This is a genomic window from Mesorhizobium sp. WSM4844, assembly GCF_055811775.1.
Window position 1 is genome coordinate 1 of sequence record NZ_JBVVQB010000041.1, and the last position, 54,002, is coordinate 54,002.

Here is a 54,002-nt window from a genome sequence, read left to right on the forward strand (position 1 = left end):
CGAGCATGCCGCCGTAACCGCATCCTCGGGATCGCGCTCGGCGCTATCCAAGGCGCGTTGGAGATCGCGCTGGACCGCGCAGAATGTTATCCAGAGATTCTCTTTCCAATCGTCAGCTGCGGAACGGCTTAGAGGCATCTCTATAGGATATCTTCGCGCGCCCACGCTCACCATACGCCGGATAATTGCAGCGAACGCGTGCACGAAGCTTGCCGGTATCTTCATACCTGATGGCGCCGTTCGCGTCTGTTTCGACTAAGCCAATAGCGACGTCGAAGTCATAGTCCCCATCTCGCGAGACGCTGTTGTTCAGGATGCTGAGCTGGACCGAGGTGGCATCTGGAAAATTGGCAGTGTAAAGATCAGCTGCTCCGCCGTCATCAAGGGCGTAGCCACCAACACGCCGGCAAAGAATGCAATGGCGCGCATTTCCTCCTCCTGGGGAGGCGAGACCATTGCCTCTCGCGTCGACATTCGATTCACTGTTCCAGGCAGTGGGCCGAGGCACTCAGATGCGTTTTGCGTTGCATGTCTTCTTCCTTTCATTATCTTGAGTCAGGACCATCAATGGCAAATCCTCCGCGCCGACCGACAAATCCAATGGCTGCCGCCGAAGCCGCCTTCAAGCCTGCCAAGAAGCCGATCGCACCGATTCGCGAAACCGCAGCTGCTCCAAATGTCAGAGAGCTTGTTTCAATCAGGATTGACCGAGCTGTCCTGGATTATTTCCAGGGCGACGGACCGGGCTGGCAGGACCGTATTAACGACGATTTGCGGGCCATGGTCGAGAAGCGGATCGTCGCCGAGGACGACCGTCCGGACGACATCACCTGAGCATCGCAGAGCCGCCGGGCGGAGCTGGCGGCGGCCCACGAAAGGCGCTCTGCCCGAAGCAAAATGAGCACCGGGCGATATCCCCGGCATTTAGGACGGGATCAGTGAAACGCCGGTGGTTGCCACTATGGCGACTGCTCAGCGGCTTATTCTTTCCGGAGAGCCCTCTCTGGGAATTTGAGCTTCCACGTCTCGATCAGAAACAGGCTTACGGCGCTAGCGCTGTGGATCGCAAGCCGTGCGATCCTCGCGTCGACCCGCTTAAACCCGCGTTCGCGACCATGTGCGTCGCCGCCGTGGGTTCGCAGCGCACCGATCGACTGCACCGCGGTTATCAGACCAGACAGCGTATTGCGCACATCCTCGGCGATTGCATCAGGTAACCCTTCTTTGGTCGGTGATAGTCCCAGCGGTTCCCGCACGGCGCGATAGAGGCCAGAGATATCTTGCTTCGCCGGCAGATCAAGATTGCTCTCAATCAGTATCGATCGACACACGCTCTCGACGACCGAGCATGCCGCCGTAACCGCATCCTCGGGATCGCGCTCGGCGCTATCCAAGGCGCGTTGGAGATCGCGCTGGACCGTATCGAGGTCGAGGGCCTGAATAGCCGCTGAGAAAGCGCTCACGATTGGGGCATGTCGCCCCAAATTGACGAGACGTACGTGCATGCCATCACGTTCAAGCCGCAGATCGTCGAAGGCAAGCCGCGCATTGAGATAGTCCATTGCTTCGGCATGCCGGTCGTCGTGACCAACATAATCTCGAGGATCGACTCCCTTGATTAAGAGCTTCTCGTATATGTCATCAGCATCGGGAAACATGCCAGCCGACATCAGTGCGCGGACGGTCTCCGAAACGCGCGACGTGCCTTCGAGCTCGTAGTGCAGCCCATAGTTCTTGAGGAGAGCCTTCAGCTTCCAGCCTTGGCGGTATACGCCAACGGAGTTTTGTGCGCCGGCTGCACCGGCACTGATTACTTGTGCAAGCGCCTCAATTGACTGATCGGAAAGCGTGATTCGCATGGACTACTACTACATGGCCGACATTGCCATGCTACGATCGAAAGCCGTCCGTCTGCTAGCAGCCGCAAGGCCGTCCTCGGAAAGGCGCCCCATTCCGCCAGCAGAGGCCAACATTCCCTTCATCCAAGAGCGGATGTTGGAGCATCCATCTTCCTGGCTCGTCGATCGGCCGCGAAATAGCGGCACCAGCCGCACCAGCCTACCCAGACGTGACCGGCCACGAGGTGGTCGCCGGCGCCTTGACGAAGATTGCAAATAGTTCGCGCTGAGAGGATATGCGCATCTTGGCATAGATATTCTTGCGGTGGATGCGGACCGTCCCGGCTGAGATGCCCAGCAGGTTGGCGATCGACTCGGAGGAGTGACCTTCAAGAACGAGGCCGACGACCTGCAGTTCTCGTGGGGTCAGCGGCGGCATGCCGCGTGCCTCCAATGCATCCTGCACGGTGCGCCGCATCACTGCCTTGTCGTCTTCGACCGGCGTCGCGGTCTTGAGCCTTTCGTCGGTGCGCCAGTGCATCTCAACGATGCGCCGGACCAAGGGCTCGACGATACGCAGCGTGCGCAGGTCGTGCGCGGTGAAATTCTGGCGGCTGGGCGCGCGCATCAGCGACGTCGCTACGATCCACCCGTCCTTGCCGGGGGAGAAAAAGGCGATCTCGTCGACCGGCCCGGTCTGCACATAATAGGACTTGTAGTATTCGCTCTTGTAGAACTGGTCGGGCGCAAGGTCGGACAGCCGGTAAACTCCCGACCGCGTGCCGTTCGCCGTCGCCTTATAGAACGGATCGAGTAGGTAAGGCCCGATCTCGTATTCCCGAACGTGGATGTCGAACTGCTTCGGGGCGAAGGTGTGGTGCACGCACAGCGGCTTGCCCGGGCCGCTATAGGCGAAACTCACCGTGTAGTCGAATGGTGCGAGACGATGGATGGTTTTGGCGAATGCGTCGGGGAACTGGTGCGATCCCACCTGCGCGAGAAGTTCGCCAAGGGCGTCAAACCATTCGGGATGCGACAGCAGGCGCCTGCCTGACGCTGCTGCAGAGGCTTCGTCCCTCACCGTCGCTCCTATCCCCAAATGCATATGCGTTTTGGATTACACTGTAAGGGAAATATCCCATGATCGGCATGCTCTTATAGGCTTTGTCTAGTTTGTGGAATATGCCTTCTTCGTACCAAGAGCTACGCAGGCAGGCGTCGATAGCATATACTGACACCCTGAGGCCTTGTGGACCTGAGGCCTCGCGGACAAGTCGGGCGATTCCGCGCGCAGTGGTGGAGGACTTGAATGGCGGATCGCCGCCAACACGCCATAGATCTCACGGGCGGCCCGGGCACGGCCCGATCCCCCGGCGGACCAGCATTCAAGCCCAGCCAAGTTGGACAGCACCGCAACGACAATTAACCAAAGGGGAATCTCGATGTTTGGAGACAGTTCACGCCTACGCATGCTGATAACGGCACCGGCGCTCGCGGCATTCGCGACGCTCGGCATTGCCGGACAGGCCGGTGCCTGGACGCTGGAGGAAGCGGCGGCGCCGTACAAGGGAACCACGATCCGCACTATTGGCGAGGCGCTGCCGCCGCTCGAGGCGATGAAGAAGCTGGCGCCCGAGTTCGAGAAGCGCACCGGCATCACGGTCGAGATCGAGATGTATGAGGCGTCCGAGACCGCCAGCAAGGTGATGCTCGACCTCAACTCAAAGCGCGGCCGCTACGACTTCATCCTCCAGCAGCACCGCAATGTCGGCAAGTTTGTCACCAACGGCCATGTCGAGCCGATCGAGCAGTTTATGACCTCGGCGACGCTGCGCGACCCCGAGTTCAAGCCGGAGGAACAGCTGTACCAGGGTCTCTGGAAGGAAATCTCTTGGTACGGGGGCAAGGCCTATGGCTTCCCGTTCACCGCGCTCACAATGTACGCTTGGTATCGGTCCGATCTCCTGACCGACGCCAAGGAGATGGACGGCTTTAAGGCCAAGTACGGCTACGACCTCGGCCCGGCGCAGGACTGGAAGCAGTATCGCGACATCGCCGAATGGTTCAACCGCCCTGACCAAGGTCTCTACGGCACCGCACTGCAGGGCAAGCGCCACGAAGCGCTGTGGTACGAGTGGCTGAACTTCCTCTACTCCTTCGGCGGCGACATGCTGGAGGTGAAGTCGGGCTCCGAATGCGGCCCGGTCATCGTCAACAGCCCCCAGGCCATTGCCGCGACCGAATACTACAAGAGCCTGATGGCCTTCTCGCCACCGGACACGCTCAACTACTTCTGGGACGACGTCATGGCGTTGATGCAGCAGGGCAAGGTCGCCGAGCTCATCATGTGGAACGACGCGACCTACGCCGTCGCCGTCGATGAGAATGTGTCGACGGTCGTCGGCAAGATGGGTTTCGACATCGTGCCGCAGGGTGAAGGCGGCAAGGTCGCTCAGGTGGAGGGCTGGTCATACCTCATTCCAACGGCGTCCAAGAACAAGGAGGCCGCATACCTCTTCATCCAGTGGATGCTGGAGTACGAACAACAGCTCAACCAGCATCTGAATGGCGGCGCTTCCGCAAGGCCAGATGTTTATGCATCCGCCGAGGTTCAGAAGCTGCCGTATGCCAAGGCATCGATGGCGTCCAATGAGGTGGCCAAGCCGAAGCCTACGATCCCGCAGGCGAGCGAGATGACCGACATCCTAGTGCGCGAATTGTCCTCCTATCTCGCCGGCGAGAAGGAAGCAAAGGCGGCGCTCGATGAGTCGGCCAAGGAGATCTCGGCGCTGCTCGGGGCCTGCGCACCGATGAAATATCCGGTGCAGTGAGGGCTGCTATCCTAATCCCGTGGGGACAACCCCCGGGAGAACGCCGGGCATATCATGACCAAAGGCACTCGACCTTCGCGCGGACAGTTCCTGCTCGACCGCGGCGCATCTATGCCCCTGATCCTGCCGGCGGCGCTGCTCGTCCTCGTCTTCCTCGTGGGGCCTTTTTATTACATGGTCTACACGGCGATGACCGACTTGAGTTTCGCCAATCCGGACCAGAAGGGCGTATTCATCGGCTTCGACAATTTTCGCAGGCTGGTGCGTGAGGATGCAATCTTCTGGGGCTCCTTCTGGCGTACTATCCGCTTCGTCCTGGTCGCGGTGTCGATCGAGTTCCTGCTCGGCTTCGCGCTGGCATGGCTGATCTGGCGCTACATCGAGCGGCAGCGCCTGCTGACGACGCTGCTGCTGGTGCCGATGATGCTAGCTCCTGTCGCTGTCGGGCTGATCTGGCGCCTGCTGCTGCAGGGCGACTTCGGCATGGCGACGCACTATCTGCGGGCCGTTGGCCTGCTGTCGCAATCCAGCGCCGTCTTCTCGTCGCCCAGCCTCGTCATGCCCACCATCATCGCCATCGACGTCTGGCAGTGGACGCCTTTCGTGACGCTGATCATCCTGGCCGGGCTGATGAGCTTGCCCCGCTCGCCCTTCGAGGCAGCGACAATGGACGGTGCCGGGCCGTGGCGGCAGTTCACCGACATCCTGTTGCCGCTGATGCGCCCGATCATCGCGCTGGTGCTCCTGCTGCGCGGCATCGACGCCTTCAAAGAGTTCGACAAGGTCTTCATCATGACCGGCGGCGGCCCCGGTACCGTCTCGGAACTGCTCTCGATCTACGCCTACCGCGTCAACTTCAAGACCTGGAATCTCGGCTACGGCGCCGCGGTCTCGTTCATGGTCTACCTCGTCGTGCTGATCATGTGCTCGGTCTTTTACAAGGCCGTGTACTGGAAGTCGGCGGAACAAGGGGCTAGGCCATGAGCAAATCCTGGAAGATCCTCGCGATCGGAATCCTCGCCTGCGTCCTGGTGCTTGCGCTCACGCCGTACGTCTGGATCTTGCTGACGTCCTTCAAGGGCCGCCTCGATATCCTCTCGACGCAGCCGACCTGGTTCTTCATGCCGACCTTCGCCAATTATCCGGCGGTTTTCATCGATAAGGAATATCTCCCCCTCGTCTTCAATTCGCTGGTCATCTCGCTGGGATCGACTGCGCTGTCGATCCTGATCGGCGCGCCTGCCGCCTATGTGTTCGCGCGCACGGATTTCGCCGGCAAGGAAGACCTGTTTTTCTTCTTCCTGACGACGCGCATGGCGCCGCCGATCGCGATCGCGGTGCCGCTCTTCCTGTTCTTCACGACAATCGGCCTGACCGACACGATCTACGCCGTGGTGATTGCCCATACGAGCTTCAATCTGTCGCTGGTCGTCTGGATGATGCGCGGCTTCTTCGCCGAGATACCGAAGGAGATCGACGAGGCGGCGATGATGGACGGGCGCTCGAAGCTCGGATCATTCGTGCGCGTCATCGTGCCGCTGGCCGCGCCCGGACTCGCGGCAACGGCGGTGCTCTGCTTCATCATGTCGTGGAACGAATTCCTCTACGCCTTCATCCTCGTGGCGTTCGAGGGGCGGCCGCTGACGGTCGGCATTCCCGGCCTGATCACGCCACACGGCACCCTGTGGGGGCAGGTCGCCGCGGTGGCAGTGGTCGCCACCCTGCCGATCATCGTCTTCACTTTTCTCGTCCAGAAGCACCTCGTGCGCGGCCTGACCTTCGGCGCGGTGAAGGGCTAAGGACCAGCGGAGCATCCAATGGCGGTCTCGTTCAAGGAAGTGACGAAGCGGTTTGCGGACGGCACCGTCGCGCTCGATCGGCTCGATCTCGACTTCGATCTCGGCGAATTCATCGTGCTGCTTGGGCCCTCGGGCTCTGGCAAGACAACTGCGTGCCGCCTGCTCGCCGGGCTGGAGCAGCCGTCGAGCGGCCGCATCGAGATCGCAGGTAGGGACGTGACCAACGTGCCGCCGCGCTTCCGCGGCATCGGCATGGTGTTCCAGAACTACGCACTCTACAGCCACAAGACCGTCTTCGAGAACATCGCCTATCCCCTGCGCATCCGCAAAGTGGCCGCCGCGGAAATCGAGCGTTCGGTGAAGGACATGGCCGAGCTTCTGCGCATCGCCCACTATCTGCAGCGCAAGCCGGCGCAGCTCTCCGGCGGCCAGGCGCAACGTGTCGCCGTAGCGCGCGCGCTGGTCTGGCAACCGGCGATCTGCCTCATGGACGAACCGCTTTCCAACTTGGACGCGCTGCTGCGCCTGCATATGCGCACCGAGCTCAACCGCCTGCATCGCAAGCTCGACAAAACCTTCGTCTTCGTCACGCACGACCAGGAGGAGGCGATGACACTGGCGACGCGCATCGCCGTGCTGAAGGAGGGCCGGCTAGTGCAGTTCGACGAGCCGAAGACGATCTACCGCCGGCCCGCCAACCGCTTCGTCGCCGAGTTCATGGGCCGCCCGGCGATGAACACGATCGACGGAGTGGTCAAAGGCGGCATATTCAAGGCTGGCGCGGTGGCTTGCTCGGTCGATCGCCCCGACGGGCCGGTCACGCTCGGCATCCGGCCGGAGCAGATCGAATTCATGGCGTCGAATGCACCGGCAGCTATGACGCTCACCGTGGACGTGAAAGAAGCGATCGAACCCGACACGCTGCTGATCTTCCAAAACGCGGGCGGGCAGGCAATCACGCTGCGGACGCAGACGAATTGCGATGCGATCGAGCCGGGACAGCCGGTGAGCGTCTCCTTCCCGAAGCAGGCGCTGCACTATTTCGACGCTGCCACGGGAAAGAGGGTCGAGTGACCGCCGCCAGCTTTGTCCCGCTCATCCTGGCAGCGATCGTCTGGCTCGGCTTCTGGCGCGTCAACCGCATGAAGCGCTGGTTCACGATCGGCGAGGTGATCTTTTGGGACGTGATCGTGCTAATCCTCATCCAGCTTGTGTGGCTGCGATGGTTCTGAGCGCTCGACATATGGGAGGGACGCAATGACTTCGCCCCCGCGCTGGCGCCGCTTCGACGAATGGGACACGCGGCCGCTGCGGCACGACCGCTTTGCCGCGGAGGATCCGGAAGCGGGCTTTGCCACCTTTCACAGCCCGTGGGACCCCGCGCCGTCAGCGCGAGTCGAGAACGGACGCGTGGTCGAGATCGACGGTAAGCCGGAAGCCGACTTCGACATCCTCGATTCCTTCATCGCCGCACATCATCTCGATCTCGACGTGATCGACGAGGCGATGGCGATGGATTCGGGCGAAGTCGCCCGCATGCTGGTCGACATCAACATGCCGCGCGAAAGGCTCGAGCGGCTGGCTCGCGGCATGACGCCGGCGAAGCTGGCTTCCGTCGTGTCGCACTTATCGTCACTGGAGATCACCTTCGCCTATTCCAAAATGCGGCAGCGCCGCACGCCGGGAAACCAGGCGCACGTCACCAACGCTAAGGATGATCCTCTGCAGCTTGCAGCAGACGCCGCCGTTGCCGTGGCGCTCGGCTTCGACGAGATCGAGACGACGATGCGCGTTGCGTCGAACTCCTGGGCCAACGCCGTCGCCTGCGCCGTCGGCGCGTCGGTTGGGCGTGGCGGCGTGCTGTTCCAGTGCTCGATCGAGGAAGCGGAAGAGCTGCGCATCGGCATGGCTGGCTTCACTTCCTATGCCGAGACGGTATCGGTTTATGGCACGGAAGCTGCGTTCGTCGATGGCGACGACACACCCTGGTCCAAGGCTTTCCTCACCGCCGCCTACGCCTCGCGCGGCATCAAGGCACGCTGCACGTCTGGCGCATCCTCCGAGCTGCTGATGGGTTTTCACGAACATCAGTCCGTTCTCTACCTGGAAGCCCGTTGCCTCTGCCTGCAGCGCGCCATGGGCGTACAGGGAACGCAGAACGGCGGCATCGACGGCGCGCCGTTGACCGTCTCGATGGCCGGGGGCATGCGCGAGCTCATGGCCGAAAACCTCATCGCCGTCTGGCTCGGCCTTGAATGCGCCTCCGGCAACGACACCCGCGTCAGCGAGTCCGAGATCCGGGTTGGCGCCAAGATCACGCCCTTCCTCATGGCCGGCTCCGACCTGTTGTGTTCCGGCATGGGATCGATCCGCAAATACGACAATTCGTTCAACCCATCCCTGTTCAACGGCGAGGACGTCGAGGACTTCCTCGCTCTGCAGCGTGACCTCGAGGCGGATGGCGGGCTGACGCCCATAGAGGAGAGCAATATCCGTGAGCTCCGCATGCAAGCGATCAAGGCGCTGGCCGCCGTCTTCCAGGAGCTTGGCCTCGCCGAAGTGCCGGAAGCCTGGATGCTCTCCGTCGCCGCCGCCTCGGGCTCGCTCGATACCGAAACCTTCTCGACAGGCGAGGTCACGCGCATCAGCGAAGCCATTCGCGATCGCGGACTAACGGCGGTGGATGTGGTGCGGGCGCTGCACAAACGGGGCTTCGGGCGCGAGGCCGAGAACCTATTGCTGATGCTTCGCCAGCGCATCTCCGGCGACTATCTGCAGACGTCGGCCATCCTGCGCGACGGCAAGGTCATCAGCGCGCTCAACGATCCCAACGACTACCGGGGGCCGGGCAGCGGATATCGGATGTCCGAAGCTAGATGGGAAGCGGTCCGAGGCGTGCGCGATGTTCAGACACGCGAGAAGGTGCTGGAGAGCGAGCGTCGCGTCGACCCGACCTCGGAGCCATGGCTGATTCCAGGCGGCGAGGCCGGCAAAGGCACGGATCCGCGCGAGGTGGTGATTGGCCTCAGCCCCGCATTCGGCAACGAGCTCACGCAAACGACAGCCGGCCACGACTTGATCGACGTGGTGCTGGCCCTGACCGATGGTGTGAGCGAGGGCGGCGGCGTGCCGCGCCTCGTCCGCATCCGACATACCGCCGACACGTCCTTCCTCGGCCTCACCGCGGCGCGCCTCTCCGGCTCGGGTTATGCCATCGGCATCCAGGCCAAGGGCACCGCAGTCATCCACCGCGCCGACCGGCTGCCGCACATGAACATCGAACTGTTCTCGAATGCACCGATCACGACGCTCGACCACTACCGCGCAATGGGCCGCAACGCCGCGCTCCACGCGCTGGGGCTCGCTCCGGAACCCGTCATCGTGCCGACCGAAGGTCAGGCCCTTGGCGCCCGCTACCATGTGCGCGTCGCCATGCTCTACGCGATAGAGACCGGGCTGGTAGTGCCGGATGCCCCGCCGCTAGATGTCGCGTTTGCAATCGGACAAGGAGGGCTTCGTCCGTGACATCCCCTCTCGACCTCTATCCCATCTCCGAGAACGCGCCCGATCAGGCGGTGTCGGCGTCGGGCATGCCGCTTGCCGATTTGACGCTCGACGCAGTGATTTCGGAACGGATCGGTGCCGAAGACATCCGGATTTCGGCCGACGTGCTCAGACTTCAGGCATCTATCGCCCGCGATGCGGGCCGCGACCGGCTTGCGCTCAATCTCGAACGCGCCGCCGACCTCGTCTCCGTCCCGCAAGACCTCATTCTGGACACCTATGAAATGTTGCGGCCGGGCCGAATTCCCGAAGCCCATCTGCTCAAAGAGCGCGCCGAGCTGCTGCGTCGCGAATACGGCGCGCACACCATCGCGGCGCTGATCGACGAAGCGGTCGCCGTTTACGAGCGCCGCAATCTGTTTCGCCGCCGGTACTAGGGGAAAATCGAATGATACTTCAGGGGCGGATCGCCATCGTCACCGGTGCCGGCTCCGGCATCGGTCAGGCCGGATCGGAAGCCATGGCGCGCGAGGGCGCGACGGTCATCGTCACTGACCGCGATCTCGATGCCGCGCGTGGCACGGTCGACTCCATCGCCGCCGCCGGCGGGCGCGGCGAGGCCATCCGAGTCGACGTCACCGACGATTTAGCCGTCGTCAGCGTCATCCAGGACGTGGCCGATCGACATGGGCGCATCGACATCTTGCACAATCATGCCGGTGTGCAGGTCGCGGGCAGCGTCGAGGAGATCGACGGCGCCGGTTTCGATCACTCTTGGGCGGTTAACGTGCATGCCCAGTTCGTCGCCTGCCAAGCAGTCCTACCGGTCATGAAGAGACAGCGCGGCGGCGTCATCCTCAATACGTCGTCGAACTCCGGCGTCTTCCTCGACAGAGCGATGACCGCCTACATCACCAGCAAGGCCGCATCGATCACCATGACCCGCCAGATCGCACTGGATGTCGCGCGTTATGGCATCCGCATCAATTCGCTCTGCCCCGGCTGGGTCGATACGCCGTTCAACGATCCCTACACGGACCAACTCGGCGGCCGCAAAGCGCTGGAGCACGCGATCGCCAACATCGTCCCGATGGGCCGCTTCGCAACGACCGACGAGATCGCCGAGGTCATTCTGTTCATGGTGTCCGATAAGTCGTCCTACATGACCGGCCATGCACTGGTCGCTGACGGAGGCGAGTCTCTCGCGGGTGGGACGAACTCGGGCCAATCTATCACCCGTTGAGCCTATGCAGCGGGCCTGGCGCGATCGCGGGACGGTTTCGGTCAAGCCGGCAAGGATCGCAGTCCGGTCGGAGGGCTCGTCTCAGGCACCGGCGCCGGGGCAAGCTGCCTGGCCACGTCGATGAGCGGCAGCCTGATGATCGCGCGATGTCGCCCCGTGGTGGCGGGCGATGGCGCGGGCAATCGACAGGCCGAGCCCGACGCCGCCGGTCTCCCGGTTGCGTGACTGCTCCAGGCGGAAGAAGGGCGCGAACACCTGTTCCATGTCGGCTTTGCGGAATGCCGGGACCGCCGTCCTCGATCACAATGTCCAGGCTGTCGGTGCGCTTGACCAGGCTCACCTTGGCCTGCTCGCCATAGCGGACGGCATTTTCGACGAGGTTGCGGATCGCCCGGCGCAGCGAGTCCGGCCGGCAGCGATACAGCATCTTGGGCCCGTCGCTGACGGTGACGTTTTGACCCAGCTCCTCGAGGTCGTCGCAGAGGCTGCCGACCAGCGCCGAAAGATCGACAGTTCGCGTCTCCTCCACCGCGGCGTCCTCGCGCGCGAAGGCGAGCGCTGCTTCCGTCATCGTCTGGATTTCCTCGATGGTCTTCAGCATCTTCTCCTGGAGATCGTGATCCTGGACGAACTCGGCGCGCAGCCGGAGCGAGGTCAGCGGCGTGCGCAGGTCGTGGCTGATCGCCGCCAGCATGCGCGTGCGGTCCTCGACGAAGCGCTGCAGGCGCTCCTGCATGCGGTTGAACGGGCGTGCCTGTCGCTTTGGGGTCATCGTCCTATTCTCAAGACCACTCTTCGCCCATCGGAAAGGATTCCCGTTCCTGTGCCAGTTGGAGGTTGTCTGCTGGTCAGCGAGAACAGGAATCGGGTTGAGAGTCGTCCGCAAACCATCGTTCCTTCTCCACGCGAAAAGGTAAGGTTGATGGTAGTTGTCCCTCGGCATTCGACCCCGGTATTGGTCTGCCCGCGAATAGTTCCGCGCCGTGTGATGCTGTTGACGGCAGCCGTCCCGGAAAAGGAGAGCGTCCCATCAATAGTCTGACCGGAGACTGGTGCCGTGATGATGAGCGGGTTTTGCGCCTGCGCGTAGCCGACACCCCAGGCTATCAACATTGTCGCTAAGATTCGCCGGAAAGTACGGTGCATTTGGACGGTTCCTGTTGAGACCGCTGCAGTGCAGACTGCGAGACGGTCATGCTCGGCCTTTCCTGCCAGTCGGTCGTGTCCCACCGCGTGGTGTAGGTCGGCGGTAGCGAAGCCGCTCGCGAGCGCGCGCCCTCAACAGCGCTGTAGCGAGCGAGCGGCGTAGCGGCGGTCATCGATCTTCTTCGGTAGGGTTGGGTTGCTGACACAACCTGATTTGAAGGAACCACCGATGACCAACGACATGATGAACCTGCGCACGCTCGTAGAGAAGACCCCGACGCCGATATCCTGCGCGAGATGATCGGCTTTGCCGCTGAGCGGCTGATGGAGATGGAGCGGCCCTGCTTATGACTTGATCCTGCTACCACATATCCGTGCCCCTTTAATGTTCAGAGGCCACTGGCGGAAAGCTCTTGACCTTCCCAGCGACCGGAAGTCCTTATCCTGTGGTTTTGGGGCGATGGGGAAGGCGATGTCGCGTCTAGCAGCCGCGTCAGCCCGGAAAATGTTTATCCATCCCGGATATCGGGCATCATACGACCAACAACAATGTCGAAGCGAAGGGCGGTGGCGGACTGATGGTCGTAATCGATGTGCAACCCTGAAGCCCGCTCCGCAAGGCGAAACGTAGATGGATGACTTTGCCGTTTACGGCGGCCTGTTTCTTGTCGCCTTCGCCGCGGCGACCATCTCCCGGCGCAGTCGGAGGCCGCCCTTGCAGGGCTCCTCGCCATGAATTCCTTTTCGCCGGCACCGATCGACCCAATGCGGACGTTCGCTCTCCGAGAACGAATTCACGCCCATGACCCTAGGCAGACGCCTTACCGCCGGCCGGCCAACGTCCGCTCTGGACGCGGAAGCTGACGTCGCGTTGCTCCCGCCCGAGACATAAGGCGGGAGACCGCAATTTGTTGCATCAAGCCGGCAGCGGCTCGTGGAAACGGCACCAGCCATTTGGGCTGATTGCACCGGCAACGATCTCGCACCCGTTTGGCTCTCGGAAGTGAGTACACCCACCGCAGCGTCGGCCACGATTTGGGGTGTCCTGGTACAGCGCCAGCGCCTTGGTTGTCTTTCCGGCTGCCATCGGTCCAGTCATACAGGCTGAAAGGCCGCCGGCGCTGGCAATCGCCGCACCGGTCACAGAGACTTTCAGGAAATTGCGGCGAGACAGCGCTCGGCTTGAAGCTGCCGATCCGTGGTTCACATCATCATCTTTACTCATGGTCTTTCTCCAAGAGCAGCCCTCGTCGCAGTTGGCTCAGGTGCTCTTGAGCGTGCCGTTCATCCCTTCCGGATAGAAGCCGCCCTTGCTCACTCCGTCCTTGTCGCTGAGATAGACGATCCGGAGCACCTCCTGTGGCGTTCTGGTGAAGGCGATCGCATCGGGCGTCGAAGGAACGATGTTGGCTTTTCCATCCACCTGGATCCCTTGATCCTTATCGTCAGATCCGTCGATTTTGTCTCGGGCATCGCAGACGGCGTTGGCGGCCTTCCAGGCTTCCTCTCCCTTCCGGTATAGCGTAGATCGCGCCATGCCCATGTGGTAGGCCTCGACCGCCAGGATGCCTGCGGCGGCGGCGAGGAAGTCTTTGTTTTTCAGAACCGTCGCCGCACCGGCATAGGCGGTGACGCCGACATCCTCGAACAACATCCCGCCGAGAACGAAGTTCGTTTCGTTGCCGAAGGGGTCGAAGTCTGACCCGAGGCCCGCCGCTTCCGCGACGGCCTTGAAACCGGCATCGAAATCGATCGCCGGCCGGTCAACAGCGTCCGTTCCAAGCGTCTTGCGGTAGAAGCGGACGTGCGCGAGTTCATTTTCGGCGACTTCCTGCATGAATTCGCCGATGGCCGGCGTCTCGAAGGAGACTTGCTTGCCGCCAACGACGTCGCCGGGTTTCGAACCAACATCGGCTGCGTCGATGCCCATTCCGGTGGTGCCGCGGAGGTAGTATTCAGCCTCCATATATTCGAGGTTGAGCGCAAAGCGGAAAATATCCTCGTCCGATATGTCCTGTGCCAATACCGGAGAAGACCGTGCGATTCCGCCGAGTGCCGCTCCGGCACCGAGTACGACAAGTCCCTGAAGCGACTGACGCCGGGATAGGTGAAGTGCGCCCTGCATGGCGGTCTCCTATGTTTGTTGATTCAACGCCGCTGTCAGCACCGCGGCGCCGAGTGCATTTGCCTGATGATTAGATGGTCCGGGCCGCCAAAATATTCCCGCGTCCCGCTACAAGAGCTCTAGGAAACGAGCCGGCGTAATCTCGGCGTGAACGGCGTCTACGTGCGCTCAGTCGCCGTGTTCAACGGATGAGTATCCTTTCGAACCAGGCGGATTGCGAGCCGGTCAAAGACTGATTGCGCGAGGCGGTCACAACGGGCGCCAGCGAAGAGAAACGTATCCGTGAACACGGTGGCGAGCTTGTCCCGCAGCGCCTCGCGGAGCAGCCGGCGTGCGCGATAAAGACGGGTGCTCACCGTCTGAGGTCGCAATGCCAAGAGAAAAGCCGTTTCCTCAATGCTCATTTCCTCGACGTCTCGCATGACAAAGACGATGCGAAAGGGCTCTGGCAAGCCACCGACGGCCCGCTCCAGGAGGTTGCGGATTTCAGCGAGAGCGGCCGCCTCTTCGGGATCAGGCTTGTGGGCGCTGAACGGAGCGACCATCCCCTCGATGGCTTTCACGTCGACGGTGGGCCGCCTTTTCCGGCGGCGTCCCAGCGCCTCGTTCAGCGCGATCCGGGTGAGCCAGGTCGACAGCTGCGCCTCCGCGCGGAATTCGGCCAGATGGGTGAAGGCGTGGATATAGGTCTCCTGAAGTACGTCCTCGGCCTCGGTGTCGTCGTTCAGGACAGCGCGGGCGACCCGGTGAAGCCGCTGATTGTGACGCTTGATGATTAACCAGAATGCGGCGGGGTCACGCTGTCGCGCGTGTTCAACCAGCCCCGCGTCGTCAAGGTCCTCGATCCTCACTGCCTCGGTGGATCCGGTCGGCTTCATCATAGGCGCTCCAGATGCATCAGCCTGCCGCGATGCGGGCGGGGTGGCTCCGCGCGGCGTGGCCTGAGGAAGTTCACCTCAAATTGCTCTTCGGAAACAGCACGCGATCGGGTTTTGCATTCATTCGCGCCAGCATTTCCTTGATCAAGCGTGTTTTGGTGCGCCCCGCTTCCTTCGGCGGCACGAGGTAACGCACGATGGCCTCGAGCCAGGTGTTTTCACTGACGCGAAAATGAACCACGGGATGCTCCTTCACTTCGAGTTCGTCCACCGGCGTTTGCGACAGGATGTGCTTATAGACCTTCACCTTCTGGCTCATGATGTCGCCGACCTGCTCGTCGACGACCTCTCTCATGGTTTTCGCTACGAATTCCAGATCGCTTTCATAAGCGAGCTGGAACTTGATTTCGTTCCAGACATAGGGAAACAGCGGCCAGGAATAGTTGAAGACCGGCGTGTCAAACACGGTGGAGTTCGGAAACTTGATGACGCGTCCGCTCGGATGATCGGTCCAAAGATGTTCGCCGCCGAATTCCCATAATGTCGTGTCGAGATAGCTGACATCAATGACATCGCCATGGGCATCGCCGATGCGAATGCGGTCGCCAACGCGATAAGGCGCCCTGGCCAAAATATAAATCCACGCGATGAAACTGGAGATCGGCATTTGCAGCGCAAAGCCGAGAATCAGTGAAATCAGGCCGAGTGAAACAACCGCAGTGTACCAGTTCACAAATAAGACTGAAATGGCCACGAAGACGATGGCGACGACGACGACTAATCGAAAAATACGTTGCAAGTTGAAGCGCGAAACACGATTGGGAATTCGGCCAATGAGAAAGACTTCGATAACATTCGCAACGGTCAGCATAACGAAAATGAGAAGGCCGCCCCTGACGTAGTTCAGCACGCGAACGCGCAAAGGCGCGTCAAGCCATTCTAAGCGCCAATTGATCAGGACTTGGATGCCAAAAAGCAGCAAGGCAGCGGCAGCGAAACCAACCGTCCACCAGACGTCTTCCTTGCGTAGGCTGAAGCGGAATTTTTCCTCGGGCTTTTTCGCCTTCTGTTCCATAGTTTTTGGGTCAGCAGTCTGTTGCGCGGCCCGTTCGAGTCGGGAAAGGTTCTCCTGTTTCTTGGCGCGCGGTTCCATGGTTTCACCTCCCGATGTGGCCATCAACACCCAGCCAGTGCCTTCTCGTTCCTCGACGGCGGCATTCCGGCAAACGACCCAACGTCAGTCGCTGACTGGCTCCCTGCTGGTCCCCGACAGCTGGCCTTCATTCCGGCGGGCCCGTCTTTGGTGAAATAGGGCGGCAAGCACGTCGCCACCATATTCGGCAAGTGCCTTATAGCCCCATCCGAAATTAAGTTGAGTTTGGTATCAGCAGCTCCCCGATAGCTCACCGGTAGAAATCTCGACTGTTCATCAAGCGGCCGTTGGTTCGAATCCAACTCAGCCTTCATCGGCCGGCGCGTTTCTTGCGTGAGGCGGACTTCGCTCCTGCGGCGGGATCATGCCGGCGGATAGCCACCAATCCATTGGATTGCACGTATTGACTCGAGCCCATCACAACGACTGAGCGAAAGGCGGGATTCGGGATCGAGCTGAGCGTCGACGAACGGCTGAGATTAGGCGCGTTGCTGCCATTCGCAACGCCGAGAATGAAGGTCTCGAAAGGGTCAGAACCGGCCGTTAAATTGACGAACGTCCAACGGCGGAAGTCGACCCCTTGGCGGAAGTTAGTACCAGCCTCCTAGGCGCCAAAATAACGCGGCAACGGAACCCACGACGTTGGACGTTAGATGGGGTTGGTCAATCGACCTTGTTCACTCGCCCATCGTCTTTAGAGCCCGGGCGTGATTTTATTCAAAGCGCATGTCGATCCGCCGGGGGCTGGTTCGTCGACTTATTAGCGAGACTGTTCAGCGGCCACCACGTCCGCGGCTCGCCTCAGGAGGAGTTCTCAAATGCGCTTCATGTCGTTCGTCACTTCCGCCCACGCCGGACCGCCAACGGCGGAACTCATCGAGGCGATGAACAAGCTCGCCGACCGAGAAATCAAGGCCGGCCGCATGGTCGACATGGGCGGGCTCACGCCGGTCGCGATGGGCGCACAAGTGCGCATCGCCGATGGGAAGCTCAGCGTCATCGACGGTCCGTTCGTCGAGGCGAAGGAGGTCATCGGCGGCTACGCGATCATGGAGTTCCGGAACAAGGAAGAGGCCGTGGCGTCGGCGGTCGAGTTTATGCAGCTCCACAAGGATTTCATGCCGGATTGGGAGGGCACGTGCGAGGTCCGCGCTTTTGCCGGCCCTTGAGGCGAGGTTCCTGCAGACGGCGTCGGCGGCCATGACGGTCGCCGACGCCCATCGCACGATCCTCGCCGTGTGGCGGATCGAGCAGCCCCGGCTGATCACCAGTCTGGCGAGGATGCTGCGCGATGTGCCGTTGGCCGAGGATTTGACGCAGGAAGCCCTGTTGGCCGCCCTTGAGCGGTGGCCGGCCACAGGCGTTCCGGAAAAACCCGGCGCCTGGCTGATGGCGACCGCCAAGCGCCGGGCCCTGGATCATCTGCGCCGCAGCCGGATGCTCGAGCGCAAGCACGACATTATCGCCTGGGACATGGAGGAGGAGCAGCAGGCCATGCCCGACCTCGACTCGGCCCTGGACGACGACATAGGCGATGAGCTGCTTCGGCTCATCTTCACCGCCTGCCACCCGCGTCTGTCGCGCGAGGCCCGCGCGGCGCTGGCACTGCGGATGATCTGCGGCCTGACAACCGAGGAGATCGCCAGGGCCTTCCTGTTGCCGGAGGCGACGATCGCCCAGCGCATCGTGCGCGCGAAGCGGACTCTTTCGGAATCGGGGCTGGCCTACGAGACCCCAAGCGGCGAGGAGCTCTCAAAGCGGCTCTCCTCGGTGCTGGAGGTCGTCTACCTCGTCTTCAACGAAGGCTACACCGCGGCGAGCGGCGAGGACTGGCTGCGCCCCCAACTCTGCAATGAAGCGCTTCGCATGGGCCGCGTGCTCACCTCCATCGTGCCGCACGAGCCCGAAGCCCATGGACTGCTCGCTCTGATGGAGCTGAACGCCTCGCGCACGGCGGCGCGTACTGACGCCGAGGGCGAGCCAATCCTCATGCTGGACCAGAACCGCGCACTCTGGGACCAGCTCCAGATCCGGCGCGGGATGCAGGCGCTCGGGCGAGCGCGCGAATTAGGCGGAGCGGGCGGCATTTACGCCCTACAGGCAGCGATTATCGCCTGCCACGCCCAGGCGGGGACGGCAAGTGATACCGACTGGTCGCGCATCGCCGGACTTTATGCGGAGCTGGTGGCTGTCGTGCGCTCGCCAATCATCGACCTCAACCGCGCGGTTGCCGTCGGCATGGCTGAGGGCCCAGAAGTGGCGCTGGCGATCGTGGACCGCCTTTCGCGCGAGCCGGCGCTCAAAGGCTATCACCTGCTGCCGAGCGTTCGCGGCGACCTGCTCCGCAAACTCGGCCGCTACGAGGAGGCGCGCGCCGCGTTCGAAGCAGCCGCGGCGCTGGCGGGCAACAGGCGGGAACATGACCTGCTGAGACGGCGCGCCGCCGAGGCGGCCGACGCAGCGATGTCATCATAATCCCTGATCAGACAAGGACATGGTCGACCCGGATCGACCGCTTCCGGGGCTTTCGTCATTTCCCTGTGTAAGGTATGACGTGGATATCGCTGAACGTCCGCTGTCTCACCCGACCCCCTTCCAAGGTGGTTCCGTGAAACGGCAGCTCAGGGTCAGAACTTCCGGTTCAGTCTGTGCGGCGGAAAGACAGAGAAGGTCGAACCTTGCCGATCAGGCATCGGCGAAACGCTACCGTGAATCTGTGTCCCGACAATGGACAGGGGCCCAGTTGCACCGTCGCCATCGAGGGCGTAACCACCAACACGCCGGAACATAGTGCAATGGCGCGCATTTCCTGCTCCCGGGGAGGCGAGACCATTGCCTCTCGCGTCGACATTCGATTCACTGTCCAGGCAGTGGGCCGAGGCATTCAGCTGCGTTTTGCGTTGCATGTCTCCTTCCTTTCGTCATATCGAGTCAGGACCATCAATGGCAAATCCTCCGCGCCGACCGACAAATCCACTGGCTGCTGCCGAAGCCGCCTTCAAGCCTGCCAAGAAGCCGATCGCACCGATTCGCGAAACCGCAGCTGCTCCAAATGCCAGAGAGCTTGTTTCAATCAGGATTGATCGAGCTGTCCTGGATTATTTCCAGGGCGACGGACCGGGCTGGCAGGACCGTATTAACGACACTTTGCGGGCCATGGTCGAGAAGCGGACCGCCGCCGAAGACGACCGTCCGGACGACATCACCTGAGCATCGCAGAGCCGCCGGCGGAGCTGGCGGCGAGCCAAATTGAATATGTTCTGCACGTCGGTTTGACAGGTTTGCTGGCCATGCCTCAGAGACAATCTCGAAAGCTCGCGATGATTGCTGGGTAACCACTGGCGGCGCCACGATCTTGCCGCCCATAAGCACACCGGAGGTGGCGTACACAGAGTTTCGATCTCGTAGACCTTATCAAGCGGACCCGGATTCCGTTCGTCTGGTGCCGTAGACTGCTGCGGCAGGAGGCAGGTGTAAGCACCCAGTTCGAAATCGCGCTGAGTCGCCGCGCCTATTGCCCGCCCCGTTCGATCCGGCTTGCGCTAAGCCTGAAATCAATCTTGATTTTTGCTGCACGCAACGCAGCGACCAGGTCGTCACTCATAAAAATGTCGTTGAATACCGTCTGCTCGCTCCAAAGGTCGGCGCCTTCCAGCGCGGCAGGCGACAGAGCAAGGCCATCGTCCTTGACCAATGATTCGACACGCCAGATTTGCCTTTGTATCGCCTTGTCGTAATAAAGCTTTCGGATCGCTTCGCTGTTGGATTGCTCTGGTAGGAAGCTGTCCTTAGGCCCGCCAAAATTGAGCAGGAAGAACTCCCCGTTTACCGGCGTTTCCAGATCGGCCTTGTAGACCGGCAGGGGCACGAGTCCGCCGGCGCCGAGATTGAAGCGCGACAGCACCTCCGCCAGCTTGCCTTTGACGGCCATGAACGGCCCGGCATAGAACAGGTCACCGACCCTCTTGAAGCGCGTTTCCTCCCACACTGCGACCGCTTCGGTCATCTCGGTTCGCTCCAGGGGGACGCCTTGTCTGTGACGACGCAGCGCGGCAAGCACTCTCTCACTAGCAACAGGGATTTCGAAGCGCGCGGGCTCCCAGTCCTGGTCATAGAACTTTGCGCGCAGACCCTGCTTGTTGCCGATCCGCGAGTCGCTCCTGACGCGACTGATCCAGACGCTGCCGCTCATGCCGCTTCCCCTCCCAAGCCGTTGTTTTGGTCCGCCGACGGCATCCGCTGGGGTTCGCCGGCGGCCAACCCGCCGTGGATAGGCGAGCGCATAATTCGCGGCGAGCCCGATCTGGTCAAGGGACAGCGGCGAATGAGCGGCATGGATCACTGCGGCCGTGTCGCCATTGGCAACATGTCGGCGACGTCATGGACGAGGCGTTCCCGCAAACACCGGCTGGCCGCCCCGAGGACGTCCGGCTCGCGCACCGGGCCGTGATCATGGCGCGCCGTTTAATTAGTCACAATGTTAGGAAAATGTGAGCGCCTGGCGCGACCGCGGGACGGTTTCGGTCAAGCCGGCAAGGATCGCAGTCCGGTCGGAGGGCTGGTCTCAGGCACCGGCGCCGGGGCAAGCTGCTTGGCCATGTCGATGAGCGGCAGCCTGATGATCGCGCGAAGGCCGTTGCTCCGGTTTTCCAGCACGATGTCGCCGCCGTGGTGGCGGGCGATGGCGCGGGCAATTGACAGGCCGAGCCCGACGCCGCCGGTCTCCCGGTTGCGCGACTGCTCCAGGCGGAAGAACGGCGCGAACACCTGTTCCATGTCGGCTTGCGGAATGCCCGGCCCGGCGTCCTCGACTACGATGTCCAGGCTGTCGGTGCGCCTGACCAGGCTCACCTTGGCCTGCTCGCCATAGCGGACGGCATTTTCGACGAGGTTGCGGATCGCCCGGCGCAGCGAGTCCGGCCGGCAGCGATACAGCATCTTGGGCCCGTCGCTGACGGTGACGTTTTGACCCAGCTCCTCGAGGTCGTCGCAGAGGCTGCCGACCAGCGCCGAAAGATCGACAGTTCGCGTCTCCTCCACCGCGGCGTCCTCGCGCGCGAAGGCGAGCGCTGCTTCCGTCATCGTCTGGATTTCCTCGATGGTCTTCAGCATCTTCTCCTGGAGATCGTGATCCTGGACGAACTCGGCGCGCAGCCGGAGCGAGGTCAGCGGCGTGCGCAGGTCGTGGCTGATCGCCGCCAGCATGCGTGTGCGGTCCTCGACGAAGCGCTGCAGGCGCTCCTGCATGCGGTTGAACGCCTCGGCGGTCTGGCGGATGTCGTCCGGCCCTGATTCCGGCAGCCGCGGCACGGCCTCGCCGCGGCCGAACAGTTCCGCGGCATTGGCGAGCCGTCGCAGCGGACGCGCGATTGCCTGCGCCCCGAAAATCGCTATGGCGGACAGGATGAGTGCGGTGAGCGCCAGCGATATCGCCGATTGCGCGGTCCAGAAGGCGCTCGGCATCACCTTGGCGTAGGCGGCATTCAGCCAGGTGCTGTCGTCAAGGCGGACGGAAAGCCCCATGCCGTTTGGGGCGCCGTCCAGATAAAGAAACTTGGCAGGTCGCGTGAACGGGCTGCCACTGCCGGACAGGTCCAGCATGCGCGGCGGCACCGAAGGATCGGCGGCAGCGACCGCGTTCGAGGCCTGCCCGTTCATGTAGGCTGCATATTTGGCGGCAATGCCGGGCAGCGGCTTGGCGAGTTGCGTCAGCGCCTCCTGTTGCCAGACGAGGGGATTGCTCGGCCCGTCGTGCGAGGTCCAGAAGCGCGTATAGGCGGTGCCGCTGACGTTGAGGATGTCGGGTCGAAGCGAGGGCGGCGTCGTGTCCAGCAAAATGGCAAGCGACGACGTGCGGCTGACGAACTCGCCCTTGGCCGCCGCGTGCAGGGCTTGCCCGCGCTCGTCCCACGAGATCAGGAAGGTGATCGCCTGCGACAGGGCGAGCGCAAGCAGCACCAGCATGAGGAAGCGGGCCGCCAGGCTGCGTCTCCATAACAGCATCATGCCTGGGCCACCTCGGCGGTGAAGCAGTAGCCGCCGCCCCAGTGCGTCTTGATCAGCATCGGATTCTTCGGGTCCGCCTCGATCTTCTTGCGCAGCCGGCTCACCTGGTTGTCGACGGCCCGGTCGAAACCGTCGGCCGAGCGCCCGACGGTGAGGTCGAGCAACTGATCCCGGCTGAGCACGATTCCGACATGCTCGATAAAAGCGGTGAGAAGGCGGAATTCGGCCGTGCTGAGCGCGACCGCCACGCCGTCGAGCCCGACCAGCTCGCGGCGGCCGACATTCAGGGTCCAGCGGTCGAAGCGCAGCGCGTTTGACTTGAGCCGGCCGCGCTGCGGCGGCAGGCTGTGGACGCGCCTGAGCACAGCCTTGATCCGCGCCAGCAATTCCCGCGGATTGAACGGCTTGGTCAGGTAGTCGTCGGCCCCGATCTCGAGGCCGACGATCCGGTCGACCTCCTCGGCCATGGCGGTAAGAAAGATGATCGGAACGTCGACCGTTCCGCGCACGTGCCGGCAGGCGGCAATGCCGTCCTCGCCAGGCATCATGACGTCGAGGACGATAAGATCGGGCAGGCTGCGGTCGAGCAGCCGCTTGAGCGCGGCCGTGCTGTCGGCGACGCTGACGCGATAACCCTGCTGCGTGAGGTATTTCCCCACGAGATCGCGGATGTCCCTGTGGTCGTCGACGACCGCGATGTGCTGCGCCACTTCCATGCAATGCTCCAAGGTCGCCGCTGAATAGTCGGTCAGTATCGACGATATCTAGTTTGCGTCTACACGGATGATCACCTTCCGCGCCATGGCGGCAATCTCGCCCGACATCAACAAAGCGTGAGAAGTGTAACGAAATGTATCAGAGCACTGCGCCCGCGACAACTTGCGATGAACTGCCGGTGTTCGGGACAAGGTTCTGCGACAGCTCCCGCCTAACTTGGCCCCGTCGCTAGCCGGGACGTCCGGTCTTTGTCGCCAGGGGCGGCATCCAGACTCGATCCTCGCCAGCCTTTGATCGAAAGGATTGCACAATGGCCAGATTGATCATCAACGGCACGCCACGTGACATCGAGGTCGATCCGGACACGCCGCTGCTGTGGGTGATCCGCGAGCAGATCGGGCTTACCGGAACGAAGTACGGTTGCGGCGTTGCCGCCTGCGGCGCCTGCACCATCCATATAGACGGCGTCGCCACGCGCTCCTGCGCGCTTCCGGTGAGCGCGGTCGAGCCCGACCAGCAAATCACCACCATCGAGGGGCTTTCGCCGGACAGCTCGCATCCGGTCCAGCAGGCCTGGCTGGCGCTCGACGTGCCGCAATGCGGCTACTGCCAGGCCGGCATGATCATGGCTGCGGCGGGTCTGCTCATGCAGAACCCGAACCCCGCGGACGAGGACATCAACGCCGAGATCACCAACATCTGCCGATGCGGCACCTACAACCGGGTGCGCGCCGCGATCAAGCTGGCCGCCAAGGCCGGCGAAGCCACGCAACGCGGTTGAGGAGAGCAGTCATGAACGCCACAATTTCCCTCTCCCGCCGCAGCTTCATCATCGGCGTGGCCGCCACAGCCGGCGGCTTGTCCCTCGGATTCAACGTGCCGTTCATCAAGCCGGCACTGGCCGATGGCAGCGAGGCGGCGCCGGAGATCAATGCCTGGGTGGTGATCAGGCCCGACGATACGGTGGTCATCCGCATCGCCCGCTCCGAGATGGGGCAGGGGACACTGACCGGCCTGGCGCAACTCGTCGCCGAGGAGCTGAACTGCGACTGGTCCAAGGTCACGACGGAATACCCGTCGCCGGCCCAGAACCTGGCGCGCGACCGCGTGTGGCGCAATTTCTCGACCGGCGGCAGCCGCGGCATCCGCGAGTCGCACGAGTATGTGCGCATTGGCGGCGCCGTTGCGCGCGAGATGCTGATCGCCGCCGCGGCCGCCGAATGGGGCGTCCCGGCCAGCGAATGCACCGCAAGGATGGGCATGGTCACGCATGCAGCGTCGGATCGCGCCACCTTTTATGGACAGCTGGCTGCCGCCGCCGCGCGAATGACGCCGCCCGCCAATGTCACGCTCAAGGACCCGAAGGATTGGACCATAGCCGGCAAGCCGCTGCCGCGGCTCGACACGGCCGACAAGCTTAACGGCAGCCAGGTCTACGGCGCCGATCTCAGGCTGCCGAACATGCTCAACGCGGCGATCCGGGCCTGCCCGTATTTCGGCGGCAAGGTGGAGAGTTTCGACGCGGCGGCGGTGGCACGCATGCCGGGCGTGCGCACTGTCGTTCAGGTCGACGAGACCGCCGTTGCGGTTGTCGCCGACACATGGTGGCGGGCGAAGACCGCTCTCGATGCCTTGCCGATCGTCTGGGACGAAGGCCCCAACAGGCAGGTCACCAGCGCCTCGATCGCGGCGATGCTCGAAGAGGGGCTCGGTGCAAATGACGCCTTCGTCGGCGCCAGGCAAGGTGACGCCGGTGCTGCCCTGTCCGCCGCCGGTCGGACGGTCACGGCGACCTATGCCTTCCCCTATCAGAACCACGCGACCATGGAGCCGATGAACGCGACGGCGCTCTACACGCCGGAGCGCTGCGAGGTATGGGTGCCGACCCAGAATGGCGAGGCCAGCCTTGCTGCAGCGGCCGAGGCCGCAGGCCTGCCGGTGCAGCAATGCGAGGTGCACAAGATCCATCTCGGCGGCGGCTTCGGCCGGCGCGGCAACTTCCAGGACTATGTGCGCCAGGCGGTCAGCATTGCCAGGCAGGTGCCGGGAACACCGGTAAAGCTCATGTGGTCGCGCGAAGAGGATATGCTGCACGGCGCCTATCACCCGACCACCCGATGCCGGCTGACGGGCGCGCTCGACGCCGACGGCAACCTGACCGCTCTGCACATGCGCATATCCGGCCAGTCGATCCTTGCCGCAGTGCGGCCGCAGGGCATGCAGAACGGCATGGACCCGGTGGTCTTCCAGGGCCTCGTCCTCGCCGGCACGGAAGGCACGCTGGGCTATACGGTGGACAATCTGCTTGTCGACCATGCCATGCGCAACCCGCCGATCCCGCCGGGCTTCTGGCGCGGCGTCAACCTCAACCAGAACGCGCTCTACATCGAGTGTTTCATGGACGAACTCGCCCATGCGGCCGGCGTCTCCCCGCTCGCCTTCCGCCGCAAGCTGATGGCCAAACATCCGAAACATCTCGCCGTGCTGGAGGCGGTTGCCGAACGGATCGGCTGGGACACCCCGGCCGCGGCCGGCGTTCACCGCGGCCTGGCGCAGATCATGGGTTTTGGCAGTTATGTGGCGGCGGCAGCGGAGGTTTCGGTCACCGATGGACAGCTCAGGATCCATCGCATCGTGGCGGCCACCGATCCGGGTCATGTCGTCAACCCGGCACAGGTGGAGCGGCAGGTCGAGGGTTCCTTCGTCTATGGCCTTTCCGCCTGCATCTACGGCGAATGCACCGTCAATGGCGGGCGCATGGAGCAGGAAAACTTCGACAGCTACGAGGTTCTGCGCATGGCCGAGATGCCTGCGGTGGAGACGATCATCCTGCCGTCCGGCGGCTTCTGGGGCGGCGTCGGCGAGCCGACCATCGCAGTCGCCGCGCCGGCCGTCCTCAATGCGATCTTCGCCGCCACCGGAAAACGCATCCGCACGCTGCCGCTGAAGAACCATGACCTCGCCTGATATGAGGCGCGCGAAGGACAGGCGCGGCGGACGATCGCTCGCGCCTGTCCTGCTTGCGGCGTTGGTAGCCAGCGCGCCGGCATGGGCCGACGAGGCGTCAGGCGCCGCGGCATGCACCGGCTGTCACGGGCCGGCGGCGCTCGGCTCAGCCATCCCTTCGCTCGACGGCCATGCAGCAGATGAGATCGTCACTCAGATGCACGCCTTCCGTTCCGGTGAGCGCAAGGCGACGGTCATGGACCGCATCGCCAGGGGATTTACCGAAGAGGAGACGCGCGCCATCGCCGAATGGCTCGCCAAGCCGGAGGCCGCACGCCATGCCCAGCCGTAGAGCCCTGATCGGCGGCGTGGCGGCTAGCGTCGCCGCGGCCGTCCTTGCCGCGCCGCAGCTGCGCGCACAGACGCAGCGCGGCGTGATCGTCGTCGGCGGCGGCTTTGCCGGAGCAAGCTGCGCCCGCGCGCTGAAACGGCTGGATCGCGATCTTGCCGTGACGCTGATCGAGCCAGAGGCCGCCTATCTGGCCTGCCCGTTCAGCAATGCCGTGATTGCCGGGCTGCGCGGCATCGAGGCGCAGACTTTCAGCTATGACCAGTTCGGCGACATCGCGCTGATCCGCAAGCGGGCTGTCGCCGTCGATGCCGAGCGCCGGCGCGTTCGGCTGGAGGATGGCACCGACATCGGCTACACCAGGCTGGTTCTGGCGCCCGGCGTCGAAATGCGCTTCGGCGCCTTGCCGGGCTACGACGAGGCGGCGGCGGCGATCATGCCGCATGCCTGGAAGGCGGGCGCGCAGACGCTCCTGCTACGCGACCAGCTCGCGGCGATGCCGGACGGTGGAATAGTCGTCCTCGCCGCGCCAGCCAATCCGTTTCGCTGCCCGCCCGGTCCCTACGAGCGGGCAAGCCTGATCGCGCATTATCTCAAGACCAGCAAGCCCAGATCCAAGCTGATCATCCTCGACGCCAAGGACGCCTTTTCGAAGCAGCGGCTGTTCGAAGCGGCCTGGCAAGAGCTCTATCCCGGCTTGATCGAATGGGTGCCGCTGTCGTCGGGCGGCAAGGTGACGGAAGTCGACCCGGCGACAAGGACGCTGGTGACCGAGTTCGGCAATCACAAGGCCGATGTCGCCAATTTGATCCCGCCGCAGCGTGCGGGCGCGATTGCGCAGTCGGCCGGCGTTGCCGACCAGACGGGCTGGTGCCCGATCGACCCGGTCACCTTCGAGTCCCGCCTGCAGCCGGCGATCCACGTCATCGGCGACGCGGCGATCGGCGGGGCGATGCCGAAATCCGCCTTCAGCGCCAACGCCCAGGCAAAAGCTTGCGCCGCGGCGGTCGCCGCCCTGGTCAGGGAGCGGCCGCCGGCGCAGCCGAAACTCATCAACACCTGCTACAGCCTGGTCGCGCCCGGTTATGGGATTTCGATCGCCGGCGTCTACCAGCCGCGTGACGGGCTGCTTGCCGAGGTGGAGGGGGCGGGCGGCACCAGTCCGCTCGAAGCGCCGCTTTCCGTCCGTGAACAGGAAGCGGCCTATGCGCAGGACTGGTTCCGGACGATCACCAGTGAAGTGTTCGGACGATGAGGCCGGCTTTTCTGGCTCTTATGGGATTGCAGCTTGCGGCCTCGCCCGCAGCCGGCGAGGACACGGGGTCTTATGTCGTGACCGGCGATGCGATCATGCAACCTCTGGTTGACCGCAAGGGTGATCCGACGCGCGGCGCCGCGCTGATCGCGGACCGGCAGCGCAGCCTCTGCACGCTCTGCCACAGCGGGCCGTTTCCCGACGCGCATCTGCACGGCACGCTGGCGCCCGACCTGACCGGCATCGGGGCAAGACTTTTGGAAGGCCAGATCCGGCTGCGCGTGGTCGACATGAAGCGGCTCGTGCCGAACACGATCATGCCTTCCTACTATCGGGCCGCGGATGAGCACGGCCGGCGTGTCGCCACCGCCTGGCGCAGCAAGCCGATCCTGGGCGGCGCCGATATTGAGGATATCGTCGCTTATCTCACGACGCTGAAGGGGTGATCATGCACGAAGACCCGCTTCGAGTTTACGCAGGCCCGGGAGTTTACGCAGGCATGGTCGGACGGCGGCAGTTTCTTCGGGCCGGCATGACTGGCCTGCTGGCGATCAGCCTGCCGCGCTGGGCCGTTGCCCGCCCGAGCCTCGAGGAAGCGATCCGGACCTTCACCGGGGGAGCCAACGTTCTCGACGGCCGCGTCCGGCTCGACCTGCCGCCCCTGGTCGAGAACGGCAACGCGGTCGGGATCACAGTTGTCGCCGAGAGCCCGATGACCGAAGACGACCATGTCCTGCGCATCGCGGTCTTCAACGAGAAAAACCCGGAGGCGAATGTCGCGGTTTTCCACCTCGGGCCGCGCTCCGGCCACGCCATGGTGTCGACGCGGATCCGGCTCGCGACCTCGCAGGTCGTTGTCGCCGTCGCCGAGATGAGCGACGGCAGCTTCTGGTCGAGCCGGGCGAGCGCCATCGTCACGCTGGCCGCCTGTATCGAGGACCTTTCATAATGGCGCGCGCGCTCGTCAATGTGCCGAAAGTGGCCAGGCAGGGCGAAGTCGTCGATATCAAGGCGATGATCGCCCATCCGATGGAAACCGGCTATCGTAGCGGCCCGAACGGCTCCAACATCCCGCGCGACATCATCCGCCGTTTCACCTGCACCTACAACGGCGAGGAGGTGTTTTCGGCCGATCTCTTTCCAGCGGTGTCGGCCAATCCGTTCATTGCCTTCACGCTGGTTGCGACGACGAGCGGCACGATCGACTTCACCTGGAGCGACGATGCCGGGAAGACCCAAACGGCGTCGGCGACGATCACGGTGAACTGATGCATGCGCTCTGGCGGCTTGCAGCCGTCGCTGTCGCCGCTATTTGCGGCATTGTCTCTGCCGCCGGCATCGAAGTCGGCGAGAAGCGCTCCGGCTTCGACTTCATGACGCCGCAGACGCAGGCGCTGCAGGCCGACGACATGAGCAATCCCGGCATGCTGTGGGTGCTGCAGGGCGAGCAGCTCTGGCAACAGGCGCAGGGCAGGGCGGATGTCGCCTGCTCCGGCTGCCATGACGATGCGCGTCAGACGATGCGCGGTGTTGCCGCGCGCTACCCGGCCTTTGATGCGGCGACGGGCCGGCCGATCGACCTTGCCGGACGTATCAACTCCTGCCGAGCGCAGCGGCAGCAGGCGGCCGAGCCGCTGGCGCCGGAGTCCGACGCCTTGCTCGCCCTGACGGCCTATGTGACGCATCAGTCGCGCGGCATGCCAATCACGCCGGCGACCGACGCCCGGCTCGCGCCGTTTCGCGACAACGGCCGGCGTCTGTTCCAGAGCCGCATCGGACAGCTCGAGCTCTCCTGTGCCTCCTGCCACGACGACAATTGGGGCAAACGGCTCGGCGGCAGCGTCATCCCGCAGGCGCATCCGACCGGCTATCCGCTCTACCGACTGGAGTGGCAGACGGTCGGTTCGCTGCAGCGGCGCCTGCGCAACTGCATGATCGGGGTCAGAGCCGAGCCCTTCGCATTCGGCGCACCCGAACTCGTCGACCTGGAGCTCCATCTGACGGAGCGGGCCCGCGGCCTTCTGGTCGAGACGCCGGCCGTGCGGCCGTGATGCCAGACAGCGAATGGTTGTTCACCTGCCGCCGACGGACAGTTGATTGCAATGCGGCGCTCGGCCCGTAGCCTGAGCCGCGCACTCCCACGCTCTTGCATTCTGTGCTTGTGTGTCTTCGATCGATCTGCGCCTAGTTCAGGTCTTCTTCCAATTTTGCAGAAGCGGCCCTTTGCTCCCATAGACGGGATCCTTGCGTGGACGACCTACCTTCCGGATCGTGGCCAGCGCGCCATCATGGTCCTGGGCAGTCGTGCATTCGTCATAGGTCCCAAATGGAGGGTAGGCGCCGACAACCAGAAAATCGTCGGACGCCGAAAGGCATTGGTGCCCGGTGCCGGCCGGAAGAACCGCGACGTCGCCGGCCTTCAGTGACAGGGTTCGTCCCTTGTTGCCTCCAAACCGGACTTTGGCCGTACCGGCCGCAACCCCGAGCACCTCATGTATTCGCGAATGGTAGTGAACGTAGTCGTAGATGGCATTCCGCCAGCCATCCCCCCATCCATTGGCCTCAAAAAGCTCCTCCAAGACGGCTGCGGGATCAAATTCCTCGGGCAGCCTCACTGCGCTGCGATAGACAACAAGCGGCCAAAACGGATGATTGGGAACCAGGCCATCATCCTTGAACCAAAACTCATTCGCTTTTCGCCGCCTAACGAGATCGGTTACTCCTTGCTTGCCCGGTCTTGCGACACCGGTAACCTGCTCGACAGCTTTCTTGGTACTCTGCAGAATGCTCATGATGTAGCCTGCATTGCTGGTTGTCGGAAGACGAGCCTTCATGCCGATTCAACCGGCTGCATGCCGGTCGGTTCCGCTACCTTTTGGCCCACGGCAATCCAGCCGGATTTGTTCGATGACCGCAGGAGATAGTCGGCATGAGTAACGTGGTAACGCTGCATGGTGACAAGCGCTGGAAAGCGGTTCTTGTCTACGGCCACCAGAACGGCCCGATTACGATCGAACATTATCTTGAAGAGATTTCCGAGCTTCATAACATCATTGAACACGGCCCGGACTGGAACACCCTGATTGCGTGCACGGTGACAATCAACCGTCCCGACGGTGGTGAGGAGCAGAACAGCGAGGAAAAGGAGGCACGCCGTGAACATCGGTGAGGTCCGCGGGAAACTATATTGAGTGCTGCCCACGCAAGCAGCACTCAAGCATCTGAAATCCGGTATCGATTCCTACGGATGTACCCGTCAGACTCGAGGCCCCGAGCACGTGCACAATGTGCTTGCAATCCCTGGCGAGGGCAGGGCCAGCAATCGAGCGTTCTCGCCTCATGATGAAACCCAAGGCCTTATCGGCTCTCTGTGGCGGTCATTTTTCGGTGCTGATTCATGACAAACCATTCATGACAAACCATTCATGGGCAATCTCATGAGCTTCGATGACCTCGACCTGAATTTGCTGCGCGTGTTCGACGTAATGATGCGCGAAAGAAGTGTCACGCGTACGGCATGCGAATTGGGAAGAACGCAATCTGCGATCAGCCACTCCTTGTCCAGGCTGCGGCACCTTTTCGGCGATAAGCTGTTCACGCGCGATGGAGGCGTTATGAGGCCGACCCCGCGCGCGGTTGAGCTTCTGCCAGACATTTCGGCCGGATTGGCAACGATTCGAGCCTCGATTGATCGCCATCAAACTTTCGATCCCGCAACCACTCGGCGGAACTTTCGTGTCGGACTCACCGACTACCATGCGATGATAATCATACCACGTCTTCTGCGGGAGTTTTCCAGGCAGGCGCCCGGTGCCACGTTGAATATTATTCCAGCGAACGGGCTCGATATCCCGTCCTCGGTTCATCTTCGACAGATCGACTGTGCATTGACTGGAGCAGTGATCAAGGATGACCCAAGCCTTTTGAAGATCGAACTGGGCCAGGATCGTCTCTTCTGCGCAGTTTGGAGCGGCAGCCAAATCGCAAGTTCGGCGATGTCATTGGAGACATACCTGTCAGCGTCTCACTTGCAGGTTTCCGCCGATGGTGTTTCCAGCGGACTTGCGGATGCCGCGCTCAAGGAGCTTGGTTTGCGGCGGAACGTGGTCGCGACGATATCGAATTATCTGGCACTTCCGTGGGTCTTGCGAGGCACCGAACTTGTTGCTCATTGTGGTGACGGAATCCTCCAAATCCTTGATAAAGCGAGTGAAGTGACTCTCCTTTCGCCGCCCCTGCCGATCCCAAATGTGAGCGCGTGGTTGCTCCTTCATCCGCAGATGGCCACGGACCCAGGGACGATCTGGCTCAAAGAAGTTCTCTCAAACATCTATTCTGAGTCACAGATTAAAAAGAGAGAAATTTTTTCTGAGAGAGAACAGAAGAAATAAACAGGAGACACACGGCTGAAACCATTACGAGTGCAGCCACTGTATGAGCAGACCTCATAGTCATCATGACGAGAATGAATTTGACCAATAATGAGGCCTGCGCAACCTTGGTGCTCCACAAAAAATAAGGGGAACCAAGATGCAAGCAATTCTCAAGGGTCTGGTCGGAGCAGCGGTAGGGCTCGTTGTATCCAACGCGTCCGCCGCGACGATCGAAAATGTTAGGAAGAACGGAGTTCTGACCTGCGGAACCAACTCAGCGACCGCCGGATTTAGCCTTCCAGACAATGAGGGCAAATGGACCGGGTTCGTGGTCGACTATTGTCGCGCTGTTGCAGCAGCGGTTCTGGGCGATGCGCAGAAGGTAAGGTTCATTCCGCTTACGCCGAAGGACCGCTTCACCGCGCTTCAGTCGGGCGAGATCGATATACTCGCACATAACGCAACCTGGACATCATCCCGCGACACGTCTCTCGGAATACTTTTTGCGGGCACTTATTTCTACGATGGCCAGGGTTTTATGGTCCGCAAAGCGGAGAACATCGGTTCGGCCAAGGATCTGGATGGCGCATCCATCTGCGTCACCCAGGGCACGACGACAGAATTGAACCTCGCCGATTACTTCCGGTCGCATTCGATGACATTCTCGACCGTCGGGTTTGCCGATGAAGAAGCCGTCGTAAAGGCCTACGACGAAGGCCGCTGCGACGTCCTCTCCGCCGACACCTCCACCTTGAATGCGTCGCGCCAGCGCATGGCGAAGGCCGACGACAGCGTCGTGCTTCCTGAACTCATCTCCAAGGAGCCGCTTGGGCCAGCCGTGCGGCAGGGCGATGATCATTGGCTCAACGTCGCCAAATGGACGCTCCTTGTCATGGTTGCTGCCGAGGAACTGGGTGTAACCTCGCAGAATGTCGATGAAATGAAGTCGTCGGACAACCCGAACATTCGCCGGCTGCTCGGAGCGGAGGGCAGCCTCGGAAAGGATCTCGGGCTTGGCGATAGCTGGTCCGTGGACGTTATCAAGCAGGTCGGCAACTATGGCGAAGTGTTCGATCGCAATATCGGCAAGGCCTCGCCGCTCAAGATGGAGCGCGGCCTGAACGCTCTTTGGAGTGAGGGCGGTCTCCAGTACGCCCCGCCGATCCGCTAGGCTGGGTTGGTCCACAAGACGCCAGCGATTGCGCCGGCGTCTTAGTCCACATCAACACAGGAACAGGGTCATGTCCGACGTGCTGCTCGCCGCGCCCTCGCGCAGGAGCCTGTCCCTGCACGACGCCAAGGTCCGCGGCATCGTCTATCAGCTTTTGCTGGCGGCCAGCCTGCTGGCTTTGGCCGTGGGCATTGCCGTTCAGACTGCGTCGAACATGAGGGCACGCGGGATTCCGCTGTCCTTCGGCTTCTGGAACGAGACCGCCGGCTTCGACATCAATCAGACGCTGATCCCCTACGACACGCTCTCCACCTACGGCCATGCGTTCTGGGTGGGTGTGGTCAACACCCTCTATGTGAGCCTGCTTGGGATCGTCCTGGCCACAGTTTTGGGCTTTGTCGTCGGCATTGCCCGCCTGTCGCCGAACTGGATCGTTTCAAAAGTCGCGGCCTCCTATGTAGAGATCATACGCAACATCCCGTTATTGCTGCAGCTTTTGTTCTGGTACAATGCAGTCCTGAAAGCGCTGCCTGCGCCGAGGGCGTCGATCGAACTCCCCGGCGGCATCTATCTGAACAATCGCGGTCTCATCATTCCGGAAATCCAGCTCCACGCAGGAGCAGGTACCGTGGGACTTGCATTCCTGGCGGCCAGCTTCTTCTGCGTCGCTTTTTGGTCCTACGCCAGACGCGCACAGAACCGCACCGGAAAGCAGCTGCCCGTGCTTTGGGTCAGCCTCGCTGCCTTGATCGGACTGCCTCTGATCGTCTTCCTCCTGGTCGGTTCGCCGGTGTCGTTCGTGACGCCAGAGTTGAAAGGGTTCAATTACCGGGGTGGACACCAGCTTTATCCGGAGTTCGCGGCGCTTCTGATCGGTCTGTCCGTCTACACCGCTTCCTTTATCGCGGAAATTGTCCGCAGCGGGATCCAGGCTGTGCCGAAAGGCCAGACCGAAGCCGCTCATGCGCTCGGGCTTGCGCCGGGCAAAACGCTTCGCCTGGTCATCGTTCCGCAGGCACTGCGCATCATCATACCGCCCCTGACCAGCCAGTACCTGAATCTCACGAAGAATTCCTCACTCGCCGTGTTTATCGGCTACCCCGACCTCGTCCAGATTTTCGCGGGAACGGTGCTCAACCAGACCGGCGCCGCCGTCCAGGTGATGGCGATCACGCTGTCGGTCTATCTCGCGATCTCCCTCGTCATGTCGATGGCCATGAACGCTTTCAATCAACGTTTCGCGATCGTCGAGAGGTGATGCATGAGCGGCCAGTCCCTGCATCCGCCCCTCGTTGGCGCTCCGCTTCTGCCCCCTATGGCGCCGCCTTCTGGAATCCGGCCGAGCCCGGCAACCTGGATCAGAAAGAACCTGTTCTCGACGCCGTTCTCCGGCGTGCTCACGATCTGCTTCACAGTTCTCGCCGCATGGCTTTTGCATCAATTCATGAGTTTTGCAGTCTTGGACGCAGTCTGGGCAGGCGGACAGCAAGAATGCCGCGCCAACCCTGACGGCGCGTGTTGGCCGTTCATCGTCGAGAAATTCGACTATCTCCGTTACGGGGCATATCCGGTTTCCGAGCGCTGGCGGGTGGACCTGACGCTGGCAATCGGCGCCGTGCTGATCGCCTGGCTGCTGTGGAAAGGGGCGCCGCGGCGCAATGTGGCGGCGTTGCTGTTCTTTGTTGCCTACCCGGTCGTCGCCTTCGCGTTGTTGCGCGGTGTCGCGTCGCTCGATCTGCCGGTCATCGATACCGTCTTGTGGGGAGGTCTGCTTATAACGCTGCTCATGTCGATCGTGGGCATCGTCTTCTCGCTGCCGCTCGGTGTGCTTCTCGCGCTTGGCCGACGATCGGAGCTTCCCTTCGTCAGGGCAGTGTGTGTGATCTTCATCGAGGTCGTCAGGGGCGTGCCGTTCATCACGGTGCTGTTCATGGCGAATTTCATGATGCCGCTCTTCGTGCCCGACTACCTGACGCCCGATCGGCTGCTACGTCCGCTGATTGCAATAGCGCTGTTCTCGTCCGCCTACATGGCCGAGGTGGTGCGCGCCGGCCTTCAGGCGATCCCGAAGGGGCAATATGAGGCGGCAAAGGCGCTCGGCGTCAGCTATTTCACCATGATGCGTCTGATCATCCTGCCGCAGGCGCTCACGATCGTCATCCCGGGCATCGTCTCTACCTTCATCGGGCTGTTCAAGGACACGACGCTGGTGGCGATCGTCGGCATTGCGGACTTCCTGAGAGCCGTCGAAACGGCGCGAGTCGACCCGAACTGGGCCGGGCCGACGATCTCCTCGACCGGCTATCTCTTCGCCGGGCTGGTCTACTGGATCTTCTGCTTTGGAATGTCCCGGTACTCGCAGTCGATGGAGCGCGCGTTGGCGCGCGGCCACAAGAGCTAGGAAGCGGATGTGCGACAGGCAGTTTCAGCAGCGAGGCACGCGGCGCAAATCCTCTAATGGCCGAAAACCACACCGGAAACCAGGCAATGGCTTGTGCAGATGCATCGCAACCGACGGTTGCGGAAAGAAATGTTGGAATGATCGACTTCGACAGGATCTATGATCGCCACCAGTTTGGGTCAGTCAAATGGGCCAATCAGTGGGACGAATTCTCGCCTCGGGTCGAGGGCGAAGATCTGCTTTCGCTGTGGACCGCGGACATGGATTTTCGCGCGCCTGAAACCGTCATCGCGCGGCTGCGGGAAGCGGCGGACCACGGAATCTATGGCTATACCCGCCGCGACCCCCGTCACTACGAGATTGTGCAATCATGGTTCGCGCGTCGGCACGGCTGGTCGCCGGCACTGGAATCGCTGCTGCCGGCGCCTGCGATCATGCCGTCGGTAGCCGCGATGCTTCGGACCTTCACGAAGCCCGGGGACGGGGTGATTGTGCAGTCTCCCATTTACTCGCCCTATTTCGAAGTGATTCAGGGGAACGGCAGGAAGCTGCTGGTCAACAGGCTAAGGTTGCAGGATAACCGATATGAACTCGACCTGGAGAACTTCGCGAAACTGGCAGCCGGCGCCAAGGCCTTCCTGTTGTGTAATCCGCACAATCCAGCTGGAAAGGTGTGGACGCGGAGGGAATTGACGGCGCTGAACGATGTCTGCGAGCGCTACGGCATCCTTGTCATATCCGATGATATCCATTGCGATATCAGATTGTCGGATCGCCCGCACATCGTCTTCTCGTCGCTCTGCGAGGATGCCGCGGAAAAGTCATTCATCTGCACAGCTCCAACGAAGACCTTCAATCTGGCCGGCGTGCCCTCCGCAACCGTGTCGGTGGCCAACAAGCAGCGGCGCGAGGCGCTTCTGGCCACCATGCAGGCATCGTTCATGGTCAATGCCAACTTCTTTGGACGGCTGGCGCTAGAGGTCGCCTACAGCACCGGCGCGCCGTGGCTGGATCAGCTGACGCGCTACATCGGCGGTAATGTCGATTTCGTCCTCAATTTCGCCGAGGATCGCCTGCCGGGCATCACACCGATGCGGCCAGACGCTTCCTTCCTGGTGTGGCTGGATGCGCGCGGGCTCGATCGGAGGGTCGGAGGCGTTCAACGGTTTTTCGTCGACCGAGCCGGGGTCAATTTGTACGACGGGCGCGTCTATGGACCCGGCGGTGAAGGCTTCATTCGCCTCAATGTCGGTTGCCCTCGTCCGCTGTTGCGGAGGGGGCTCGAACGCATGTCCAGGGCGCTGGAGTCGTTGTGAGAGCGTTGACGGACCGGAGCGGCCCTGCGGCATCGGCGATAGCCGCCCTGCGGCATCGGCGGTAGCGTGCTGGCATTCAGCTCCAGGCGTGGCTGGCCAATCCATAGACCCAGGGCGCGTTGCTTTCGCGGTTCAGAAAGCGGCGGCCTTTGGACATCGTCGTCACGGTCTCGGCAATGCCGAGGCCGCTCTGCTGCAGAAACTCGGCAAACACGCCATCCTTCTCGCGCGTATCGACGCGGGCGAACCGACCTGCCAGCTTCTTCAGATGGACGGCTGTGAGGTGGACCGCGTCCTGGTCGTTTCGGGCTATTGTGGGACCAATCACATGGCCGCGCCCGAACTCGCGACACATGGAATAGCCAACGACCTCGCCGCCGCGACTCAAAGTGGCGATCGGGGCATCCTCCGAGAGCAACGCAAGCAGCCTTGCACGGTTGGTCCCGAATGCGCGCGCGTCCAGTTCGGTGATCTCGCGAAGTCCGCCGCTGGGCAGATCACTTAATTCACCATCCGGAGTTGGCATTGGCGGGAGTTTTTGTGGGATCTCGCCCTGGCGCATGTAGACGATCGCCTCGTTCGTGAAGCCGAGCGACACATACAGAGGATAGGCGGCATGGGTGGCATTCAGGGCCAGATTGCGATCCCCGCACTGCTCGAGGACCTGGTCCATGAGCCATCGGCCGCCTCCCTGCGCCTGTGCGCGAGGCGTCGTGATCACCAGGCCGATGGTGGCAAAATCGTCGCCTTGGGGAAACCACATCGCGCTTCCGAAGACGCGCCCAATTCCGTCAACGGCGACGATGCCGTGGCCGGCGCGGCGCAACAGATCCCAGTCTTTTGGGCGATGCGGCCAGCGGACCGAAATCGATAGTGCATGCAGCAGATCAACATCGACATCATTGATGTCTCGCGCGACCAGTTCAAAGGATTTCAGGCGTACTGATCTCTGCATCTCAGTCGATCCGCTCCTTCAACGAATGTCTTTCAACGAATGCCCAGGGCACGCGGTGCCAAATCCTGGCGCCGATAGCCATGTTTGCGACAGGCCTCATTTGCAGCAGCATTACAGGGGAACGCCAGCAGGTTTCGCTGGTTCGAGGCGTTTTTTCGCAATCTTCAGCCAAAGCACGACGCGATTCGGCAGGGAACACTGCTGCGCAGGGATAGGCTGGTCGCACCCGGTAACAGTGCAAGCAGAGCGGACCGCCATGAACGTGGAAGAAATCCTCGCGACCCTGATTGCATTTCCCTCCGTTGTGGGCACGCCAAACGGTGAGATCGTCGATTGGATCCGCGACTACTGTCAGGCAGCCGGAGCCGAGGTGACAGTTCTGCCCGGTCCCGAGGGCGACCGGTCCAACCTGTTCGTCACGGTCGGGCCGCGTGGCGGTCGGGGCTACATCATCTCCGGACATATGGATGTCGTGCCGGCCGGCGAGCCGGAATGGAGCTCCGATCCGTTCGTCCTGCATCGCGAGGGCGGCAGGCTTTACGGCCGCGGCACCACCGACATGAAGGGCTTTCTCGCCTGCGCATTGGCCGCGCTGCCAGGACTTGCGGCAATGAACCTGCGGCAGCCAGTTCATTTCGCATTCTCCTATGACGAAGAGGCGGGGTGCCGTGGTGTGCCGCATCTCCTGGCTGCGTTGCCGAGCCTATGCGAGAGGCCGCTTGGCGCGATTGTCGGCGAGCCGAGCCGGATGCAGCCTGTGCGCGCGCACAAGGGGAAGGCCGCGGCGCGGCTCGAGGTGATCGGGCGATCCGGCCATTCGTCACGCCCCGATCTCGGACTCAATGCCGTGCACGCCATGGCCGGCGTCATCTCGCACGCCGTGGCCTACGGCCAATCGCTCACGGGCGGCCCGCTCGATCAAAATTTCGAGCCCCCATACTCTTCCTTGCAGGTGGGTGTCATCGCCGGTGGACAGGCGGTCAACATCATCGCTGGCCACTGCACAGCCGATATCGAGGTGCGTGCCGTGCCGGGCGTTTCCCCAGCATCCCTGCTTGAGCCGGTCAAAGCCCGGCTTTTTGATCTACGCGACGGCGGCTTCGAGGTGGCCTGGCACGAGTTGAGTTCCTACCCCGCCCTTGCGCCGGCGGATGGGAGCAAGCTGGCGGCCGTTCTGACCGAGCTGACCGGGCAGGAGCCGCTCACGGCGGTCAGTTACGGCACCGAGGCCGGGCTTTATCAGCAGGCCGGTATCGATGCGATCATTTGCGGCCCTGGCGAAATTTCCCGCGCGCATCGTCCCAATGAATACATCGAGATCGGTGAACTTGCTGCCTGCCAGAGCATGATCGACGATCTCGGCGCGCGTCTCGCGGCCTGAGGGAAGGGCGGATTCCATGGCATTTCTTTTCAACTCCGATGCGGCGCGTGCTGCGGTGTTCCGCGAGATTTTTGCGCGCGAACTCCCGGATCTGGAATTCTTCCATTCCGGCGATGAGTTGGAGCCGGACAAGGTGCGCTATCTCATCACCTGGACGGTGCCGGACGACATCTCCCGCTATCGCAATCTGGAAGTGCTGTTTTCGATCGGAGCCGGCGTCGACCAATTCAAGCAAGACGTTGTGCCAAGCCATGTGAAGCTTGTGCGCATGGTCGAGGACGGCATCATCCGCATGATGCAGGAATACGTCGCGCTTGGCGTGTTGGCGCTCCACCGGGAGATGCCCGCCTATCTCGAGCAGCAGAAGACGTGCCTCTGGCAACCGATTGCCGCTCGACAGGCGGCTGAGCGCCGGGTCGGCTTTCTTGGTCTTGGCATGCTGGCGCAGGCGGCAATCGAACGCCTGAAGCCATTCCAGTTTCCGCTTGCCGGGTGGAGCCGCAGCGAAAAGCGGATTGAGGGTGTCACCTGTTTTCACGGCGCCGATCAGTTGCCCCGCTTTCTGAAGCAGACGGACATTCTCGTCTGCCTGCTGCCGCTGACGCCGGAAACCAGCGGCATTCTCGATGCAAAACTCTTCTCCTTGCTACCAGCCGGGGCGCGGCTTTTGCATGTCGGCAGGGGTCCGCAACTCGACCAGGCCGCGCTGATCGACGCGCTCGACAGAGGCCACGTATCCGCGGCGATGCTTGATGTCACTGATCCGGAACCGCTCCCGGAAAACCATCCGCTGTGGTCGCATCCGAAGGTGATGATGACGCCGCACATTGCTTCGGTGACACAACCGCATACGGCGGCGCAAGCCGCCGTGGACAACGTCCGGCGCCACCGCGCCGGCGAAGAACTGATCGGCCTCGTCGATCGGACACTCGGCTATTAACCAGGAAACCTCACATGTCACTGCTGACCACGATTGACACAAATCCCGCCTTCACGCCCAAGGAGGCATTGCCGCTGCCGGAGCGGCTTATTTCCGGCACTCCATCCTTCAAGAGCTGGGCGCAGGATGCCTCGAAAGGTGAGAAGGTTCTGACCGGCGTCTGGGAAGCGACCCCCGGCGAGACGCATTCGATCAAGGGCACCACCTACGAGTTCTGCCATATCCTTTCGGGCCTCATCGAAATCGAGGAGAAGGGCGGCGAGACCAAGACTTACCGCGCCGGCGACAGTTTCGTGATGAAGCCCGGTTTCGTGGGTGTCTGGCGCACGATCGAGACCGTGCGCAAGATCTACGTCTGCGTTTACGACTGAGTTCAGTGCTCAAGCTACGGCCGAGTAGAGCGCGCGGCGGTTCCAGAACAATCGACTATCCAAGTTCGGCCCGACGCGATTCGACGCTGTCGGGCCGCTCATTCTCGACGAAAAATGCGGCGCGCGGTCCGCTATGGTTCCGCTAGTGCGAATGAGGACCTCGATCGATGAAGACCTATGACATAGCGCTCATCCCCGGCGACGGCATCGGCAAGGACGTGACCGGGGCGGCATGGCAGGTGATGCAGGCCGCGGCCAAACGGGGGGGGTTCGCCCTTGATGGCACACGCTTCCCATGGTCGTGCGCCTACTACCTGGAAACCGGCGCAATGATGCCGCCAGACGGCATCGAGACACTCCGAAAATTCGATGCGATCTATCTCGGCGCTGTCGGCTGGCCCGCGGAAGTACCCGACTCAGTATCGCTTCATGGACTGCTGCTGCCGATCCGGAAAGGGTTCACGCAGTACGCCAACATACGGCCGCACAGGCTGTTGCCGGGCGTTCAGGGGCCCCTCCGCTCCGATGGTTTCGACATCCTGTGCATTCGCGAGAATACGGAAGGCGAATATTCCGGCGCCGGCGGGCGCGTGCATTCCGGCACGGCCAATGAGGTCGCGATTGAGACGTCAATCTTCACGCGTGCCGGTGTCGAACGGATCATGCGTTTCGGTTTCGAACAGGCGCGGGCGCGCGGCAAGAAGCTCGCATCCGTGACCAAATCCAACGCCCAAAAGCATTCCATGGTTTTCTGGGATGAGGTCACGCGTGAGGTGGCGAAGGACTATGCCGATGTCGAGGTCTCGCACTACCACATCGACGCCATTGCCGCCCGCATGGTGCTGGCGCCGGAAAGCCTCGACGTGATCGTCGCCTCGAACCTGTTTGGCGACATCCTCACCGATATTGGAGCGGCCATTCAGGGCGGGCTGGGTTACGCCGCCTCCGCCAATATCAATCCCGATCGCAGTGCGCCTTCCATGTTCGAACCGGTCCACGGTTCGGCGCCCGACATCGCGCATCTCGGTGTCGCCAATCCGATCGCCGCGATCTGGTCGGGTGCGATGATGCTCGAGCATCTGGGCGAGGGGCATGCTGCGGCAGAAGTGATGTCGGCAATCGAGTCCGTAACCGGGCAGGGCATAGGCACGATCGCAGGCAAGGACCGGACTGAAACGATCACGCAAGCCGTGCTTGCGGCATTGAGCTGAAAGGGCAGAGGAAAAAGACCATGAATGCGATAACGAAGATTGGCGCGTTTGACGATGCGGACCTGTTCCGCCAGCAGGCGTTGATTGGCGGTGTGTGGCGGGAAGCGGATACAAAGGCCGCCGTCGAGGTCACTAACCCTGCCACCATGAATGTTCTCGGCAGCGTTCCCGACATGGGTGGCGACGACACCCGGGCCGCTATCGCTGCTGCGGCCGAGGCATTCAAAAGCTGGAAGAAGACGACTCATGCCGAGCGTGCGAGATTGCTGGAGCGATGGCACGACCTCATTCGCCAGCACGAACAGGACTTGGCGCTTCTGCTGACGCTCGAACAAGGTAAGCCGCTTGCCGAGGCGTCGGCGGAAATCCGCTACGGCGCATCTTTCGTGAAATGGTTTGCGGAAGAGGCGCGCCGGATCGGTGGCTCGACCATTCCGTCACCCACCGCCGATCGCCGCATTCTGGTTCTTAGGGAAGCAGTTGGCGTCTGTGCCATCATCACCCCGTGGAATTTCCCCAACGCGATGATCACGCGCAAAGTAGCACCGGCGCTGGCCGCCGGCTGCACGGTTGTCATCAAGCCGTCGGAATTTACGCCATTCTCGGCGCTGGCGCTCGGTGTCCTGGCGGAGCGGGCGGGCATCCCGGCAGGCGTTATCAACATCGTGACCGGCATGCCGGGCGAGATCGGCAAAGAACTGATGGCCAACGAAACGGTGCGCAAGATCTCGTTCACCGGTTCGACCCGCGTCGGTGCGCTGCTCATGCGTGGCGCGGCCGACAGCATCAAGCGGCTGAGCCTGGAGCTTGGCGGCAACGCGCCCTTTATCGTCTTTGACGACGCCGATCTTGATAACGCAGTTGAAGGGGTGATCGTATCCAAGTTCCGCAATGGCGGTCAGACCTGCGTTTGCGCGAACCGGATTCTCGTGCAGGAAGGCGTTTACGACGCTTTCGCCGAAAAGCTGAGCCAGCGCGTCACGCGGATGAAGGTTGGCGCGGGGACCGACGAGGGCACTGAGATCGGCCCGATGATCAACACGGCCGCGATCGACAAGATCGAGCGTCACATCGCGGATGCGAAGAAGAAAGGCGCGCAGATCCTCGCCCAAAGCGAGGCAGTGCCCTACGGCAGGCAATATGCACGGCCGGTCGTCCTGGGAGGGGCTACCACCGAGATGCTGCTGGCATCGGAAGAGACCTTCGGACCGGTGGCGCCGCTTTTTCGCTTCGAGACGGAGGAAGAGGCCATCACCATCGCGAACGCTACGCCGTTCGGCCTTGCCGCCTACTTCTACACCGACGACCTCAAACGGTCATGGCGTGTCGCCGAGGCGCTGGAGTTCGGCATGGTCGGGCTCAATACCGGCCTGATCTCGACCGAGGTTGCGCCTTTCGGCGGTGTCAAACAGTCAGGCGTGGGGCGGGAAGGATCGCAGCTCGGCATCGACGAATATCTCGAGGTCAAGACGCTTCATGTTGGCGGGCTGAACCAGTAGGCTTTGCCGGAGTCGCAACAGCGGCACCAGAATCAGAAAGGGGCGGTCGAAACCGCCCCTTTCTCTTTTCGATACTTCGGATGCCGCGATGGCCGGAGGCCCGCCGGCCTCAAGCAACTTCCCGAACGGGATCCAGGCCGACGGCGGCGGCCAGCCCGCCGATATCCTTGATCTCGGTATATTCGTAGAAGGGGTTTGCGGGCTCGTGGCCGCGGTTCACCCAGACCTTGCTCTTGATGCCGAGATCGTAGGCGGTCATCAGATCGTAGCGGAACGAGGAGGAGACATGAGTGATGTCCTCCGGGCCGCAGCCGAGCTTGTCGAGCATGTATTCAAAGCCCTTCATCAGCGGCTTATAGGCGCCAACCTCTTCGGCGGTGATGGCGGTGTGAAAGGGCGCTCCGAGCTTTTCCACATTCGACATGATCAGGCTGTTCATGGAGTTGGACAGGATCACCAGTGGGATTTCCTTGGCCACTCTGGACAGGCCAGCCGGGACGTCGGGGTGCGGACCCCAGGTCGGCACTTCTTCATAGATGCGTTGGGCGTCTTCGGGTTTGAACTGGATACCGATGCGCTTGCAGCTGCGTTCGATGGAATTCTGCACCACCTCGAGGAAGGGTTTCCATGGCCCCAGCACCTCGTCAAGGCGATAGCCTCTAAAAGCCTCCACGAAGCTGGCCATTGCCTCCGGGGAGAGGCGCTCGCCGTAGACGCGCCGCGCCGCGCCGGCCATATCGAAATTGGTGAGCGTGCCGTAGCAGTCGAAGGTGATGTATTTCGGTCTGAACGTCGACATGGCGACAATCCTCCTGGTTTTTCTCGGCACAGCGTGCCTGTACCACAATCACCATAGTCGGAGATCTGGAAGACTAACGGCCGCATTCGCCGCGACCTGAAGCAGATCGTTTCGTATTGCATCGCCGGTTTGGCAGAGAGTTGCGCCAGGTGTCCTTTCGAGCTTTGGCAGCGGCGCGGTCTGTCGGGCTTGCTTCGGCAGAAGATGCGGCACGAGCGGCGAAGGATAGTGAAAACGGGTCGCGCTTGGCTGCTGGTTGGAAGGAAGTGCTGTCTTTGGTGGTCTACCGTCAGCACTGAAGACGAAGGCTGGAAATTCATCATGACCACACGACAGATCACTCTTGAAGAGATGACACCGGGGCACCTGGAAGGTGCTGTCGAGTTGTCTCGCCAAGTCAATTGGCCGCATCGCCGCGAGGATTGGGAACTGGCCCAGTCGGTCAGCCGGGGGATCGTCGCCCTGGAAGAACAACGCGTGGTGGCGACGATCATGATGACCCCCTACGGCGACGATGCCGCCGCCATCAACATGGTGATCGTCGATGCGGCCATGCGCGGTCGCGGACTCGGCCGAAAGATGATGGAAGAGGCGCTTGCCAAGACGGGTGAGCGCACCTGTTGCCTGACGGCGACACAAGAAGGCCTGCCGCTCTATGAGAAGCTGGGCTTCGTCACGACTGGCGAGATCGTGCAGCATCAGGGCGAGGCGTTGGCAGTTTCGGCGCCGGCCCGTGTATCCTGGGCAGAGAGCGGCGATCTTGCTCGTATCGAGGTGCTGGATCGCGAGGCATTTGGCCATGACCGTTCGGCGCTGATGGGGCGGCTTTTCGAGCGCGCGAAGTTCGCTGTCATTCGCGATGAAGGCAATACCCAGGCCTTTTCCGCCATCCGGCCATTCGGCCGGGGGCTGGTCATCGGCCCGGTGGTGGCGAGGAACGGCACCGAGGCCAAGGCCCTGATCGACTTTCTGCTCGCCCATCATCAGGGCAAGTTTGTCCGTGTCGATACCGACGTCTCAACGGATCTTGCTGAGTGGCTCACCGGACGCGGGCTCGCGCATGTCGGCGGTGGGATCACGATGCGACGCCCCATGGCGACGCACAAAGAAGGCAAGCCCGCGCATCACCGCACATATGCGTTGGTCAGTCAGGCACTCGGTTAAGTCAGGCACTCGGTTAAATCAGGCACTCGGTTGAATCGGAGGAAGAAATGCTGGCAAATTCACTGATCGAACTCGATCGCGCACATCTGGTTCACCCGTTTTCATGCTATCGGAGCCACGAGGAGACGGGCGTGCGGGTGCTCAAATCCGCCAAGGGCGCAACGGTGACCGATGCAAGCGGGGAAACCCTGCTCGACGGATTCGCCGGTCTATGGTGTGTGAACATCGGCTACGGCCAGGAAAGTGTCGTTGAAGCAGCCGCCAAGCAGCTGAGAGAGCTTCCTTATGCGACGGGATATTTCGGGCTGGGATCCGAGCCTGCCATTCGCCTTGCTGCCAGGCTTGCCGAACTGGCTCCCGGCGATTTGAACCATGTCTATTTCACGCTTGGCGGCTCCGACGCAATCGACAGCACGATCCGCTTCATTCGCTATTACTACCATGCCAAGGGCACGCCGCAAAAGGACCAGTTCATCTCGGTCGAGCATGGCTACCATGGCTCCTCGACGGCAGGGTCAGGTCTGACCGCGATCCCGGCTTTCCATGCGGGTTTCGGTGTTCCATACGACTGGCAGCACAAAATTCCTTCACACTACGCCTATCGGAATCCGGTCGGTTCCGACCCGCAGGCGATCATCGATGCATCGGTCGCGGCCCTGCGCGCCAAAATCGCGGAACTCGGCGCGGGCCGCGTTGCGGCCTTCTACGCCGAACCCATCCAGGGTTCGGGCGGTGTCCTCGTTCCACCGACAGGTTGGCTGAAGGCTCTGCACGCCGTGTGCAAGGAACATGACATCCTGTTCGTTGTCGACGAAGTCATCACGGCCTTTGGCCGTACCGGCCCTCTCTTCGCCTGTGAGGAAGACGAGGTCGTGCCGGATCTCATGACCACGGCGAAGGGACTGACCTCGGGCTACGTGCCGATGGGCGCCGTTTTCATCTCGGACCATGTTTACAATACGATCGCAGACGGAGCCGGCAAAGCGCCTGTCGGCCATGGCTATACTTATTCGGCCCATCCCGTGAGCGCGGCGGTCGGGCTCGAATGCCTGCGTCTCTACGAAGACAGCTTGCTCGAGAACGGGCGCAAGGCCGGCAAGCGCCTGATGGCAGGCCTTCGCTCGCTCGCCGACCACCCGCTGGTTGGCGACATTCGCGGCCGCGGCATGCTGGCAGCAATCGAGTTGGTCACCGACAAGGAGCGCAAGACGCCGCTGCCGGCGGCGGCCGATCCGGGGCGCCGCATCTTCGAGCGCGCGTGGGCGAACGGCCTTGTCATCCGCGCCTTCAGCAGCGGCATTCTCGGCTTTGCGCCGCCGCTCTGCTGCACCGATGACGATATTGATGGAATCCTCGAACGCACCCGCATGACCCTGGATCAAACCCTCGAGGACCAGGACGTGCGGTCGGCGATGAAGGGATGATCGTCCAGGCTGCCGCTGCATGCGCGCGGCAGCCTCTTTCTCATCTGTCGAATATCGCGTCGAGAGGCAAATGGGATTTGACGATCGGTGACTTCAGCACGACGAAGCTGAAATATTTGTCGATTCCGATATCCAGTTCGATCATGCGCTCCATGATCGTCTGGTACTCGCTGATGCCCGCTGTGACAAACTTCACAAGATAGTCGTAACCGCCTGAAACCAGGTGGCATTCGATAACAGAATCGACCTTCTGGATTGCGGTGAGAAATCTCGCGAAGTCGTTCTGCTGGTGGTGCTTGAGCGTGACTTCGGTGAAGATCGTCAGAGTCTGCCCGAGCTTGGACACATCGATCTGGGCGGAATAGCCGGTGATGAAGCCTTCCGTCTGAAGCTTCTTCACCCGCATCAGGCAAGGGCTCGGTGAAAGGTTCACCAGGTCGGCGAGCTCGACGTTCGTGACCCGCCCGTTCTTCTGCAGTTGGGATAAGATCTTGATGTCGATCTTGTCGAGCTTCATTGGAAACCTGTCAAACGTTGGAACCGCGGATCGTCCGGCAGACGGCGTCCGTCACCGCCTGCGTGGTCGCTGTCCCTCCGACGTCCGGCGTCAGCACGCCCTCACTCGTCACCGATTCCACAGCGTTCATCAACCGGGCGGCCGCTGCGCTCTCGCCCAGATGTTCGAGCATCTGGGCAGCGGTCCAGAAGGTGGCGACCGGGTTGGCAATACCCTTGCCGGCGATGTCGAATGCCGAGCCGTGAATTGGCTCGAACATCGAGGGATAGCGCCGCTCGGGATCAATGTTGGCGGTCGGTGCAACGCCGAGACTGCCCGCGAGCGCGCCCGCAAGGTCCGACAATATGTCGGCGTGAAGATTGGTGGCGACGATCGTATCAAGGCTCCGAGGTTTCAACGTCATACGCACTGTCATAGCATCGACCAGCATCTTGTCCCAGGCGACGTCCGGGAATTCCGGCGCCACCTCGGCTGCGATTTCGTCCCACATTACCATGCCGTGACGCTGCGCGTTGGACTTTGTGACAACTGTCAGGAGCTTTCGCGGCCGTGACTGCGCCAGCCGGAATGCATAGCGCATGATGCGAGTGACGCCGACGCGCGTGAAGATCGCGACCTCGGTTCCGACCTCCTCGGGGAGGCCGCGATGGGCTCGGCCGCCGTGGCCCGAATACTCGCCCTCGGAATTCTCCCGCACGATCACCCAATCCAGATCGCCAGGGCCAACGCCCGCCAGCGGCGAAACAATGCCGGGCAATATCCTGGTCGGCCGCACGTTCGCGTATTGATCAAAGCCCTGGCAAATCGGCAGCCGGAGGCCCCAGAGGGTGATATCGTCGGGCACATCGGGAGCGCCTACCGCGCCGAAGAAGATGGCGTCGAAGCGCTTCAGTTGTGCCACCCCATTTTCGGGCATCATCCGACCATGCGCCTTGTAGTAGTCTGAGCCCCAGTCGAAGTGCTGGATGCGCAGCTTGAAGTCGCCGCAGCGCCGCTGCAGCGCCTCAAGCGCCTGGAGACCGGCAGCAATAACCTCTGGGCCGATGCCGTCGGCAGGAATGGCGGCAATCTCATATTCGCGCATCGTCACGTTCCCTGTTTTCAGTGCTGGCCCTGTTTTCAGTGCTGGCCGCCTGGCAGCCTCGATCTCGTGTGCGACCTGATGTAGCTTGGCAAACGGTCTTCTCAGAATTCAGCGACCTTGCCCCACGCAGCTGTCTTCAGACGCTCCGGCCGATAGGGACGCGGATCGACGATCGGCTCGCTGCCGGTGATGATATCGGCGATCATATGCCCAGCGCCGGGGCCGATCCCGAAGCCGTGGCCGCTAAATCCCGCGGCGAGAAGAAAGCCCGGAATCCCCTCCACTTCACCAATTGCCGGGACGCCATCGGGCGTGCTGTCGACATAGCCCGCCCAAGCATGAGAAATCGCGACGCGCTGGAACTCGGGCAGCAATTCGCAGGCTCTTTGATAGGTCAGGCGAATCTGCCTCATGTCAGGTTTGGGGTCGAGAATCCGATTCCGTTCCATTGGCGTCACGTCGTCAAGTACCCATTTCCCCAGGCTTTCATGACCTTGACGCCAGCCCTCGAACGCTCCCGGGGCCAGACTGCGCCAGCGACGGGCGAACATGGGCACGAACTCGCGGCTGAACCTGAACTGCTGCGGCGTTGGATCGACTCGCGCCCGCCCGCTGATCGCCAGCGCGTATCCACCGTTGCTGCGCCGCGTCAGCGAGACGCGCGCGGTATGCAGGGCATCCGGCAGGCCATTTGCGCCCGGCGCTACGGATAGAATGGATTGACGCACGGCAACTTGCGGAAACGGATACCAAGCTGGTTGCAGAAGGAGGAAGCCCACGCGCCTCCGGCCATGACCACGGTGGTCGTCCGGATGGTCCCGGCTTCTGTAACGACGCCGCTGACCCGGCCGGCGCTCAGCTCCAGCCCGCGCGCCGCGCAATTCTGATGTACCGTGCCGCCGGCCGCCATGATGCCGCGCGCGGCAACCGGCACCGCCTTTGAAGGATCCGCCGTTCCGTCAGTTGGCGAGAACACGCCGCCTTTCCATTTGCGGCCGGTCGCCTTGCCCCGTTCGGTGGCTTCTTCCGCGCTCAGCACATGCGTCGTGACGCCAACCGTCCTTGCGAAATCGCGCCACTTTGCCCAGCCTGCCAACTCGTTTTCGTCCTGCGAAAGATAGAGCAGGCCGCAGCGGCGAAAGCCGGTGTCCTCGCCAGTCTCCTGCGCCACTTTTTCCCAGAGATCGAGGCTCCTGGTTGCCATCGGCAACTCGCGTGCGTCACGGTTCTGCTGACGGCACCAGCCCCAGTTGCGGCTGGACTGTTCGGCGGCAATGCGCCCCTTCTCCAGCAGGGCAACGCTGACGCCCCGTCGCGCCAGATAATAGGCCGTGAATACGCCGACCACGCCGCCGCCGATGACGACGACGTCCGCCTCGCGAGGCAGGGATGGGCTGGACTCGATGTGAATGAGCGGCGCGGGCATGGATGGACTCCGGTAAATCTGAAACATCCTAGCCTGCGGCCCGCAGAGGCAGGCTGCGGAGTTCATGCCTGGACGGAATTTCCTGCGGTTTGCAGCCCTTGGAACAGGCAATTGTTGCCGAAAAGCGCTCGCTGGCCCCGACCTCGCAGGGGCAAGCAGGAGTACACTTCATCCAGTCGCGTGATCTGCGGCATGGGCTTTTCGGGACGCGGCGCGCAGCGACGCAAGGCCTGTCGCGCACAAATTAGCGGACGAAGGACCTGGTTGTCTGATCCCGGTTTTCTGCGCCGGAACGGTGGCAGAGTGAAATGCCGAACCTGACGTTCTTTTCAGAAGTTCCTGCCGCCCGAGGGCCAAATTTCGACGACTATGCGGATACAGAACAGTCAAACTGGCTGAAAGAACGGAGCAACCCTTCCTTATAACGGGTAGCTCCAGAGGACTTCCGATAGGCAGGGCTTACGCCTTAGGAGAGTTCTCCAAGAAAAGGGAACAGTGTCCGGTCCACGGACCGAATTTCATCAAGGGAGCCGCCAGGATGAGCAGAATCCGTCTCTCGCAGCCTCAGCGCTTGAAGCGCCGAGATGACCAGACGACGGACGCTATGGTGAGGCGCTTCTGCTCAAAGCGCGATGATGTGGTCCGCAACAGCGTGGACCCGCTCGGTTCAAACGGGAGATGATCGCAATGGTCGCAACGATCCAGCCTGTAGCCCCCGCCGATGTGGCGCTTTCGGTGCGCGACCTCACGGTGAATTTGCCGAAGGGCATGGAACGGACTTATGCCGTCGAGAACATCTCCTTTGATCTGAAACGCGGCCAGATCCTGTGCGTCATTGGCGAATCCGGATCCGGCAAGTCGGTCACCGCGAACGCCATCATGGGGTTGCTGCCCAACGTGATCCGCGTCTCCTCGGGCGCCATCCACCTCGATGGAATGAACATCGTAGGCATGCCGCAGGACAAGCTGCGCAGCCTGCGCGGCCGAGTGGTGTCGATGATCTTCCAGGACCCGCTGTCGGCGCTCAATCCCTTGATGACGGTGGGTGCACAGATCGACGAGGTCATGGCGGCGCACGGCGTCGGCACTCCGAAATCCCGTCGCGGCCGCGCTGTCGGGCTGCTGACCGAAGTGGGGCTGCCGGACCCGGAACTCATGTACCACCAGTATCCGTTCCGCCTCTCCGGCGGGCAGCGGCAGCGGGTGATGATCGCCATGGCGCTGGCGCTTGAACCCACGATCCTGATCGCGGATGAACCGACGACCGCGCTCGACGTGACCACACAGGCGCAGATTCTGGAGCTGATCCGCGACATTCAGCGCCGGAAGGGAATGAGCGTCATGTTCATCACTCACGACTTCGGCGTGGTGGCCGAGATCGCAGACAGCGTCGTGGTGATGGAGAAGGGCCACATCGTCGAGCAGGGTAGCGCTCAGCAGGTCCTGAAGTCGCCTGGCCATCCCTACACAAGGCGCCTTATCGCAGCCGTCCCACATCTGACCGGTGAGGACCGCGTTCCTCTGGAGACGGCCGACAAAGCGCCGATCCTGAAGGTCGAAGGCCTGATGAAGACCTACCGCAGCGGCAGTTCCCTGTTCAGCGCACAGCGCGTCGTGCCCGCGGTCAACGAGGTCTCGTTCGATCTGGCGCCCGGGCGCACGCTGGGCGTTGTCGGCGAAAGCGGTTCCGGCAAATCGTCGCTTGGTCGGCTTTTGATCAAGCTGCTGGACAGCGACGGCGGCGGGATTCTGTTCGAGGGCCGCGACATCGCCAAGCTTTCCGAAGCCGAATTCCGCCCGCTGCGGCCGCGGGTCCAGATGATCTTCCAGGATCCATTCGCCTCGCTCAATCCGCGCTCGACGATCGGCCACATCCTGACCGTTGGCCCAGTCGCGCACGGCACGCCCTATGCCCAGGCGCGTGAAGAGGCGAAAGCGCTCCTGGCCCATGTCGGCCTCGATGCCGGCGCCTTTGATCGCTTTCCGCACGAATTTTCCGGTGGGCAGCGCCAGCGCATCGGCATCGCTCGGGCACTGATGTTCAAGCCGAAGCTGCTGATCGCCGACGAAGCTGTCTCGGCGCTGGACGTGTCGATCCAGGCCCAGATCCTGCAGCTGCTCGACCAGATCCAGCGGGAGACCGGCGTTTCGATGATCTTCATCACCCACGATTTGCGCGTCGCCAGCCAGATCTGCGACGAAATCGCGGTGATGCAGAAAGGGCGGATCGTCGAACGCGGTCCGCCATCGCAAATCTTCCTCGACCCGCAATCAGCCTACACACGTGAGCTGGTGGCGGCGATTCCTGGAGAGCAGCCGGGGTCTACCCGTCCGGTTGCAGCAAATGGGTAAGAGCCACGGCGGATACCGCCAGAACAAGGGGAATTCCAATGACTGAACGCTCAAACACCAAATCAAGCTACTCGCGCCGCGATGCACTGCGATTGATGGCGATAGGCGGGGCTGCGGGCCTCATTGCGCCGAATCTGTTGGGCAAGCCCGCCTTCGCCCAGAACCCGCCAGCGAGCCCAACCGGCCGCGTCGTCGTCGGTCTCTCGCAGGAGCCCACCGTATTCAATCCGTTGATGCCGCACATCGAGGTCGACGACGCTGTGCATTTCTCGCTTTTCGATGCGCTCTTCCGCATGGATCCCAAAGGCGTTCTTCAGCCCAATCTCGCAGTCGAAGTGCCCAACCAGAAAAACGGCGGCATTTCAGAGGACGGTCTCATCTGGCGCATTCGCCTGCGTGACGATGTCCGCTGGCACGACGGCAAGCCGTTCACGGCCGAGGACGTGAAATTCACGCTCGAGCTCATCACCAACCCGAAATTCCGGGCGTGGCGCACGGCCGGCCATTCGCTGGTGCGCGACATCAAGGTGGTCTCGCCGACCGAGCTGACCTGGCGGATGGAGGAGGCTTTCGCCCCCTATTTGTCGTTTCTCGCCGAAACCTTCATGGTTCCCAAGCACATCCTCGAAAAAGAGGCCGACCCCAACGCCGCCGCCTTCAATCAGGCGCCTGTCGGCACTGGCGCATTCAAGTGGGCGCAGCGCGTTGCCGGCGACCATGTCGAACTCGTCGCAAACGCGGATTATGCCGGGGAGGGCCCCTATTTGGAGCGGCTCGTCTTCAAATACATCCCCGACATGACGGTGCTCTACACCCAGTTCAAGAGCGGCGACATCGACCTCGTCGACCAGGCATACATAACCGCCGACCACTACGCGGAAGCCAGCACACTATCGGATCGTGCGGTCAAGCTGGAGCCTGGAGCGTCGGTCGAGTCGATCTATCTCAATCTTGAGAAGCCGCAATTCAAGGACCCGGCGGTCCGCCAGGCGCTCTACTTGGCAATCGACAGGAAAGCGATCCTCGAAGCACTTTACTACGGCATCCACAAGCCGACCGAGACGTTCATGCCGCAGAATTCGTACTACTACAATCCGAACCTGCCGGCACAGGAGTTCAACCTCGAGCGGGCGGGCCAGATCCTCGACGAGGCCGGCTGGGTACCCGGAGCCGATGGCATACGGGTGAAGGACGGAGTGCGCCTGTCGTTCGCCAACTCCACCACGTCAGGCAATCATTTGCGCGAGCAGACGCAGCAGTTCCTGCAGCAGACATTCGCCGAGATCGGCGTCGAGATGACCATTTCGAACCTGCCCTCCGCCGTGATGTGGGGCGATTTCTGGCTCAAATCGCAGTTCGAGTCAGCCATCTCCGGTGTAACCAATCTCATCGCCGGCGACCCCGACGTTACCAACCGCCTGCACAGCAAGGCGATCGTCGCCAAGGGCGGAAAGGGCTCGAACACCGGCCAATACTCCAACCCGGAGGTCGATGCGCTGCTCGAAAAGGGCGCCCGCACCTTCGATCGGGAACAGCGCCGCGCCGTCTATCTGCGCGTGCAGGAAATCGTTCGTCAGGATCTGCCGTTCCTGCCTCTGTTTGCCTACACCAACGTGTTCGGCCGCAAGCAGGGGCTGGAGGGTTTCGAGGCAAATTCCAACACCCGCGTCGCATCCTGGCATGCCGCGGGATGGCATTGGAAGGCCTGACATCCATTACGCCGCGGCCCCCCCCCCGCGGGGGCGCGGCACGTGTCCCGGGGTGGAAAGTGGGGGCGTGGGTGTTAAACGGAGAGAGTATAGGAGGGGGGTGGGGGGATCACGCAGCG

At 62.2% G+C, this 54,002-nt stretch carries 49 protein-coding genes and 2 pseudogenes; 35 read left to right on the forward strand and 16 right to left on the reverse strand.

Going from position 1 to position 54,002, the window contains the following annotated elements; genetic code table 11:
- Positions 1–567: 567 nt before the first annotated feature.
- Positions 568–834 carry a BrnA antitoxin family protein gene (locus AC0L2A_RS25665; RefSeq protein WP_473611212.1) on the forward strand — a complete coding sequence of 89 codons (267 nt, stop codon included), beginning with the start codon at positions 568–570 and terminating at the stop codon, positions 832–834.
- A 146-nt stretch (positions 835–980) separates the two neighbouring features.
- Here AC0L2A_RS25665 and AC0L2A_RS25670 read toward each other — a convergent pair whose 3' ends face one another.
- Together AC0L2A_RS25670 and AC0L2A_RS25675 are read right to left on the reverse strand one after the other, a co-directional pair.
- Complete coding sequence (locus AC0L2A_RS25670) at positions 981–1,859, reverse strand: abortive infection family protein (RefSeq protein WP_473611167.1); 879 nt, start codon at positions 1,857–1,859, stop codon at positions 981–983.
- Between the two features lie 199 nt (positions 1,860–2,058).
- Positions 2,059–2,919, reverse strand: a complete 861-nt coding sequence (locus tag AC0L2A_RS25675; protein WP_287064528.1) for a helix-turn-helix transcriptional regulator — start codon at positions 2,917–2,919, stop codon at positions 2,059–2,061.
- Positions 2,920–3,280: 361 nt separating this feature from the next.
- Here AC0L2A_RS25675 and AC0L2A_RS25680 point away from each other — a divergent pair, with 361 nt between their 5' ends.
- From AC0L2A_RS25680 to AC0L2A_RS25715, 8 genes are read left to right on the forward strand one after another with little or no spacing between them, the layout of a single operon-like run.
- Positions 3,281–4,669, forward strand: a complete 1,389-nt coding sequence (locus tag AC0L2A_RS25680; RefSeq protein ID WP_128244956.1) for an extracellular solute-binding protein — start codon at positions 3,281–3,283, stop codon at positions 4,667–4,669.
- A 54-nt stretch (positions 4,670–4,723) separates the two neighbouring features.
- Positions 4,724–5,653 carry a carbohydrate ABC transporter permease gene (locus tag AC0L2A_RS25685; protein WP_473611169.1) on the forward strand — a complete coding sequence of 310 codons (930 nt, stop codon included), beginning with the start codon at positions 4,724–4,726 and terminating at the stop codon, positions 5,651–5,653.
- Entirely contained in the window at positions 5,650–6,468 is an 819-nt protein-coding gene (locus AC0L2A_RS25690; RefSeq protein ID WP_473611170.1) for a carbohydrate ABC transporter permease, read from the forward strand. Before AC0L2A_RS25685 ends, AC0L2A_RS25690 begins: the two co-directional genes overlap by 4 nt.
- An 18-nt stretch (positions 6,469–6,486) precedes the next feature.
- On the forward strand, positions 6,487–7,542 hold the full coding sequence (locus AC0L2A_RS25695) for an ABC transporter ATP-binding protein (RefSeq protein ID WP_473611171.1): 1,056 nt from the start codon (positions 6,487–6,489) through the stop codon (positions 7,540–7,542).
- Complete coding sequence (locus AC0L2A_RS25700; protein ID WP_023798512.1) at positions 7,539–7,700, forward strand: hypothetical protein; 162 nt, start codon at positions 7,539–7,541, stop codon at positions 7,698–7,700. The genes AC0L2A_RS25695 and AC0L2A_RS25700 overlap by 4 nt, the downstream gene beginning before the upstream one ends.
- Before the next feature lie 25 nt (positions 7,701–7,725).
- Positions 7,726–9,993, forward strand: coding sequence for a propanediol/glycerol family dehydratase large subunit (locus tag AC0L2A_RS25705; protein WP_473611173.1), 2,268 nt, complete (start codon positions 7,726–7,728; stop codon positions 9,991–9,993).
- Positions 9,990–10,409 carry a diol dehydratase small subunit gene (locus tag AC0L2A_RS25710; protein WP_023798510.1) on the forward strand — a complete coding sequence of 140 codons (420 nt, stop codon included), beginning with the start codon at positions 9,990–9,992 and terminating at the stop codon, positions 10,407–10,409. The genes AC0L2A_RS25705 and AC0L2A_RS25710 overlap by 4 nt, the downstream gene beginning before the upstream one ends.
- An 11-nt stretch (positions 10,410–10,420) precedes the next feature.
- Entirely contained in the window at positions 10,421–11,215 is a 795-nt protein-coding gene (locus AC0L2A_RS25715) for an SDR family NAD(P)-dependent oxidoreductase (protein ID WP_473611174.1), read from the forward strand.
- Positions 11,216–11,296: 81 nt separating this feature from the next.
- Here AC0L2A_RS25715 and AC0L2A_RS25720 read toward each other — a convergent pair.
- The 5 genes and pseudogenes from AC0L2A_RS25720 to AC0L2A_RS25740 form a co-directional block, all read right to left on the reverse strand.
- Positions 11,297–11,969 (reverse strand): annotated as a pseudogene (locus AC0L2A_RS25720) (sensor histidine kinase); the annotation flags it as partial.
- Between the two features lie 1,308 nt (positions 11,970–13,277).
- On the reverse strand, positions 13,278–13,586 hold the full coding sequence (locus AC0L2A_RS25725) for a twin-arginine translocation signal domain-containing protein (RefSeq protein ID WP_091593897.1): 309 nt from the start codon (positions 13,584–13,586) through the stop codon (positions 13,278–13,280).
- A 36-nt stretch (positions 13,587–13,622) separates the two neighbouring features.
- A complete protein-coding gene (locus AC0L2A_RS25730) occupies positions 13,623–14,486 on the reverse strand; it encodes a ferritin-like domain-containing protein (RefSeq protein ID WP_091593899.1) in 864 nt (287 codons plus the stop codon).
- A gap of 158 nt (positions 14,487–14,644) precedes the next feature.
- Positions 14,645–15,367 carry an RNA polymerase sigma factor gene (locus AC0L2A_RS25735; RefSeq protein WP_473611175.1) on the reverse strand — a complete coding sequence of 241 codons (723 nt, stop codon included), beginning with the start codon at positions 15,365–15,367 and terminating at the stop codon, positions 14,645–14,647.
- 70 nt (positions 15,368–15,437) lie between these two features.
- Positions 15,438–16,517 (reverse strand): mechanosensitive ion channel family protein, encoded by a 1,080-nt coding sequence (locus AC0L2A_RS25740; RefSeq protein ID WP_091593903.1) that lies wholly within the window; start codon positions 16,515–16,517, stop codon positions 15,438–15,440.
- A gap of 818 nt (positions 16,518–17,335) precedes the next feature.
- On the opposite strand from AC0L2A_RS25740, the gene AC0L2A_RS25745 reads away from it, so the two are divergent.
- The 3 genes from AC0L2A_RS25745 to AC0L2A_RS25755 all read left to right on the forward strand — a co-directional run bounded on the left by AC0L2A_RS25745 (position 17,336) and on the right by AC0L2A_RS25755 (position 19,727).
- The gene (locus tag AC0L2A_RS25745) at positions 17,336–17,686 is read left to right on the forward strand and encodes a YciI family protein (RefSeq protein WP_027156019.1); all 351 of its coding nucleotides are present in this window, start codon (positions 17,336–17,338) and stop codon (positions 17,684–17,686) included.
- A gap of 31 nt (positions 17,687–17,717) precedes the next feature.
- Positions 17,718–18,992 (forward strand): RNA polymerase sigma factor, encoded by a 1,275-nt coding sequence (locus tag AC0L2A_RS25750; RefSeq protein ID WP_473516691.1) that lies wholly within the window; start codon positions 17,718–17,720, stop codon positions 18,990–18,992.
- A 468-nt stretch (positions 18,993–19,460) separates the two neighbouring features.
- Complete coding sequence (locus AC0L2A_RS25755; protein WP_473611213.1) at positions 19,461–19,727, forward strand: BrnA antitoxin family protein; 267 nt, start codon at positions 19,461–19,463, stop codon at positions 19,725–19,727.
- Positions 19,728–20,028: 301 nt separating this feature from the next.
- Here AC0L2A_RS25755 and AC0L2A_RS25760 read toward each other — a convergent pair whose 3' ends face one another.
- The 3 genes from AC0L2A_RS25760 to AC0L2A_RS25770 form a co-directional block, all read right to left on the reverse strand.
- Positions 20,029–20,709, reverse strand: a complete 681-nt coding sequence (locus AC0L2A_RS25760) for a hypothetical protein (protein ID WP_473611177.1) — start codon at positions 20,707–20,709, stop codon at positions 20,029–20,031.
- 332 nt (positions 20,710–21,041) lie between these two features.
- Positions 21,042–22,523: an ATP-binding protein gene (locus tag AC0L2A_RS25765; RefSeq protein WP_473611178.1), complete on the reverse strand. Its 1,482-nt coding sequence runs from the start codon at positions 22,521–22,523 to the stop codon at positions 21,042–21,044.
- Positions 22,520–23,239, reverse strand: a complete 720-nt coding sequence (locus AC0L2A_RS25770) for a response regulator (RefSeq protein ID WP_023798507.1) — start codon at positions 23,237–23,239, stop codon at positions 22,520–22,522. The genes AC0L2A_RS25765 and AC0L2A_RS25770 overlap by 4 nt, the downstream gene beginning before the upstream one ends.
- Before the next feature lie 311 nt (positions 23,240–23,550).
- On the opposite strand from AC0L2A_RS25770, the gene AC0L2A_RS25775 reads away from it, so the two are divergent.
- The 8 genes from AC0L2A_RS25775 (at position 23,551) to soxA (ending at position 29,841) form a co-directional block, all read left to right on the forward strand.
- Positions 23,551–24,021 (forward strand): (2Fe-2S)-binding protein, encoded by a 471-nt coding sequence (locus AC0L2A_RS25775; protein ID WP_254026014.1) that lies wholly within the window; start codon positions 23,551–23,553, stop codon positions 24,019–24,021.
- An 11-nt stretch (positions 24,022–24,032) separates the two neighbouring features.
- Entirely contained in the window at positions 24,033–26,207 is a 2,175-nt protein-coding gene (locus tag AC0L2A_RS25780) for a xanthine dehydrogenase family protein molybdopterin-binding subunit (protein ID WP_473611179.1), read from the forward strand.
- Positions 26,194–26,538: a c-type cytochrome gene (locus tag AC0L2A_RS25785; protein WP_473611180.1), complete on the forward strand. Its 345-nt coding sequence runs from the start codon at positions 26,194–26,196 to the stop codon at positions 26,536–26,538. Before AC0L2A_RS25780 ends, AC0L2A_RS25785 begins: the two co-directional genes overlap by 14 nt.
- Positions 26,525–27,790 (forward strand): FCSD flavin-binding domain-containing protein, encoded by a 1,266-nt coding sequence (locus AC0L2A_RS25790; RefSeq protein ID WP_473611182.1) that lies wholly within the window; start codon positions 26,525–26,527, stop codon positions 27,788–27,790. The genes AC0L2A_RS25785 and AC0L2A_RS25790 overlap by 14 nt, the downstream gene beginning before the upstream one ends.
- Positions 27,791–27,885: 95 nt before the next feature.
- Positions 27,886–28,236, forward strand: a complete 351-nt coding sequence (gene soxX, locus AC0L2A_RS25795; RefSeq protein WP_473611183.1) for a sulfur oxidation c-type cytochrome SoxX — start codon at positions 27,886–27,888, stop codon at positions 28,234–28,236.
- Between the two features lie 53 nt (positions 28,237–28,289).
- Positions 28,290–28,739 carry a SoxY-related AACIE arm protein gene (locus tag AC0L2A_RS25800; protein WP_473611184.1) on the forward strand — a complete coding sequence of 150 codons (450 nt, stop codon included), beginning with the start codon at positions 28,290–28,292 and terminating at the stop codon, positions 28,737–28,739.
- Positions 28,739–29,059 carry a thiosulfate oxidation carrier complex protein SoxZ gene (gene soxZ, locus AC0L2A_RS25805; protein WP_473611186.1) on the forward strand — a complete coding sequence of 107 codons (321 nt, stop codon included), beginning with the start codon at positions 28,739–28,741 and terminating at the stop codon, positions 29,057–29,059. The genes AC0L2A_RS25800 and soxZ overlap by 1 nt, the downstream gene beginning before the upstream one ends.
- Positions 29,059–29,841 carry a sulfur oxidation c-type cytochrome SoxA gene (soxA, locus tag AC0L2A_RS25810; protein ID WP_473611187.1) on the forward strand — a complete coding sequence of 261 codons (783 nt, stop codon included), beginning with the start codon at positions 29,059–29,061 and terminating at the stop codon, positions 29,839–29,841. Before soxZ ends, soxA begins: the two co-directional genes overlap by 1 nt.
- A gap of 138 nt (positions 29,842–29,979) precedes the next feature.
- Here the strand turns inward: soxA and AC0L2A_RS25815 are convergent, their stop codons facing one another.
- Complete coding sequence (locus tag AC0L2A_RS25815) at positions 29,980–30,582, reverse strand: cupin domain-containing protein (protein ID WP_473611214.1); 603 nt, start codon at positions 30,580–30,582, stop codon at positions 29,980–29,982.
- A gap of 137 nt (positions 30,583–30,719) precedes the next feature.
- Here AC0L2A_RS25815 and AC0L2A_RS25820 point away from each other — a divergent pair, with 137 nt between their 5' ends.
- From AC0L2A_RS25820 to AC0L2A_RS25845, 6 genes are all read left to right on the forward strand, one after another.
- Positions 30,720–30,959: a hypothetical protein gene (locus AC0L2A_RS25820; RefSeq protein ID WP_027151810.1), complete on the forward strand. Its 240-nt coding sequence runs from the start codon at positions 30,720–30,722 to the stop codon at positions 30,957–30,959.
- A gap of 256 nt (positions 30,960–31,215) precedes the next feature.
- Complete coding sequence (locus AC0L2A_RS25825) at positions 31,216–32,181, forward strand: LysR family transcriptional regulator (protein ID WP_473611188.1); 966 nt, start codon at positions 31,216–31,218, stop codon at positions 32,179–32,181.
- A 139-nt stretch (positions 32,182–32,320) separates the two neighbouring features.
- Positions 32,321–33,334, forward strand: a complete 1,014-nt coding sequence (locus AC0L2A_RS25830; protein ID WP_473611190.1) for an amino acid ABC transporter substrate-binding protein — start codon at positions 32,321–32,323, stop codon at positions 33,332–33,334.
- A gap of 70 nt (positions 33,335–33,404) precedes the next feature.
- Entirely contained in the window at positions 33,405–34,592 is a 1,188-nt protein-coding gene (locus AC0L2A_RS25835) for an amino acid ABC transporter permease (protein ID WP_473611191.1), read from the forward strand.
- A gap of 57 nt (positions 34,593–34,649) precedes the next feature.
- Entirely contained in the window at positions 34,650–35,735 is a 1,086-nt protein-coding gene (locus AC0L2A_RS25840; protein ID WP_473611216.1) for an amino acid ABC transporter permease, read from the forward strand.
- Between the two features lie 137 nt (positions 35,736–35,872).
- Complete coding sequence (locus AC0L2A_RS25845; RefSeq protein ID WP_473611192.1) at positions 35,873–37,051, forward strand: MalY/PatB family protein; 1,179 nt, start codon at positions 35,873–35,875, stop codon at positions 37,049–37,051.
- Positions 37,052–37,127: 76 nt separating this feature from the next.
- On the opposite strand, the gene AC0L2A_RS25850 is transcribed toward AC0L2A_RS25845, so the two are convergent.
- Entirely contained in the window at positions 37,128–38,006 is an 879-nt protein-coding gene (locus AC0L2A_RS25850; protein WP_473611194.1) for a GNAT family N-acetyltransferase, read from the reverse strand.
- Positions 38,007–38,262: 256 nt separating this feature from the next.
- Here AC0L2A_RS25850 and argE point away from each other — a divergent pair, with 256 nt between their 5' ends.
- The 5 genes from argE to AC0L2A_RS25875 all read left to right on the forward strand — a co-directional run bounded on the left by argE (position 38,263) and on the right by AC0L2A_RS25875 (position 43,408).
- Entirely contained in the window at positions 38,263–39,387 is a 1,125-nt protein-coding gene (gene argE, locus AC0L2A_RS25855) for an acetylornithine deacetylase (protein ID WP_473611195.1), read from the forward strand.
- A 16-nt stretch (positions 39,388–39,403) separates the two neighbouring features.
- On the forward strand, positions 39,404–40,327 hold the full coding sequence (locus tag AC0L2A_RS25860) for a 2-hydroxyacid dehydrogenase (protein ID WP_473611196.1): 924 nt from the start codon (positions 39,404–39,406) through the stop codon (positions 40,325–40,327).
- A 14-nt stretch (positions 40,328–40,341) separates the two neighbouring features.
- The gene (locus tag AC0L2A_RS25865) at positions 40,342–40,698 is read left to right on the forward strand and encodes a cupin domain-containing protein (RefSeq protein ID WP_023798459.1); all 357 of its coding nucleotides are present in this window, start codon (positions 40,342–40,344) and stop codon (positions 40,696–40,698) included.
- Between the two features lie 167 nt (positions 40,699–40,865).
- Positions 40,866–41,909 (forward strand): tartrate dehydrogenase, encoded by a 1,044-nt coding sequence (locus AC0L2A_RS25870; protein ID WP_287223049.1) that lies wholly within the window; start codon positions 40,866–40,868, stop codon positions 41,907–41,909.
- Between the two features lie 20 nt (positions 41,910–41,929).
- Positions 41,930–43,408, forward strand: a complete 1,479-nt coding sequence (locus AC0L2A_RS25875; protein ID WP_473611198.1) for an NAD-dependent succinate-semialdehyde dehydrogenase — start codon at positions 41,930–41,932, stop codon at positions 43,406–43,408.
- Between the two features lie 109 nt (positions 43,409–43,517).
- Here the strand turns inward: AC0L2A_RS25875 and AC0L2A_RS25880 are convergent, their stop codons facing one another.
- A complete protein-coding gene (locus tag AC0L2A_RS25880) occupies positions 43,518–44,207 on the reverse strand; it encodes a haloacid dehalogenase type II (protein ID WP_473611199.1) in 690 nt (229 codons plus the stop codon).
- A 321-nt stretch (positions 44,208–44,528) separates the two neighbouring features.
- Here AC0L2A_RS25880 and AC0L2A_RS25885 point away from each other — a divergent pair, with 321 nt between their 5' ends.
- The gene (locus AC0L2A_RS25885; protein ID WP_473611200.1) at positions 44,529–45,371 is read left to right on the forward strand and encodes a GNAT family N-acetyltransferase; all 843 of its coding nucleotides are present in this window, start codon (positions 44,529–44,531) and stop codon (positions 45,369–45,371) included.
- Positions 45,372–45,418: 47 nt separating this feature from the next.
- Positions 45,419–46,795 (forward strand): aminotransferase class III-fold pyridoxal phosphate-dependent enzyme, encoded by a 1,377-nt coding sequence (locus AC0L2A_RS25890; RefSeq protein ID WP_473611202.1) that lies wholly within the window; start codon positions 45,419–45,421, stop codon positions 46,793–46,795.
- Positions 46,796–46,835: 40 nt separating this feature from the next.
- Here the strand turns inward: AC0L2A_RS25890 and AC0L2A_RS25895 are convergent, their stop codons facing one another.
- The 3 genes and pseudogenes from AC0L2A_RS25895 to AC0L2A_RS25905 all read right to left on the reverse strand — a co-directional run bounded on the left by AC0L2A_RS25895 (position 46,836) and on the right by AC0L2A_RS25905 (position 49,822).
- Positions 46,836–47,312, reverse strand: coding sequence for an Lrp/AsnC family transcriptional regulator (locus tag AC0L2A_RS25895; RefSeq protein ID WP_023798454.1), 477 nt, complete (start codon positions 47,310–47,312; stop codon positions 46,836–46,838).
- Positions 47,313–47,322: 10 nt separating this feature from the next.
- Positions 47,323–48,396, reverse strand: coding sequence for a tartrate dehydrogenase (locus AC0L2A_RS25900; protein WP_473611203.1), 1,074 nt, complete (start codon positions 48,394–48,396; stop codon positions 47,323–47,325).
- A gap of 101 nt (positions 48,397–48,497) precedes the next feature.
- Positions 48,498–49,822, reverse strand: a pseudogene (locus AC0L2A_RS25905) (NAD(P)/FAD-dependent oxidoreductase).
- A gap of 687 nt (positions 49,823–50,509) precedes the next feature.
- On the opposite strand from AC0L2A_RS25905, the gene AC0L2A_RS25910 reads away from it, so the two are divergent.
- Both AC0L2A_RS25910 and AC0L2A_RS25915 read left to right on the forward strand, forming a co-directional pair.
- A complete protein-coding gene (locus tag AC0L2A_RS25910) occupies positions 50,510–52,174 on the forward strand; it encodes an ABC transporter ATP-binding protein (RefSeq protein ID WP_287223060.1) in 1,665 nt (554 codons plus the stop codon).
- Positions 52,175–52,212: 38 nt separating this feature from the next.
- Positions 52,213–53,883 carry a peptide ABC transporter substrate-binding protein gene (locus AC0L2A_RS25915; RefSeq protein ID WP_473611205.1) on the forward strand — a complete coding sequence of 557 codons (1,671 nt, stop codon included), beginning with the start codon at positions 52,213–52,215 and terminating at the stop codon, positions 53,881–53,883.
- The last annotated feature ends 119 nt before the right edge of the window (positions 53,884–54,002 follow it).

What these genes read in the sequence shown, in the direction of transcription:
- AC0L2A_RS25865 (WP_023798459.1), top strand. Translation starts at nt 40,342, where the DNA reads ATGTCACTGCTGACCACGATTGACACAAATCCCGCCTTCACGCCCAAG.
- AC0L2A_RS25900 (WP_473611203.1), bottom strand. Translation starts at nt 48,396, where the DNA reads ATGCGCGAATATGAGATTGCCGCCATTCCTGCCGACGGCATCGGCCCA.
- AC0L2A_RS25745 (WP_027156019.1), top strand. Translation starts at nt 17,336, where the DNA reads ATGCGCTTCATGTCGTTCGTCACTTCCGCCCACGCCGGACCGCCAACG.
- AC0L2A_RS25790 (WP_473611182.1), top strand. Translation starts at nt 26,525, where the DNA reads ATGCCCAGCCGTAGAGCCCTGATCGGCGGCGTGGCGGCTAGCGTCGCC.
- AC0L2A_RS25825 (WP_473611188.1), top strand. Translation starts at nt 31,216, where the DNA reads ATGGGCAATCTCATGAGCTTCGATGACCTCGACCTGAATTTGCTGCGC.
- AC0L2A_RS25725 (WP_091593897.1), bottom strand. Translation starts at nt 13,586, where the DNA reads ATGAGTAAAGATGATGATGTGAACCACGGATCGGCAGCTTCAAGCCGA.
- AC0L2A_RS25780 (WP_473611179.1), top strand. Translation starts at nt 24,033, where the DNA reads ATGAACGCCACAATTTCCCTCTCCCGCCGCAGCTTCATCATCGGCGTG.
- AC0L2A_RS25830 (WP_473611190.1), top strand. Translation starts at nt 32,321, where the DNA reads ATGCAAGCAATTCTCAAGGGTCTGGTCGGAGCAGCGGTAGGGCTCGTT.
- AC0L2A_RS25685 (WP_473611169.1), top strand. Translation starts at nt 4,724, where the DNA reads ATGACCAAAGGCACTCGACCTTCGCGCGGACAGTTCCTGCTCGACCGC.
- AC0L2A_RS25850 (WP_473611194.1), bottom strand. Translation starts at nt 38,006, where the DNA reads ATGCAGAGATCAGTACGCCTGAAATCCTTTGAACTGGTCGCGCGAGAC.
- AC0L2A_RS25760 (WP_473611177.1), bottom strand. Translation starts at nt 20,709, where the DNA reads ATGAGCGGCAGCGTCTGGATCAGTCGCGTCAGGAGCGACTCGCGGATC.
- AC0L2A_RS25870 (WP_287223049.1), top strand. Translation starts at nt 40,866, where the DNA reads ATGAAGACCTATGACATAGCGCTCATCCCCGGCGACGGCATCGGCAAG.
- soxX (WP_473611183.1), top strand. Translation starts at nt 27,886, where the DNA reads ATGCAACCTCTGGTTGACCGCAAGGGTGATCCGACGCGCGGCGCCGCG.
- AC0L2A_RS25765 (WP_473611178.1), bottom strand. Translation starts at nt 22,523, where the DNA reads ATGATGCTGTTATGGAGACGCAGCCTGGCGGCCCGCTTCCTCATGCTG.
- AC0L2A_RS25730 (WP_091593899.1), bottom strand. Translation starts at nt 14,486, where the DNA reads ATGCAGGGCGCACTTCACCTATCCCGGCGTCAGTCGCTTCAGGGACTT.
- AC0L2A_RS25915 (WP_473611205.1), top strand. Translation starts at nt 52,213, where the DNA reads ATGACTGAACGCTCAAACACCAAATCAAGCTACTCGCGCCGCGATGCA.
- AC0L2A_RS25715 (WP_473611174.1), top strand. Translation starts at nt 10,421, where the DNA reads ATGATACTTCAGGGGCGGATCGCCATCGTCACCGGTGCCGGCTCCGGC.
- AC0L2A_RS25670 (WP_473611167.1), bottom strand. Translation starts at nt 1,859, where the DNA reads ATGCGAATCACGCTTTCCGATCAGTCAATTGAGGCGCTTGCACAAGTA.
- AC0L2A_RS25775 (WP_254026014.1), top strand. Translation starts at nt 23,551, where the DNA reads ATGGCCAGATTGATCATCAACGGCACGCCACGTGACATCGAGGTCGAT.
- AC0L2A_RS25785 (WP_473611180.1), top strand. Translation starts at nt 26,194, where the DNA reads ATGACCTCGCCTGATATGAGGCGCGCGAAGGACAGGCGCGGCGGACGA.
- AC0L2A_RS25740 (WP_091593903.1), bottom strand. Translation starts at nt 16,517, where the DNA reads ATGGAACCGCGCGCCAAGAAACAGGAGAACCTTTCCCGACTCGAACGG.
- AC0L2A_RS25735 (WP_473611175.1), bottom strand. Translation starts at nt 15,367, where the DNA reads ATGATGAAGCCGACCGGATCCACCGAGGCAGTGAGGATCGAGGACCTT.
- AC0L2A_RS25800 (WP_473611184.1), top strand. Translation starts at nt 28,290, where the DNA reads ATGGTCGGACGGCGGCAGTTTCTTCGGGCCGGCATGACTGGCCTGCTG.
- AC0L2A_RS25835 (WP_473611191.1), top strand. Translation starts at nt 33,405, where the DNA reads ATGTCCGACGTGCTGCTCGCCGCGCCCTCGCGCAGGAGCCTGTCCCTG.
- AC0L2A_RS25910 (WP_287223060.1), top strand. Translation starts at nt 50,510, where the DNA reads ATGGTCGCAACGATCCAGCCTGTAGCCCCCGCCGATGTGGCGCTTTCG.
- AC0L2A_RS25890 (WP_473611202.1), top strand. Translation starts at nt 45,419, where the DNA reads ATGCTGGCAAATTCACTGATCGAACTCGATCGCGCACATCTGGTTCAC.
- AC0L2A_RS25695 (WP_473611171.1), top strand. Translation starts at nt 6,487, where the DNA reads ATGGCGGTCTCGTTCAAGGAAGTGACGAAGCGGTTTGCGGACGGCACC.
- AC0L2A_RS25815 (WP_473611214.1), bottom strand. Translation starts at nt 30,582, where the DNA reads ATGAGCATTCTGCAGAGTACCAAGAAAGCTGTCGAGCAGGTTACCGGT.
- AC0L2A_RS25845 (WP_473611192.1), top strand. Translation starts at nt 35,873, where the DNA reads ATGATCGACTTCGACAGGATCTATGATCGCCACCAGTTTGGGTCAGTC.
- AC0L2A_RS25820 (WP_027151810.1), top strand. Translation starts at nt 30,720, where the DNA reads ATGAGTAACGTGGTAACGCTGCATGGTGACAAGCGCTGGAAAGCGGTT.
- AC0L2A_RS25895 (WP_023798454.1), bottom strand. Translation starts at nt 47,312, where the DNA reads ATGAAGCTCGACAAGATCGACATCAAGATCTTATCCCAACTGCAGAAG.
- AC0L2A_RS25665 (WP_473611212.1), top strand. Translation starts at nt 568, where the DNA reads ATGGCAAATCCTCCGCGCCGACCGACAAATCCAATGGCTGCCGCCGAA.
- AC0L2A_RS25750 (WP_473516691.1), top strand. Translation starts at nt 17,718, where the DNA reads ATGACGGTCGCCGACGCCCATCGCACGATCCTCGCCGTGTGGCGGATC.
- AC0L2A_RS25875 (WP_473611198.1), top strand. Translation starts at nt 41,930, where the DNA reads ATGAATGCGATAACGAAGATTGGCGCGTTTGACGATGCGGACCTGTTC.
- soxZ (WP_473611186.1), top strand. Translation starts at nt 28,739, where the DNA reads ATGGCGCGCGCGCTCGTCAATGTGCCGAAAGTGGCCAGGCAGGGCGAA.
- soxA (WP_473611187.1), top strand. Translation starts at nt 29,059, where the DNA reads ATGCATGCGCTCTGGCGGCTTGCAGCCGTCGCTGTCGCCGCTATTTGC.
- AC0L2A_RS25840 (WP_473611216.1), top strand. Translation starts at nt 34,650, where the DNA reads ATGGCGCCGCCTTCTGGAATCCGGCCGAGCCCGGCAACCTGGATCAGA.
- AC0L2A_RS25755 (WP_473611213.1), top strand. Translation starts at nt 19,461, where the DNA reads ATGGCAAATCCTCCGCGCCGACCGACAAATCCACTGGCTGCTGCCGAA.
- AC0L2A_RS25880 (WP_473611199.1), bottom strand. Translation starts at nt 44,207, where the DNA reads ATGTCGACGTTCAGACCGAAATACATCACCTTCGACTGCTACGGCACG.
- AC0L2A_RS25680 (WP_128244956.1), top strand. Translation starts at nt 3,281, where the DNA reads ATGTTTGGAGACAGTTCACGCCTACGCATGCTGATAACGGCACCGGCG.
- AC0L2A_RS25705 (WP_473611173.1), top strand. Translation starts at nt 7,726, where the DNA reads ATGACTTCGCCCCCGCGCTGGCGCCGCTTCGACGAATGGGACACGCGG.
- AC0L2A_RS25885 (WP_473611200.1), top strand. Translation starts at nt 44,529, where the DNA reads ATGACCACACGACAGATCACTCTTGAAGAGATGACACCGGGGCACCTG.
- AC0L2A_RS25770 (WP_023798507.1), bottom strand. Translation starts at nt 23,239, where the DNA reads ATGGAAGTGGCGCAGCACATCGCGGTCGTCGACGACCACAGGGACATC.
- AC0L2A_RS25690 (WP_473611170.1), top strand. Translation starts at nt 5,650, where the DNA reads ATGAGCAAATCCTGGAAGATCCTCGCGATCGGAATCCTCGCCTGCGTC.
- argE (WP_473611195.1), top strand. Translation starts at nt 38,263, where the DNA reads ATGAACGTGGAAGAAATCCTCGCGACCCTGATTGCATTTCCCTCCGTT.
- AC0L2A_RS25860 (WP_473611196.1), top strand. Translation starts at nt 39,404, where the DNA reads ATGGCATTTCTTTTCAACTCCGATGCGGCGCGTGCTGCGGTGTTCCGC.